This window comes from Streptococcus downei MFe28, assembly GCF_900459175.1.
Taxonomy (GTDB): domain Bacteria; phylum Bacillota; class Bacilli; order Lactobacillales; family Streptococcaceae; genus Streptococcus; species Streptococcus downei.
This window is the reverse complement of sequence record NZ_UHFA01000002.1, coordinates 806,400-864,070: the sequence shown is the minus strand read 5'-3', so window position 1 is coordinate 864,070 and position 57,671 is coordinate 806,400. Positions and strand designations below refer to the sequence as shown.

56 protein-coding genes and 1 pseudogene (2 of these 57 cut by a window edge) are annotated in these 57,671 nt (G+C 44.2%); 10 read left to right on the top strand and 47 right to left on the bottom strand.

The window, feature by feature from the left end:
• The 10 genes from acnA to DYE66_RS04150 all read right to left on the bottom strand — a co-directional run.
• A protein-coding gene (gene acnA, locus DYE66_RS04205) for an aconitate hydratase AcnA (protein ID WP_115324948.1) crosses the window boundary here: on the bottom strand, positions 1 to 2,629 show its 5' portion. The gene continues 38 nt to the left of window position 1, outside the view; only the first 2,629 of its 2,667 coding nucleotides appear in the window; the start codon lies at positions 2,627 to 2,629; its stop codon lies beyond the left edge, outside the window.
• 350 nt (positions 2,630 to 2,979) lie between these two features.
• Positions 2,980 to 3,321 (bottom strand): P-II family nitrogen regulator, encoded by a 342-nt coding sequence (locus DYE66_RS04200; RefSeq protein WP_003000990.1) that lies wholly within the window; start codon positions 3,319 to 3,321, stop codon positions 2,980 to 2,982.
• A gap of 70 nt (positions 3,322 to 3,391) precedes the next feature.
• Entirely contained in the window at positions 3,392 to 4,627 is a 1,236-nt protein-coding gene (locus tag DYE66_RS04195) for an ammonium transporter (RefSeq protein WP_004219392.1), read from the bottom strand.
• 385 nt (positions 4,628 to 5,012) lie between these two features.
• Complete coding sequence (gene rsmI, locus DYE66_RS04185) at positions 5,013 to 5,879, bottom strand: 16S rRNA (cytidine(1402)-2'-O)-methyltransferase (protein ID WP_115324947.1); 867 nt, start codon at positions 5,877 to 5,879, stop codon at positions 5,013 to 5,015.
• Positions 5,880 to 5,882: 3 nt separating this feature from the next.
• Positions 5,883 to 6,203, bottom strand: coding sequence for a DNA replication initiation control protein YabA (yabA, locus tag DYE66_RS04180; protein WP_003001172.1), 321 nt, complete (start codon positions 6,201 to 6,203; stop codon positions 5,883 to 5,885).
• Positions 6,196 to 6,996, bottom strand: a complete 801-nt coding sequence (locus DYE66_RS04175; protein WP_003001070.1) for a PSP1 domain-containing protein — start codon at positions 6,994 to 6,996, stop codon at positions 6,196 to 6,198. Before DYE66_RS04175 ends, yabA begins: the two co-directional genes overlap by 8 nt.
• Entirely contained in the window at positions 6,993 to 7,856 is an 864-nt protein-coding gene (locus DYE66_RS04170; RefSeq protein WP_003001239.1) for a DNA polymerase III subunit delta', read from the bottom strand. The genes DYE66_RS04175 and DYE66_RS04170 overlap by 4 nt, the downstream gene beginning before the upstream one ends.
• Positions 7,857 to 7,858: 2 nt before the next feature.
• Complete coding sequence (gene tmk / locus DYE66_RS04165) at positions 7,859 to 8,512, bottom strand: dTMP kinase (RefSeq protein WP_044124051.1); 654 nt, start codon at positions 8,510 to 8,512, stop codon at positions 7,859 to 7,861.
• 230 nt (positions 8,513 to 8,742) lie between these two features.
• The gene (locus DYE66_RS04160) at positions 8,743 to 9,402 is read right to left on the bottom strand and encodes a CBS domain-containing protein (protein WP_003000807.1); all 660 of its coding nucleotides are present in this window, start codon (positions 9,400 to 9,402) and stop codon (positions 8,743 to 8,745) included.
• Between the two features lie 543 nt (positions 9,403 to 9,945).
• A complete protein-coding gene (locus DYE66_RS04150) occupies positions 9,946 to 11,043 on the bottom strand; it encodes an ArsR/SmtB family transcription factor (RefSeq protein ID WP_003000898.1) in 1,098 nt (365 codons plus the stop codon).
• A 163-nt stretch (positions 11,044 to 11,206) separates the two neighbouring features.
• Here DYE66_RS04150 and DYE66_RS04145 point away from each other — a divergent pair, with 163 nt between their 5' ends.
• Positions 11,207 to 12,568, top strand: a complete 1,362-nt coding sequence (locus tag DYE66_RS04145) for an MFS transporter (protein ID WP_003001259.1) — start codon at positions 11,207 to 11,209, stop codon at positions 12,566 to 12,568.
• 100 nt (positions 12,569 to 12,668) lie between these two features.
• Here DYE66_RS04145 and DYE66_RS04140 read toward each other — a convergent pair whose 3' ends face one another.
• Positions 12,669 to 13,388 (bottom strand): YebC/PmpR family DNA-binding transcriptional regulator, encoded by a 720-nt coding sequence (locus DYE66_RS04140; RefSeq protein ID WP_003001076.1) that lies wholly within the window; start codon positions 13,386 to 13,388, stop codon positions 12,669 to 12,671.
• Positions 13,389 to 13,858: 470 nt separating this feature from the next.
• On the opposite strand from DYE66_RS04140, the gene dhaK reads away from it, so the two are divergent.
• From dhaK to dhaM, 3 genes are read left to right on the top strand one after another with little or no spacing between them, the layout of a single operon-like run.
• Entirely contained in the window at positions 13,859 to 14,848 is a 990-nt protein-coding gene (dhaK, locus tag DYE66_RS04135) for a dihydroxyacetone kinase subunit DhaK (protein WP_115324946.1), read from the top strand.
• 36 nt (positions 14,849 to 14,884) lie between these two features.
• Entirely contained in the window at positions 14,885 to 15,463 is a 579-nt protein-coding gene (gene dhaL, locus DYE66_RS04130; protein WP_115324945.1) for a dihydroxyacetone kinase subunit DhaL, read from the top strand.
• Positions 15,464 to 15,838 (top strand): dihydroxyacetone kinase phosphoryl donor subunit DhaM, encoded by a 375-nt coding sequence (gene dhaM, locus DYE66_RS04125; RefSeq protein ID WP_003001211.1) that lies wholly within the window; start codon positions 15,464 to 15,466, stop codon positions 15,836 to 15,838.
• Positions 15,839 to 16,069: 231 nt separating this feature from the next.
• Here the strand turns inward: dhaM and DYE66_RS04120 are convergent, their stop codons facing one another.
• The 18 genes from DYE66_RS04120 to DYE66_RS04030 form a co-directional block, all read right to left on the bottom strand.
• A complete protein-coding gene (locus DYE66_RS04120) occupies positions 16,070 to 16,915 on the bottom strand; it encodes an SDR family oxidoreductase (RefSeq protein WP_003000816.1) in 846 nt (281 codons plus the stop codon).
• Positions 16,916 to 17,291: 376 nt separating this feature from the next.
• Entirely contained in the window at positions 17,292 to 17,615 is a 324-nt protein-coding gene (locus tag DYE66_RS04115) for a type II toxin-antitoxin system RelE/ParE family toxin (RefSeq protein WP_003000937.1), read from the bottom strand.
• Positions 17,605 to 17,898 carry a type II toxin-antitoxin system RelB/ParD family antitoxin gene (relB, locus tag DYE66_RS04110; RefSeq protein WP_003001141.1) on the bottom strand — a complete coding sequence of 98 codons (294 nt, stop codon included), beginning with the start codon at positions 17,896 to 17,898 and terminating at the stop codon, positions 17,605 to 17,607. Before relB ends, DYE66_RS04115 begins: the two co-directional genes overlap by 11 nt.
• 137 nt (positions 17,899 to 18,035) lie before the next feature.
• Complete coding sequence (locus tag DYE66_RS04105) at positions 18,036 to 20,135, bottom strand: ATP-dependent Clp protease ATP-binding subunit (protein ID WP_003000946.1); 2,100 nt, start codon at positions 20,133 to 20,135, stop codon at positions 18,036 to 18,038.
• Between the two features lie 491 nt (positions 20,136 to 20,626).
• Positions 20,627 to 21,454: a PrsW family glutamic-type intramembrane protease gene (locus DYE66_RS04100; RefSeq protein ID WP_003001219.1), complete on the bottom strand. Its 828-nt coding sequence runs from the start codon at positions 21,452 to 21,454 to the stop codon at positions 20,627 to 20,629.
• A 489-nt stretch (positions 21,455 to 21,943) separates the two neighbouring features.
• Positions 21,944 to 22,189 carry a type II toxin-antitoxin system Phd/YefM family antitoxin gene (locus DYE66_RS04090; RefSeq protein ID WP_003001131.1) on the bottom strand — a complete coding sequence of 82 codons (246 nt, stop codon included), beginning with the start codon at positions 22,187 to 22,189 and terminating at the stop codon, positions 21,944 to 21,946.
• Position 22,190: 1 nt separating this feature from the next.
• Positions 22,191 to 23,291, bottom strand: a complete 1,101-nt coding sequence (locus DYE66_RS04085) for a nucleotidyltransferase (protein WP_019788083.1) — start codon at positions 23,289 to 23,291, stop codon at positions 22,191 to 22,193.
• Positions 23,292 to 23,424: 133 nt separating this feature from the next.
• A complete protein-coding gene (locus DYE66_RS04080; RefSeq protein WP_003001102.1) occupies positions 23,425 to 24,327 on the bottom strand; it encodes a Fic family protein in 903 nt (300 codons plus the stop codon).
• 157 nt (positions 24,328 to 24,484) lie between these two features.
• Positions 24,485 to 25,222, bottom strand: a complete 738-nt coding sequence (locus DYE66_RS04075) for a class I SAM-dependent DNA methyltransferase (RefSeq protein WP_004219374.1) — start codon at positions 25,220 to 25,222, stop codon at positions 24,485 to 24,487.
• Positions 25,223 to 25,268: 46 nt separating this feature from the next.
• Positions 25,269 to 25,622 carry a ribosome silencing factor gene (rsfS, locus tag DYE66_RS04070; protein ID WP_003001085.1) on the bottom strand — a complete coding sequence of 118 codons (354 nt, stop codon included), beginning with the start codon at positions 25,620 to 25,622 and terminating at the stop codon, positions 25,269 to 25,271.
• Positions 25,623 to 25,639: 17 nt separating this feature from the next.
• On the bottom strand, positions 25,640 to 26,122 hold the full coding sequence (locus DYE66_RS04065) for a hypothetical protein (protein WP_003000793.1): 483 nt from the start codon (positions 26,120 to 26,122) through the stop codon (positions 25,640 to 25,642).
• 5 nt (positions 26,123 to 26,127) lie between these two features.
• Positions 26,128 to 26,721, bottom strand: coding sequence for a bis(5'-nucleosyl)-tetraphosphatase (symmetrical) YqeK (gene yqeK / locus DYE66_RS04060; RefSeq protein WP_003001197.1), 594 nt, complete (start codon positions 26,719 to 26,721; stop codon positions 26,128 to 26,130).
• Positions 26,721 to 27,353: a nicotinate-nucleotide adenylyltransferase gene (locus DYE66_RS04055; protein WP_003001229.1), complete on the bottom strand. Its 633-nt coding sequence runs from the start codon at positions 27,351 to 27,353 to the stop codon at positions 26,721 to 26,723. Before DYE66_RS04055 ends, yqeK begins: the two co-directional genes overlap by 1 nt.
• 154 nt (positions 27,354 to 27,507) lie before the next feature.
• Complete coding sequence (yhbY, locus tag DYE66_RS04050; RefSeq protein ID WP_003000845.1) at positions 27,508 to 27,819, bottom strand: ribosome assembly RNA-binding protein YhbY; 312 nt, start codon at positions 27,817 to 27,819, stop codon at positions 27,508 to 27,510.
• A 45-nt stretch (positions 27,820 to 27,864) separates the two neighbouring features.
• Positions 27,865 to 28,236 (bottom strand): MGMT family protein, encoded by a 372-nt coding sequence (locus DYE66_RS04045; RefSeq protein ID WP_003000849.1) that lies wholly within the window; start codon positions 28,234 to 28,236, stop codon positions 27,865 to 27,867.
• Between the two features lie 14 nt (positions 28,237 to 28,250).
• Entirely contained in the window at positions 28,251 to 29,357 is a 1,107-nt protein-coding gene (yqeH, locus tag DYE66_RS04040; protein WP_003001016.1) for a ribosome biogenesis GTPase YqeH, read from the bottom strand.
• On the bottom strand, positions 29,357 to 29,884 hold the full coding sequence (locus DYE66_RS04035; protein WP_004219408.1) for a YqeG family HAD IIIA-type phosphatase: 528 nt from the start codon (positions 29,882 to 29,884) through the stop codon (positions 29,357 to 29,359). The genes yqeH and DYE66_RS04035 overlap by 1 nt, the downstream gene beginning before the upstream one ends.
• 164 nt (positions 29,885 to 30,048) lie before the next feature.
• Positions 30,049 to 30,234, bottom strand: a complete 186-nt coding sequence (locus DYE66_RS04030; protein WP_115324944.1) for a DUF4339 domain-containing protein — start codon at positions 30,232 to 30,234, stop codon at positions 30,049 to 30,051.
• A gap of 145 nt (positions 30,235 to 30,379) precedes the next feature.
• On the opposite strand from DYE66_RS04030, the pseudogene DYE66_RS04025 reads away from it, so the two are divergent.
• Positions 30,380 to 31,239 (top strand): annotated as a pseudogene (locus tag DYE66_RS04025) (IS982 family transposase).
• Between the two features lie 116 nt (positions 31,240 to 31,355).
• Here the strand turns inward: DYE66_RS04025 and DYE66_RS04020 are convergent.
• Positions 31,356 to 32,264 carry a DMT family transporter gene (locus tag DYE66_RS04020; RefSeq protein WP_115324943.1) on the bottom strand — a complete coding sequence of 303 codons (909 nt, stop codon included), beginning with the start codon at positions 32,262 to 32,264 and terminating at the stop codon, positions 31,356 to 31,358.
• Positions 32,265 to 32,588: 324 nt separating this feature from the next.
• On the opposite strand from DYE66_RS04020, the gene fabG reads away from it, so the two are divergent.
• On the top strand, positions 32,589 to 33,344 hold the full coding sequence (gene fabG, locus DYE66_RS04015) for a 3-oxoacyl-ACP reductase FabG (protein ID WP_003000960.1): 756 nt from the start codon (positions 32,589 to 32,591) through the stop codon (positions 33,342 to 33,344).
• Between the two features lie 193 nt (positions 33,345 to 33,537).
• On the opposite strand, the gene DYE66_RS04010 is transcribed toward fabG, so the two are convergent.
• The 8 genes from DYE66_RS04010 to DYE66_RS03975 form a co-directional block, all read right to left on the bottom strand.
• Positions 33,538 to 34,410, bottom strand: coding sequence for a DUF3114 domain-containing protein (locus DYE66_RS04010; protein ID WP_044124070.1), 873 nt, complete (start codon positions 34,408 to 34,410; stop codon positions 33,538 to 33,540).
• A 181-nt stretch (positions 34,411 to 34,591) separates the two neighbouring features.
• Positions 34,592 to 35,569 (bottom strand): helix-turn-helix transcriptional regulator, encoded by a 978-nt coding sequence (locus tag DYE66_RS04005; protein WP_003000980.1) that lies wholly within the window; start codon positions 35,567 to 35,569, stop codon positions 34,592 to 34,594.
• Between the two features lie 12 nt (positions 35,570 to 35,581).
• Complete coding sequence (locus DYE66_RS04000) at positions 35,582 to 36,403, bottom strand: oxidoreductase (RefSeq protein WP_004219396.1); 822 nt, start codon at positions 36,401 to 36,403, stop codon at positions 35,582 to 35,584.
• 181 nt (positions 36,404 to 36,584) lie between these two features.
• Complete coding sequence (gene gatB, locus DYE66_RS03995; RefSeq protein ID WP_003001078.1) at positions 36,585 to 38,027, bottom strand: Asp-tRNA(Asn)/Glu-tRNA(Gln) amidotransferase subunit GatB; 1,443 nt, start codon at positions 38,025 to 38,027, stop codon at positions 36,585 to 36,587.
• On the bottom strand, positions 38,027 to 39,493 hold the full coding sequence (gene gatA / locus DYE66_RS03990) for an Asp-tRNA(Asn)/Glu-tRNA(Gln) amidotransferase subunit GatA (RefSeq protein ID WP_003001147.1): 1,467 nt from the start codon (positions 39,491 to 39,493) through the stop codon (positions 38,027 to 38,029). The genes gatB and gatA overlap by 1 nt, the downstream gene beginning before the upstream one ends.
• Positions 39,493 to 39,795, bottom strand: a complete 303-nt coding sequence (gene gatC / locus DYE66_RS03985; RefSeq protein ID WP_003001026.1) for an Asp-tRNA(Asn)/Glu-tRNA(Gln) amidotransferase subunit GatC — start codon at positions 39,793 to 39,795, stop codon at positions 39,493 to 39,495. The genes gatA and gatC overlap by 1 nt, the downstream gene beginning before the upstream one ends.
• Before the next feature lie 1,194 nt (positions 39,796 to 40,989).
• On the bottom strand, positions 40,990 to 43,623 hold the full coding sequence (locus DYE66_RS03980; RefSeq protein ID WP_004219387.1) for an ABC transporter permease: 2,634 nt from the start codon (positions 43,621 to 43,623) through the stop codon (positions 40,990 to 40,992).
• Positions 43,624 to 43,854: 231 nt separating this feature from the next.
• The gene (locus DYE66_RS03975; RefSeq protein WP_004219393.1) at positions 43,855 to 44,556 is read right to left on the bottom strand and encodes an ABC transporter ATP-binding protein; all 702 of its coding nucleotides are present in this window, start codon (positions 44,554 to 44,556) and stop codon (positions 43,855 to 43,857) included.
• 120 nt (positions 44,557 to 44,676) lie between these two features.
• Here DYE66_RS03975 and DYE66_RS03970 point away from each other — a divergent pair, with 120 nt between their 5' ends.
• Entirely contained in the window at positions 44,677 to 45,234 is a 558-nt protein-coding gene (locus DYE66_RS03970) for a TetR/AcrR family transcriptional regulator (RefSeq protein ID WP_003001010.1), read from the top strand.
• Positions 45,235 to 45,396: 162 nt separating this feature from the next.
• Here DYE66_RS03970 and DYE66_RS03965 read toward each other — a convergent pair whose 3' ends face one another.
• The 3 genes from DYE66_RS03965 to DYE66_RS03955 form a co-directional block, all read right to left on the bottom strand.
• Positions 45,397 to 45,948, bottom strand: coding sequence for a cysteine hydrolase family protein (locus DYE66_RS03965; protein WP_004219384.1), 552 nt, complete (start codon positions 45,946 to 45,948; stop codon positions 45,397 to 45,399).
• Between the two features lie 78 nt (positions 45,949 to 46,026).
• Entirely contained in the window at positions 46,027 to 46,812 is a 786-nt protein-coding gene (codY, locus tag DYE66_RS03960; protein WP_003001003.1) for a GTP-sensing pleiotropic transcriptional regulator CodY, read from the bottom strand.
• Between the two features lie 434 nt (positions 46,813 to 47,246).
• Complete coding sequence (locus tag DYE66_RS03955; RefSeq protein ID WP_003001163.1) at positions 47,247 to 48,461, bottom strand: pyridoxal phosphate-dependent aminotransferase; 1,215 nt, start codon at positions 48,459 to 48,461, stop codon at positions 47,247 to 47,249.
• A 250-nt stretch (positions 48,462 to 48,711) separates the two neighbouring features.
• Here DYE66_RS03955 and DYE66_RS03950 point away from each other — a divergent pair, with 250 nt between their 5' ends.
• Positions 48,712 to 49,161 (top strand): universal stress protein, encoded by a 450-nt coding sequence (locus tag DYE66_RS03950; protein ID WP_003001232.1) that lies wholly within the window; start codon positions 48,712 to 48,714, stop codon positions 49,159 to 49,161.
• A gap of 240 nt (positions 49,162 to 49,401) precedes the next feature.
• Here the strand turns inward: DYE66_RS03950 and DYE66_RS03945 are convergent, their stop codons facing one another.
• Positions 49,402 to 50,811, bottom strand: coding sequence for a Cof-type HAD-IIB family hydrolase (locus tag DYE66_RS03945; RefSeq protein WP_044124068.1), 1,410 nt, complete (start codon positions 50,809 to 50,811; stop codon positions 49,402 to 49,404).
• 71 nt (positions 50,812 to 50,882) lie between these two features.
• Here DYE66_RS03945 and DYE66_RS03940 point away from each other — a divergent pair, with 71 nt between their 5' ends.
• Positions 50,883 to 51,848, top strand: coding sequence for an asparaginase (locus tag DYE66_RS03940; protein WP_003001201.1), 966 nt, complete (start codon positions 50,883 to 50,885; stop codon positions 51,846 to 51,848).
• A 62-nt stretch (positions 51,849 to 51,910) separates the two neighbouring features.
• Here DYE66_RS03940 and DYE66_RS03935 read toward each other — a convergent pair whose 3' ends face one another.
• Positions 51,911 to 52,258, bottom strand: coding sequence for a MerR family transcriptional regulator (locus DYE66_RS03935; RefSeq protein ID WP_003000884.1), 348 nt, complete (start codon positions 52,256 to 52,258; stop codon positions 51,911 to 51,913).
• A gap of 86 nt (positions 52,259 to 52,344) precedes the next feature.
• Here DYE66_RS03935 and DYE66_RS03930 point away from each other — a divergent pair, with 86 nt between their 5' ends.
• Positions 52,345 to 52,707 (top strand): carboxymuconolactone decarboxylase family protein, encoded by a 363-nt coding sequence (locus DYE66_RS03930; RefSeq protein ID WP_003000840.1) that lies wholly within the window; start codon positions 52,345 to 52,347, stop codon positions 52,705 to 52,707.
• Positions 52,708 to 52,785: 78 nt separating this feature from the next.
• Here the strand turns inward: DYE66_RS03930 and recG are convergent, their stop codons facing one another.
• The 4 genes from recG to DYE66_RS03910 all read right to left on the bottom strand — a co-directional run.
• A complete protein-coding gene (gene recG / locus DYE66_RS03925) occupies positions 52,786 to 54,801 on the bottom strand; it encodes an ATP-dependent DNA helicase RecG (protein ID WP_044124066.1) in 2,016 nt (671 codons plus the stop codon).
• 397 nt (positions 54,802 to 55,198) lie between these two features.
• On the bottom strand, positions 55,199 to 56,302 hold the full coding sequence (gene alr / locus DYE66_RS03920; RefSeq protein ID WP_003001247.1) for an alanine racemase: 1,104 nt from the start codon (positions 56,300 to 56,302) through the stop codon (positions 55,199 to 55,201).
• 37 nt (positions 56,303 to 56,339) lie between these two features.
• Entirely contained in the window at positions 56,340 to 56,693 is a 354-nt protein-coding gene (gene acpS, locus DYE66_RS03915; protein ID WP_003000926.1) for a holo-ACP synthase, read from the bottom strand.
• Positions 56,694 to 56,948: 255 nt separating this feature from the next.
• Positions 56,949 to 57,671, bottom strand: partial view of a 3-deoxy-7-phosphoheptulonate synthase gene (locus DYE66_RS03910; protein ID WP_003001087.1) — the 3' portion only. It continues 336 nt past the right edge of the window; only the last 723 of its 1,059 coding nucleotides appear in the window; its start codon lies off the right edge, out of view; it ends in the stop codon at positions 56,949 to 56,951.

The following is a 57,671-nucleotide window of genomic DNA, read 5'->3' as shown; positions in this document are numbered from 1 at the left end:
GGATGCCACCGTAGCGGTAATAGCGAATATCGGCATCGGCATCGAAGCGTAGGCGGGCCTGAAATTCCTTGCTGCCTTGGTCAGAGTGGGCCCTAAGGATTACCGTTTGGCCAACAGCCACTTGGTCATCCAAGTCAATATCATAGGTCTCATAACCCGTTAGACCTAGGCTTGCTGCATTTTCTCCTTCTAGAAATTGCAGGGGCATGATGCCCATCATGACGAGGTTGGAGCGATGAATCCGCTCGAAGGATTCTGCCAGAACGGCCTTGACACCAAGAAGTCCAGCCCCCTTTGCTGCCCAGTCTCGACTGGAGCCCATTCCATAGTCCTTGCCAGCGATAATCAAACTACCGATACCCTTTTCCTGATAATTCATGGCCGCATCATAGATGGGAAGAACCTGACCTTGATACTTGGTCCAGCCCCCAATCTTTCCATCTGCCAGGTCATTTTTGATGCGGATATTGGCAAAGGTCCCCCGCATCATGACTTGGTGGTTACCCCGACGACTGCCATAAGAGTTGAAGTCCTTGTAATTTACCCCTTGTTCCTGCAGATATTTGGCAGCGGGGCTAGTCCTAGCGATATTGCCCGCTGGTGAAATATGGTCGGTGGTGACAGAGTCACCAAACTTAGCCAAGACTGAAAGATTTTTTAGAGGCTCAATGGTCAAATCTTCCTTGAGCTGGTCAAAATAAGGGGGATTTTGGATATAGGTTGAGGCAGGATTCCAGGCGTAATTCTTGCCCCTTGCCACCTCAATGCGATTCCAAGACTGACTATCACTAAAGACAGACCTGTATTCTGTGGCAAAGAGGTCTCGGGTGACATAACGACTGACATAGTCAGCGACCTCTTCTTGACTTGGCATGATGTCTGTTAGATAGACTGCTCTGCCATTTTCATCAAGGCCAAGTGGCTCCCTGGTCAAGTCAATATTGGTTGTTCCTGCCAGGGCATAGGCCACAACCAGGGGTGGACTGGCCAAAAAATTAGCCTTGACTAGTGGGTTGATTCGCCCTTCAAAGTTACGATTTCCTGAGAGAACCGCCGAAGCCAACAAGTCCTCCTGACGAATGGCCTCTGCCACCTCAGGCAGGAGATCTCCAGAATTTCCGATACAAGTGGTACAACCATAGCCAACTAGGTTGAAACCTAGCTGATCCAGATAGGCCTGCAGCCCCGAATTTTTCAGGTAGCCGGTGACGACCTTGGAGCCCGGAGCCAGAGAGGTTTTAACGGTCCTAGGAACTCTCAAGCCCTTTTCAACAGCCTTCTTGGCTAAGAGACCTGCTGCCAATAGGACATAGGGATTGGAGGTATTGGTGCAAGAAGTAATGGCAGCGATAGCCACATGCCCTGTTTGGATGGTTTCATCCCCATCCGCAAAATGGACCGTCGCCTTTTTCTCGATTTCTTCTTCTGCTATGCCAAAGCCCCGCACGCCAACTTCTCGGACCAGGCTAGCCTGAAATTCTTGCTTGGCTTGGGACAACTCAATCAAATCCTGAGGCCGTTTTGGTCCCGAAATAGCCGGCTGAACCGTGCTTAGGTCAATGTCGACAATCTTGCTATAGGTGGCTTGCTTGTTTTCATCGTAAAAGAGATGATTGACCTTGGCATAGCTTTCAGCCAGAGCGATATGATCTTCTGGGCGATTGGTCAATCGCATATAATTGAGCGTTTCCTCATCAATTGGGAAATAACCACAGGTTGCTCCGTACTCAGGGGCCATATTGGCAAGAGTAGCTCGTTCAGCCAGGCTCAAGGACTTGAGACCTGGACCAAAGTATTCGACAAATTTACCAACCACATTTTCCTGTCGCAAAAGCTTGGTCACCTTGAGGGCCAAGTCGGTTGCTGTTGCCAGCTTGGGAAGCTGGCCTGTCAAACGAACTCCGATGACCTCTGGCACTGGGAAATAAGAGGCTTCCCCTAACATAGCAGCCTCAGCTTCGATACCGCCGACACCCCAGCCGAGCACGCCCAGACCATTAATCATAGTGGTATGACTATCGGTTCCAAACATGGAATCGGGGTAAAGCTGGCCATCCTTTTCAATGATGACCGGGCTGAGGAATTCAATATTAACTTGGTGAATAATTCCCGTTGCAGGTGGAACCGCCCGATAATTGTCAAAGGAATTTTCCGCCCACTTGAGGAACTCATAGCGTTCATTATTGCGGGTGAATTCGAGGGCAATATTCTCATCAAGGGCAGAGGGCTTGCCAAAAACGTCCACCTGCACGCTATGGTCAATGACCAAATCAACCGGAATTTCCGGGTTAATCAAATCGGGATTGCCCCCGCCTTTAACCACCGCATCCCGCATAGAAGCCAGGTCAACAACGACTGGAACCCCAGTGAAGTCCTGTAGGATGACCCGACTGGGTTTAAAGGGTACTTCACCTTGGGGCTGGCTGGCCTGGTAATGGCTGAGATTGGTAATATCAGCCTCAGTCACATCTTGACCATCTGCCTTGCGAAGGAGACTTTCCAAAAGAATACGAATGGTATAGGGAAGCGCGTCAACCTTAACATTTTGTGCTCGACAAGCTGCTTCAATATCAAAATAGTCAAAATTTCCTTTTGACGTTTCCAAGCTTTTCTTATAGTTTTCAAGCATAAAAACCCCTTTCTTGAATCAATCGAATGTAATCTACCCTTGTCCGAGACTATTCCCTGTAAGACAAGCACAAGCTTATCCATCACCCAACATTAGAAATCAGTCTCAGAAGCCCTCAAAACAAGACCATGCCAGCAAATCCTTTTGCTAAGCTGAGGCCTAGTTCCCTTTCAAAGGGTCACATTATTAACCAAAGACTAGTCCCCCTAAATCAGATAGCCTGGCCACTCTAGAACTAAGGCCACACATCGTTTAACATCAGAGCCACCAAGACTAAGACCTGATATCTTTTATCGTCAAGTCCAAGCAAGACTGGAGGGCACAAACGAGGGCTAGTTGGACTCAACCAGCTAGATAGCATCGCCACCTCGCTCCTTGGTGCGAATCCGAATCACGTCTTCAATGGGGAGGACGAAAATTTTTCCATCCCCAACCTCACCCGTTTCAACAGCTGAGCAAATCAAATCGATAATGGTTTCGACCGCTTCATCCTTGACTACAACCTCAACCTTGACCTTGGCCAACAAGGTCGGCGTAATAATTTGCCCCCGAACAATTTCAGAGAAGCCCTTCTGGCTACCGTAACCAAGAACCTGACTGACAGTTAGCCCCTTGGCCATCCCCGTTGAAGTCAACCTTTCCTTCAAATCTTCTAACTTATCTGGACGAATAATCGCTTCAATTTTTTTCATGAATACCTCCTAAATGAAGATAGCTACAAAGTTTGCGAACACTTTATCTTCTCTATATCCTAGAGTGTCTTTAGCCATCCAAGCCCATAAAGGTTGGGTAGGCCGTTTCTTCATGCTCGCTATCATCAAGACCAATAACCTCAGCCCTCTCATCAACACGAATAGGCATAAAATGACCGATTATTCGAATGAGCAAAAAGCTAACTAGAGCTGACCAAATAACAGTCACCAAGATGGCCGCCACCATCACCAGAAAGAGATTAGCATTACCATAAATCAAACCAAAATGATGACCATCTAGAGCAAGATCGGGTTGGGTAAAGAGCCCTGTAGCAAGGCCGCCAAAAATACCACCAATCCCATGACAACCAAAGGCATCTAGGGCATCGTCGTACTCCAACTTATGCTTGATGATGGAAATGGCCAGATAGCAAACTGGACTGACCAGAAGACCAATGAGGAGGGCGCTCCAAACAGGAACAAAGCCAGCACCCGGCGTAATAGCAACAAGTCCAGCCACCAAACCTGTCGATGCCCCAACCAAGGAAGGTTTGCCAGCAAAATAATAATCCAAACTAATCCAAGAAATCAGTCCAGCAGCTGCGCAAACATGGGTAGTCACTAGGGCATGGACCGCCGAAGCATTAGCTGCCAGGGCCGATCCAGCATTAAAGCCGAACCAACCGAACCACAGAAGCCCTGCCCCCAGTAGAACGAAAGGAATATTGTGGGGGCGATAATCCATCTGCTTGAAGTCTCTTCGTTTACCGACAACAATGGCCAGAACCAGACCCGAAACCCCTGAAGTAATATGAACAACATCCCCACCGGCAAAGTCAATCGTCCCCCAGCGCTCCAGAAGACCATGGCCCCAAACCATATGAGCAAAGGGATAGTAGACCAGGAACATCCAGGCCGCTAAAAAAATCAGCAGGGCTTTAAAACGCATCCGACCAGCAACGGCTCCTGTTAAAATCGCTGCAGTCACTGCTGGAAACATCATCTGAAAAGCTGCAAAGAGCAGATCTGGAATATCTAAGCCTCGACTACTGTGACTTTCAGAAAGACCATGTAAGAAAGTCTGACTGAGGTTTCCAAGCAGAATTCCCTTACCACTAAAGGATAGGGAATAGCCCGCCAGCACCCAAAGGAGGGAGGCCAAACCAAGTGGAATAATGGCCATCATCATAGTATTAATGACATTCTTTCTCCGACCTAGTCCCCCGTAAAAGAAAGCCAGCCCAATGGACATCAACATGACCAAGGCCGAACAAAGCATGATAAAAGCTATACTACCAGGATTCATAGGCAAGTTCTCTCGTTTTCTTGTTTTATGTCATGTAATATAACACCGACTCTTGAACTTGTCAATATTTTCTTGAAAAAATTGCAAAAAGGTATAAGAAAAACCGAATTTTGTGTTAGATTTTCTAACATAAATACAAATTTTAAATCCTCCCATTCCCACAAAAGGTAAAAGAGACGAGGACGATGAAATTACAGAAGCTAGTTCTCGCTACTGCTCCAACTAGGTCAATGTGCCTAAGCTTGACTTCGGCATTGCTAGCTCATTTCGCTAAGCATTTACAAAACCTACTGCTCCAACTGCATCAAGGCTCTAAATTCAGCCTGGCCACTCTGGCTCGCTTCATTAAGAGCAATAAAAAAGCACCTCCATCAGATGCTTTTTCTTATAACTCATGATAAATTTTATAGACGACCCGGCGATTAAGTCCTTGGTCCTTGGCGACACTTTTGATTGCCTGGTTGGGCTTAGCTCCTTGGGCAATGGCTTCTTCTACCAAAGTCTTAATCTCAGAGTCCGTTAGCTGGGCTAGGGACTCTTCTTGACCATTAGCCCCTTGAACTATCAGAAGGCATTCCCCTTTGGCAGGCTTTTCTGTTAAATGCTCCAACAATTCAGAAATAGACCCCCGCTGATATTCCTCGTAAATCTTGGTCAGTTCTCGAACTAAGACGACCTGGCGGTCGCCATAAACCGTCTGCATATTGCTTAGGGTATCGACCAAGCGATAGGGGGACTCATAGAAAATTTGAGTTTCTGGGTAGGCCACTTTCTTCTTAAAAAAATCCTCCTGCTGGCCCTTCTTGCGTGGTAAAAAACCATAAAAGATATGGGGCTGAGGTGCTAGTCCACTGGCAATCAAGGCCGTAATGCCAGCCGAAGCTCCTGGCAGGGCAATGACAGAAATACCTTGAGCTATCGCCGCCTGAACAAGATCGTGGCCAGGGTCGGAAATACTGGGAAAACCTGCATCTGAAACCTGGGCCAGATTCTTTCCAGCCAGAAGCAATTCCAAGAGGTCAGGAATCTTCTCATAGGCATTGTGCTCATGAAAGGAAATCTGCTTAGTGGAAATCTGGAAATGCTTGAGCAGGAGGCCAGTATTTCTGGTATCCTCAGCACAGATAAAATCAACAGTCCTGAGGATTTCCACCGAACGATAGGTCATATCCTGCAGGTTGCCAATGGGGGTGGGTACCAAATAGAGCTTTCCTAGTCCTTCTTCCCCCTTAAAAGATTTTTGAACCTGCATGTCCTACTCCCTGTTCAACAATTCCATACAGAAGAGGCAGTCCTCATTATCATCGCGACGTTTACCATAGTCGTCGTTACAAACATGAAAACCATCCTCATAGATGGACTCCAAATTCCTTCGCCCCTGACTAGAAGACTTAGCCGGCATCTTTCCAGCTACATCGGACAGGCGTTCCCGTAGCTTAGCATTTTCCAAACGCAACTGGGAATTTTCCTCCATGATTTCCTGCATCTTCTTTTTCATCAATTCAACCTGGGCGAAATTTTCCATCAGATTGTTGGAAACATCATCGAAGGCTGTAAAGAGTTCACTTTTATCCATATAAACGAATCTCCTCCAAACTATAGGTCAGTAGACTGGTCCGATCAGCAAAGCGAACCTTAACCGTTTGGGCAAAAACATCCATTCCGGCCACCGTTCCCTTGCCTTCTGCGGTCTCAACCGGACTGCCATAATCAGGGAACTTTCGCTTGGCTTCTTTGTAAAAGTCATCCTCAAAGCTGAGACAGCAGAGCAGGCGACCGCAAAGACCCGTGGTCTTCCCAGTATTGAGGGAGAGCCCTTGATTTTTGACCATCTTAATGGAAACCGGCGGGAAATCCCCAAGGAAACTAGAACAGCACAGGGGCCGACCGCAGGGACCCAGACCACCAAAAATCTTGGCCTCATCACGGGTATTGATTTGTCGCAATTCAATCCGCGCCCGGAAATAAGCTGCTAGGTCTTTAAGCAATTGTCGGAAATCCACCCGATGCTCAGCCGTAAAGGAGATAAAGACATGGCTACGATCTAGAGGGAAGGCAATATTAACCAGCTTCATATCTAGCTGACGATTGGCAATCATATCCTTAACTACTGACATATTGTCCTGAGCAAAAATCTGATTGGCCTGATGCCGCTCAAGATCCTGCTGGCGGGCTAGACCTAAGACCTTATCAATTTGAGCAGGCAGAACCTGCTCATCCAGGTCCTGATTGACTTGCACGACTTGGGCTAAACGGTTGCCCTTACGCAAGCGAACCACAACAATATCATCCTTTTCATATGCTTGATTTGGTAAGACATAGGAGACTAGGTCATTCTCCTCATACTTTACCCCGATTACTTCTGTCATTTTAACACCATATATTCTAAGACATTTTGAAAACTAACATTACTGAGCCACATCTGTCTGGCCTGATAGACCTTGCTCACCTGACTAGGTTTTTGGGCTCGCCCCAGCAAAACCAAGAGGAGCTTGAAGACCAAATCCTGTTCAGGCTTATCTATCGCTAGGCTAGCCAGACGAGTCACCTGCAAGAAGGCCTGAACAGGATCCTTGGCCAAACCGGCGATGAATTTCTCCAGGCTACGACAGAGGTCATCAAATTTAGACAAGTCTGCCAAAGAAAGAGCGGAAGCCTCATCATCAGCTACTGCCGCAATTAAACTGGCCTTACTTTTTAAGAGGCCCTTTTGCTCCAGAAGATTTTCCAAATAGGCTTGATTCTTAGGAAAACGAAAAATCTGACAGCGACTCTTGATGGTCGCAAGAACCTTACTTTCATCCGAAGTCAGAAGAATCATGTAGGAGGAAGACTGGGGCTCCTCAATAAATTTCAGGAGACTATTGGCCGCATTGACGTGCATCTTGTCGGAATCACGAATAATAAAGACCTGGGATTGACCTTCAAAGCCAGAACGGCTAAAATCCCGCAGAAGCTCACGAATCGTATCTGTCTTGATAACATTGCCCTGGGGCTCAATCACCTTGACATCGGAAAAATCCCGCTCAGCAATCAGTCGGCATTCCCGACAATGACCGCAAGGGAGACTATCCTGTAAATTCTCGCAGAATTGACTTTGAGCCAAAAAGATTGCCATCTCATAGCTGGCAAAATTCCCTGAGAAAAGGTAGGCGTGGCTGAGCCTGTCCGCCTGCAAGATGTGATGAAATTCCTGAAAAATCTTGGGTTGTAAGTCTGCTAAATCCATCCTTAGTCCTTTGCCAGTGCCAGCTGGATAGTCGAAAGAGCATCCGCAACCACCTTTTCTAACTCTTGGGCCGCATCAATGACCTTGATTCGCTCAGGCTGACTCTTGGCTAGCTCCAAATAGCCCTGCCGCACGCGTTGGTGCATGTCCAATTTTTCCAAATCCAAACGATTAACTTCCCGAACCTCAGCCTGTTCAATCCGAGCCAAACCCAGCTCAGACGGCAAATCAAAAAGCAGGGTCAAGTCTGGTTTGGTGTCTTCAATAGCATAGTCATTGAGCCAGTCAATATCTGTCACCGAGAGGCCACGCCCATAACCCTGATAGGCTACCGAGCTATCAATAAAGCGGTCCACCAGAACTAGCTTTCCTTGCGCCAGATCTGGCAGAACCTTTTCAACAAAGTGCTGACGACGAGCAGCAATATATAGCAGGAGCTCGGTCTTTTCATCCATGGCCGTATTTTTGACATCCAAGATGACTTCCCTAATGCTCTCGGCTATAGCAACGCCGCCAGGTTCTCGAGTCGTCACGACTTGATGGCCTTGAGCTTCTAATAAGGGGACCAACCTTTCTAGGACACTGGTCTTACCAGCCCCATCAGGTCCCTCAAGGGTAATCAAATACCCTCCTTTTTGCGTGTTCAGATTCTTCATAGTATCTTTATTTTACCAAAAAACTGGTGAGATTGCTCCCACCAGTTTTTAAAATATGACCTCATTAAGACCTTTATACTCTTCAAAAATCAAAACTATCCATCGTTAACTCACTTTGTCGTACCCAAGTACTGTCTGCAGTTCGTTGCCTCGGATACTTTTGATTTTTATTGAGTATTAGCCCAAATACATATGTCAAGATCCCGCCAAAATTAGGCCTCTAAGCTTCCTTAAAATAAGGCTTTAGCATGAGTTTCCTGAATATCATCGACCGTCAAACCAGCCGCTTCCAGCTTGGCCTTGAGGTCAGCAGTATCAACCTTGCCATCAATCTGGATCTCATTGACAACCTGACCATGTTTGGCCCCAGCGATGACCGTCCGGCGAATATTGAGGCCTTCCTTGGCAATAGTGCTGACAATTTTCTCCAGAACACCAACGCTATCATCCGCCAAAATCCGGACACGCACGCCTTCTTCACCATAACCAGAGACTTCTAGGAAGGTCCGGAAAATATCCTTATCAGTGATAATCCCTGAAACCATGCCATTTTCTTCAACAGGAAGTACCCCAACCTTGTGGGTCATCATTAGATAAATGGCGTCTTCCACGCTAGCAAAAGGGGAAACCGTGATGACATCCTTAATCATGATGTCTCGAATCTTGGTCTTATTGAGCAGGTAGTTCATTTCATAAATAGATAGGCTAGTTGCCTTGGAGGGACTATTTTCTGCCATGGTTCCAGCCGTCACAATCCCAACCAGCTTATCATCCTCAATCACAGGTAGACGCCGCAGACCCTGCTCGCGCATAATATCCGCTGCATGGGCAACCGTCGTATCTGGAGATACATAGACGACCTTTCGTGTCATAAAATCTTTAACAGCCATAAGCTATCAACCTCGCTTATTTTCTAATCAAAATAGGAAATACATTAAATCTTCTTGGCCTTATTATAGCACTTTTTTGGGAACGGTTTCAAGATTTTCATGATTTTTTCAAGTGATTTTTAACATCTTTTAGTCGATTCTTATTGAGATGGCCAAATTGCCATTCGACATTTTCAGAAAGTATACTTGTTTAAAGTCAAATTTATTATTTTGATACTTTCTTAGGTAGTGCGGACGAAAGCGACCGCCGTTGGCGTTCCAATCCTATTTTTTGAGCCAAAGGTCTCAAAAAATCCATTATTAGCAACGAAAAGAGTCGTTGCTAATAATACCACTACAGCGAAAGTATCAATTGAGTCCACTTGTAGTATTTTCTCCCATAGAAATGAAATAAGATAATTTCAGGATTACTTGTTAAATACTCAATCGCTTTCTCTGACAGGTGACGATTCAGAGCTCCTTCCATTTCAATCTGGGTTAGAAATACTCCGCCTAACACAATAGATTTTATTTGCAAGATTACCTTAACTATCATCACCTTAGTTAATTTTTGAAGTATTTATAGAAATCTGGCATCAACTGCGTTACTAATTCCGTAGGCTCATAAAGGACGAATTTTTTAGCCTTCTTTATTTTTAACAACTTTGCTTCTTTCAAAATTTGTAAGTGTCTGGAAATACTTGAATTACTTAATAATAAGATTTGTGACAAAGATTGGGTCGTACTTGGCTTATCTATCAGATAGTTCATAATTTGTAAGCGTATCGGGTCACTTAAAGCTTTAAAAATCGTTACTAAATCTTCTGGAGTTGAACTATAGTAATTGGCTTGATCTGTAATATCATAAGTAATAGCGACCCCCTGATTAAAAGGTTCAACAAATAAATGTGGCCATATAAAATAGCTAGGTAGTAGCACGATTGAATCACTATCTTCCAGCTGAAGTTCTTGAGCAAAAGGCTTAACAATGACCAGCTTTTCCTTCTTCCAACGTATACGTTCAACTTGCAGGTGGTTAAACATTTCCACCAAACCATGCCTTCTCAAAAAGGAAGACTGCTTCTGAATTTCAATCAATATTTTTTGCTGAATGGATTTTTCTTCCCAAGTATCATCAAAAATTTCTCGTCTGTACCAATCAATAAATTCAAAAAAGGTTTGAAAAACCTCAGAAGGATTTAGCTTTAAATCATTAAGCAAACGCTTATCATTACTCAATGAAAAATCCTTCCACTCCAACCCTTTTGCCAATTGAGGAATAAAAGAATTTTCCCGATCGTTAGTCACTTTTTCCAGTTGCTCGATTAAATTAGTGATGGCTGACTCCGAAAGAAATTCTTTTAGATTTTGTACTTCTTCATCAATCGTTGTCGCATGATATCGGAAATTGCAAAATAAAATTGGTGGAACTCCAAGTTCGTAAAAAGGTTGAAAATAATGAAGTTTTTCATAGAAGTCGTCGGATAATTTCTCTTGCACTCTTATAACCCAATCAATATTGGTTCCATGATGTCGAGGATTCAACAAAACATGCAAACTTCTGAAAAGCTCATTTAGTGGAGAGTAGACGAATTGTACCTTTTGTGTCAATGTCTCATCCGTTTTAAGGGCATAATCACTAAATTGGATAGTAATAGCCATAGGTTAACCTCTCCCAACAATTCGAAATTCTTAGAATCGATTGATTATCATTTTCTTTCATTGTATCATGTCTATAATTTTATGAAAAGGAGTAAGATGATATGATTCATGATAGTAAACATCTAGTATCTAGAGCCGAAACTAGTGAAAGGGAGGACAACTAATGAGTAGAAGAATGACGGACACACTCATAACAACTATTGCTGGACTTGGAATGTTGCTCTCAACCTTGGATACAGGGATTATCAATGTGGCCTTATCTTTTTTAAAAGTGCATTTTCAAACAACTACTAGTATTACTGCCTTCGCTGTAACAGGATACTCTTTGGCATTGGCTATTTTTATACTACCTCTGGGAGTTTTTAGTGATAAACTTGGAAAATTGAAAATTTCTTACTTAGGTTTTGTTCTATTTGGTCTAAGCTCTCTCTTTTGCGGATTTTCTAATAGCATTAGTTGGCTTATCGTTGGTCGTATCATCCAAGGAATTGGAGCCGCCGCCTTACAAGCTACATCTGCTGCGCTAATTACAACATTAGTCTCGGAAGAAACTAAAAATAGTTCTATTAGTATCTTAGGCGTTATGATAGGGCTTGGTCCTGTATTAGGACCCTCCTTGGGAGGAATACTACTTTCTCTAAATATTTGGCGTTTCATTTTTTGGATTAATGTTCCATTTGCAATCATAGCTATCCTTATTAATCACTACCTTCTTAATAAGATTTCTGAAAATACTACAAATCAAAAATTAGACAGAGAAGGCACAATTATCAATGCAGTCATGCTAGTTTTCCTTTTGTTAGGGTTATCTTTATTGAGTAAGCCAAAATTATTGGTAATCAGTCTCGTTTTAATTGCCATCAGCTTATTAATTGGTGGGCTACTATATCGAGTCGAAACCAAGAAAGCCACTTCCCTAATTAATGTTAGAGAGCTCAGAGCAAATTCCAAGCTCTTATCTTACTTATTACAGACAATTGCCTTTGGTTTTGCTTCAGCAGTTATATTTTTACTCCCCCCTTTTATCTTCGAGCAATTGTATCACTTAGGTTTCGGACTGACAGGTTTTCTCGTTCTAGGTGCACCAGTTGGATTAGTCTTATTTTCACGGGTCTCTGGTAAATTAAACGATGGGAGTAAGAATATTTTCTTTAGTCGTTTAGGACTAGGTATCATCTGTCTATCCTTGATTTTCTTGTTAATCTTATCTCCAAAGTGGCCTTATCCCCTCTTTACTCTTGGTCTATTCATTTATGGTGTTGGTGGTGGCTACTTCCAACCCGCTAATATTGCTAGTATCATGCAGGCAAGTCCTATAGAAATGCAAGGTGGTGCAGGCGCCCTTCAACGCATGGTTCAGAATGTTGCTATTTTCTGCGGTTCAGCAATTGGAGCAACCTGTTTAAATCTCTGGCCCAACAATCTTTTATTAGCAACTCGGATTGCTTGGACGATGACAGTGGTTTTAGTAATACTCAGCCTAAAAGATATGATAATTGCTAGATTAACAATGACAAAATCCTGAAATCCAAATAACGATAATCATCTTAAAAGGCCTGTTTGGGTCTTTTTTGCACGAAAAAAAGCTGGGATAACCCAACCTTTAAATTGATATGAGAACTTTATTATTCCCCAAGATCCACGTTGTGGTAGACCTTTTGGACATCTTCGTCGTCTTCGAGAACGTCAATTAAACCTTGGAAGACTTCTAAATCTTCGCCAGACAGTTGAACTTCAGATTGCGGAATCATTTCTAATTCGGTAACTTGGAATTCTTCCACACCGTTGGCCCGCAGGGCTTCCATTCCCTTGTGGAGATCAGTTGGGGCGGTGTAAACGGTAATGGAGCCATCTTCTGCTTCAACATCATCAACATCAACATCAGCTTCCAAGAGTTGCTCAAAAATGCTATCGGCATCGTCACCCTTGAAAACAATGACACCCTTGCGGTCAAACATATAAGAAACCGAACCAGAAGCTCCCATATTCCCACCATTCTTACCGAAGGCAGAACGAACATTAGCCGCTGTCCGATTAACATTTGATGTAAGAGTATCAACGATAATCATTGAACCGTTTGGCCCAAAACCTTCATAGCGCCCTTCAACAAAGGTCTCATCGGTATTCCCCTTGGCCTTGTCAATGGCCTTATCAATAACGTGCTTAGGTACTTGCGCTTGCTTAGCCCGCTCCAAAACAAATTTCAAAGTTGAGTTAGACTCTGGATCTGGCTCCCCTTGCTTGGCAGCCGCATAAATTTCAACACCAAACTTAGCGTAAACCTTTGAGTTAGCACCATCTTTAGCAGTTTTCTTAGCAACAATATTGGCCCATTTACGTCCCATGGGTAAATCTCCTTTTTATCATATTTCTATATCTCATTAGGCTGAATTTCTAAGAAGGAAGTCCAGCTAAATCCTAAGCTATTATAGCAAGTCAGCCCCTAAAAAGCAAGGTAGGACGATAACCTTCAAGTGGCGCTCAAAAGCCAAGCCTAGAAGAGAAAATTGAGCTCTTTACTAGCCTAATCTGATGAAAGCCAGCTTTCCTAGTTAAGAATTTCTTGTATGATTCTTGGCCCAATCAAAAAGCTAAATTCTCAGACAAAGTTCTAGTTTTGGACATTAACTAGAACTTACTTTGAGAACTTAGCACCCAATCAGAAAGAAGGCTAATCCTTGCCTAGATAGCAATTAGATTTTATAATGAAGGTAAGCATGTAAACGAATTCACAATCAAGTCTTAGCCAAACAGACTAAGTCTCAGTTAGGGATTCCTATTAACATCAAGTTTACCTTTAAAAGGAGGATTTCTCATGAAAAAAATTATCAATCAGCCTAGCAATGTGGTCACAGAAATGCTGGATGGCCTAGCTTATGTCCACAGCCATTTGGTCCATCGGGTTGAGAGCTTTGACATTATAGCTAGAAATGCCCAAAAATCTGGCAAGGTCGGCCTTATCTCTGGTGGTGGTAGTGGCCACGAGCCTGCTCATGCTGGCTTTGTTGGTCAAGGGATGTTGTCAGCTGCCGTTTGTGGGGCGGTATTCACCTCACCAACTCCCGACCAGGTCTTCCAAGCTATCAAGGAAGCTGATGAAGGGGCTGGGGTCTTCATGGTCATCAAGAATTACTCTGGTGATGTTATGAATTTTGAAATGGCTCAAGATATGGCAGAAATGGAAGGTATTCCGGTGGCTAGTGTCATTGTTGATGATGATATCGCTGTTGAGGATAGCCTCTACACCCAAGGACGGCGGGGCGTTGCTGGGACTATCCTGGTTCACAAGATTTTAGGAGAGGCTGCAAGGTCTGGTCAATCCCTGGAAGCCATCAAGGCCCTAGCGGATCAGGTCGTTAAAAATATTCACACCATTGGTCTAGCCCTAAGCGGCGCTACGGTACCCGAAGTTGGCAAACCTGGCTTCGTTCTGGCTGAGGATGAAATTGAATTTGGTATCGGCATCCATGGTGAACCTGGTTACCGTAGGGAAAAAATGCAGACCTCTAAAGAATTAGCCAAGGAATTGGTCAGTAAGTTAACCGACTCCTTCCAAGCCAAGGCCGGTGACAAGTTCGGTATCTTAATCAATGGTATGGGGGCAACCCCACTGATGGAGCAATACATTTTTGCCAATGATGTGGCTAGCCTCCTAGAAGAAAGAGGCTTGAGCATTACTTATAAAAAATTGGGCAACTATATGACTTCCCTGGATATGGCTGGCCTTTCTCTAACGCTCATTAAGCTGGAAGATGACAGCTGGCAAAAGGCCTTAGAATGCCCCGTTGAAACCATTGCCTGGTAAGACCAAGCATTTAAACAACAAGAAAGGAATCCCCTAATGGATGTTACTATCGCAAAAAAATGGATGCTAGCCTTTAACGCAGAAATCCAAGAGCATAAAGATTATTTATCAGAATTAGACACCCCCATCGGTGACGGTGATCATGGCAGCAATATGGCTAGAGGCATGACTGCCGTAGTAGAAGCTATAGACCAGTCTCAGCCAGCAAGCACCAGTGACCTCTTCAAATTAGTTTCTATGCAACTGCTAAGTAAGGTCGGCGGAGCTTCTGGGCCCCTCTATGGCTCTGCCTTTATGGGCATGACCAAGGCTGAGCAAGCTGGAGCAGACCTAGCTGGTCTTGTCCAGGCAGGGCTGAAAATGATTCAAAAAAGGGGCAAGGCTACAACCAATGAGAAAACCATGGTTGATGTCTGGTCTGGCGTCCTTGCTAGCCTTAAAGAAGGTAGCCTCACTCAAGAAAGGATTGACCAACTGGTCCAAGCCAGCAAGGATATGAAGGCCACCAAGGGACGGGCCTCCTATGTCGGCGAGCGCTCCATTGGTCACCTTGACCCCGGCTCCTACTCTTCCGGTCTGCTTTTTAAAGCCCTCTTAGAAGCTGGAGGTGCCTAGATGTCTAATCTTGGAATCGTCATCGTTTCTCACTCCAAAAATATTGCCCAAGGAGTCATTGACTTAATCTCCGAAGTAGCTAAGGACATTTCTATTACCTATGTCGGAGGAACCAAAGACGGTGGTATCGGCACTTCTTTCGACCAGGTTCAAAGGGCAATTGAGGAAAATGACAAGGACACTCTTTTAGCCTTCTTTGACCTTGGCTCTGCCAAAATGAATCTGGAAATGGTGGCTGACTTCACCGACAAGGAAGTCATCATCAATTCCGTTCCTATTGTTGAAGGTGCCTATACTGCCGCTGCACTCTTGCAGGCAGGAGCAGACTTGGAAACGATTAGAAAACAACTAGCGGACTTAAGCATCAATAAATAAGGCATAGATCCTAACAAAAACGCTGGAAGAAACTCCAACGTTTTTTACTTGCTCTATATCAGGCTAGATAAGGCAGTTATAATCTGACAGTCCGCGGCACTATACGAGAGAGCGAACGAGGTTACAAATCATCCCGATTAATTACTTAGACTTCCTGATTTCAGTTTAACAACCAAGTGTTAAAAGTCACGAGATCATCAGAGACCAGCTCCAACCTTCTCCCCTTCGAGACTACTCTTGAGTAGCCTCTTTAATCAAGTCAGCCAAGCTGATTGGTTCTCGTCCCAAAACACGCTGGACATCCTTGCTGAGACCTGCCTGTTCACCTCCCGCGATAGCGGTGTAGGTGGACACCCAACCATCGTATTCCCAGTCCTCAGCTGGCCAAGCTTTACGGGACTGGTAGGCCTCTTCTACCGTTTCTGGAATATAACTAACGGTCTTTCCTAGACCCTGGCTTAGAATACCGGTTACCTGTGTCATGGTCAGATCTTCTGGACCTGTCATATCTAGGGTTTGATTGACCCAGTCGCTTGGATGTTCCAAAATCTTAGCCAGAACTTGAGCCACATCCTGACGGGCAACCGCTGATACCTTGCCATCTCCGGCAGGACCCTTGATTTCTCCGTAAACTTGTCCCAATTCAAGGAAAAAGTCCAAGTAAAAATTGTCCCGGATAAAGGTATAGGTGAAACCCCGCTCCTTGATATAGTTTTCCGTCGCTGCATGGGTGCGACTATAGGTAAAAGTGGCCTGTAGACTGGCGTTATAAAAAGAGGCGTAGACAATGTGCTTAACACCCGCTTCCTTGGCACTATCAATAAAGGCCCGGTGCTCAGCTAAACGATTAAGACTCTCACTAGCTGAAACCATAAGGAGCACATCCACACCACTAAGAGCTTCCAGGGTCTCTTGAGACCTGTCATAGGCCGACTGAAAAACAGGGACACCTGCTACCTTCGGGGCCTTCTCTGGCCGTCTAGCCAAATAGCGCAAATTCAAATTTTTTCTCTCTAGGAGCTTGGCAACCTGACCACCCAGATGGCCGGTCACTCCTGTTAATGCAATTAGTGTCATAGGGTCTCCTCACTTCTATTTTTCCTTCATTATAGCGCGCCCCAGATGGCCTGTCCGAATTTTGGTCGCAAAGAACTCCCACTCCATTGGAGTGAGAGCTTATACTCTTCAAAAATCAAAACTATCCATCGTTAACTCACTTTCCCTATTTTCAACCTCAAAAGGTCTCCCAGACCTTTTGAGCCGTCTTAAGTTCATGCGACACCTCACAAAGTTGGTCGATTTTACCAACTTTGTGAGGTTAGTAAGGGAGCTAGGCAATCGCTATAGAGATTGCCGTTTGACATCAGTCACTTTAGTGACTTGATGTCATTGCTCCTTGCCTTAGCTATTTTTGATTTTTATTGAGTTTTAACATAACCTGACATTGGAAAATTTACTTTTTAAAGAGTTCAATCCAATTTCGCTTTTGGTACAAAACTCGCAGAATGACAATGGATGATTGGTCTACAATATAAAAGACAAGATAATTGCCGGCCAGAATCATTCTCAAGCGATGACTTTCGGAAAAGACTCTCCCTAAACGATTAGAGACGTCAATCCCTAAATCAGGGATTTCCAATAATTTCACAATCGTTTTTTTAATGTTTGCCAAAGTCCCGTCAGCTGCCTGGACAGAAAGAAAATGCTGGCTAATATAGCTATAAATTTGATCCAAATCTTCCTCAGCTTCTGGTGTTATTACAATCTTATAGGCCATACTTCTCAAAGACCTCATCAATTGGTTTTGCTAAGCCAGTTTTATAGCTATCATAGGCCTGCTGAATTTCACCATAGAGGTCATCGAGAATCTTTTGATGCCTGCTTTTTTCATCTGTCAAAAATCCAGCGGGAACCCCATCCTCTTCAACTACGGTTTCTAAAACTTTGTTAAAAAGGGCGCTCATATTCATATTCTCTTCCTTCACTATCTCCTTTGCTTGAGCCAAGAGTTTTTCATTTGTCCGAAAAGTGAATTGAGAGTTTTTAGCCAAAGTTTCCATGTTAGACCTCCTGTATGTCTTGTATATCCAGTATAACATTTTTTAAAAAAACTCCCACCCCATTGGAGTGAGAGTTCCGTGAACGACTTTGGACTAGACCATCAATAAAGGCTAAGCGCAAGGTCAAAACCCAAGTCTTAGGCTTGCGAAATGACCAACTGACCGTCGACCATATCGGCCTTGAGAGCCTTGACATCAAGGTGGTCCAGATAGAAGTCGGTTACCTTGTCACGAATTTGGCCTTCGATGACCCGACGCAGAGGTCGTGCCCCCATGGCTTCATCGTAACCTTCTTCAATCAGGTAGGCCTTGGCAGCATCGCTGACTTCCAAGGTCAAGCCCTTCTTAGCCAAGGTGCGGTTAACTTCATCCAGCATCAAATCAACGATTTCCTTCAAATCTTCTTTAGTCAAATGGGAGAATTCAATCACCCCATTGAAACGGTTGAGGAATTCTGGACGGAAGAATGGCGCTAATTTGTCTCGCAGGCTAACTTCCTTTCCATCTTCTGGCAGAGCACCAAAGCTATAGCCGGCATTAGAGGTAGCAATAATCACGGTATTCTTGAAGTTGACGGTATTCCCTTGACCATCGGTCAGGCGACCATCATCCAAAACTTGCAAGAGTAAGGTAATGACTTGTGGGTCGGCCTTTTCAATTTCATCAAGGAGGATAATGGAATAGGGATTGCGACGAACCCGTTCGGTCAGAGTGTTAGAGTTGTCATCGTAACCCACATAACCAGCCGTTGTCCCAATCAACTTGGAAACCGCTGTCCGATCGCTATATTCAGACATATCCAAACGAATAACCGCATCCTTGGTCCCAAACATATCCAGTGCCAATTGTTTAGCCAATTCGGTCTTACCAACCCCAGTAGGTCCGACAAAGAGGAAGCTACCGATTGGGCGGTTGCCTTCATCAAAGCCAGCCCGATTACGGCGAATGGCCTTGCTGACAGCCTGAACAGCTTCATCTTGACCGATAACCTTGCCTTTGAGTCGACTACCCATTTCTTTCAGGCGTTCAATATCGCTGGCCCCCATTTGCGAAACAGGAATCCCCGTCATCCGTTCGACCGCTTGAGCCACATCATTGACACTTGCCACAACCTTTTGATTTTCAGTATGGTTGTCAATTTGCTTTTGCAAGTCATCAATTTTCACCTTTTCAGCCAAGGCCGCTTCATAATCTTCCTTGTCAGCGGCTGCCTGTTGGCAATCACGGGCCTTAGCAATATCGGCTTCCAAGGTCTTAAGATCAGTCGCTGGGTGTTGGGCCGCCAAGTGGGCAGCCGTCACATCGACCAAGTCAATAGCCTTATCAGGCAGAGCTCTTTGCGGCATATATTGGATAGAATAGTCCACCGCAGCCTTTAAAACGCTATCGGGCAGTTCCACATTGTGGTGTTGCTCATAGAGAGGTTTAATCCCTTGGAGAATGGCAAAAGTATCTTCTGCCGATGGGGCATTAACCTTAACTTCGTTGAAACGACGAGCCAGAGCAGCATTCTTCAAAATAGTGTTGCGGTATTCATCCTGGGTCGTTGCCCCAATAACCGTCAACTCACCCCGAGAAAGGGCAGGCTTGATAATGTCAGCTAGACCCTTGGAGCCTTGACCATCACCAGTACTACCAGCTCCCAAAATTTGGTGAATTTCGTCAAAGAAGAGAATGATATTGCCTGCTTGCTTGACCTCGTCCATCAATTTTTGAATATTTTCTTCAAAGGCGCCGCGGTATTGGGTTCCAGCTTCCAAACCAGAAATATCGATGGAAATGATTTCCTTGTTCTTGATGGAAGCAGGCACATCACCTGCCACAATAGCTTGAGCTAGCCCTTCAACAACCGCAGTCTTACCAACCCCAGCATCACCGACCAGGACAGGATTGTTCTTAGTCCGACGCGCCAGAATTTCAGCGGTATCTTGAATTTCTTGATTACGACCGATGACAGGATCCAGCTTACCTTGGCGGGCTTCTTCGGTCAAGTTGCGACCGAGCTTAGCCAGAATCCCATCTTGTTTAAGTTGACCTTGACTGGCTTGAGACGCCCCTTCTTGCACGGCCTCTTGACTAGGCAAGTGACCTGTTTGCCGATAATAATTAAATTCTTCAGGAGTAACCTCCCGACCGTTGATGCGGTAACGCCGGGTTTCCGAATTGAAACCGCCCATGTTACCCATCAATTGATTGAAAATGTCGTCCATATTGTTAAATCCAAAATTGTTGTTCATAATAGTACCTCTTTACTTTTCCTATTTTTGTTTTTTGACTATTACTGACTTTTTGTCCAAAAATTTTTTCAGAACCTTACTCTTAGAATGAGAAATCGGTTCTGACCTTCTTTGACCTTTGGCTTAAAAATAAAAGGCCAAGCTTGAAAGGGCGAAAGAAAACCGTATAGAATTGGGAAGAGATAGAAAGCCCTAATTTCTAGAAGCTCATCTTTTCCCTAGCTTTTTAGCCTCTTTCAATTTTTGCGACGCACTGTCAGTTTCTTCATCAGGGTTCTCCTCTCATCTCCAACCCTGTGATATTACTATATCACTTTGGTCAGGAAAGGTCAATAGTTTTTTCGACTTTTTTTGATCTTTTTAGAAAATATTTTCTTGACTACCTATGTAAAGCAAAAAGCAACGGCATCAAAACCGTTGCTTTTTCGTTGGCTTAGGGATAGTTTTGTCCCAGACTCATATCATTCTCACGGGTGGTTTTGATTAGTGCTTTAACTATTGCTATTTTCTTCATCAAGCTTAGATAGAAGTTGATAAAGCATAATGAAGAAGAAAAGATTAATTGAAATAAGAAGGCCTGATGCCCATGGAAAATTACTTTCTAAATTTCGAAGAGGTGAGTTCCAAGCAAAATGAGTAGCAAAAGCACCACAGGCATAAAGGAAGCCAATAAGGCAGTATTTTTGATTAATAGCCTTTTGACATGAATGCCATATCAGGACTAGCCCCATAGCAAGAAAGGACGTATAAAGCCAGTGAGACGATACTGCCCCAATACTGCGGCCAAGGATTCCCGAAATCGTATAAGAAAAACCATCAGCTAAATCTGAAAGGATATAGGAGAAATCCTCACTAATCTGAAAACCTATACCAGTTGTAATAGCAACTAGTAAGAGCCCTTTGTAACTTTTTGTTGGTACCATATAGATAGCAAAGAGAAAAGCTGCCAGTTTGAGAGGCTCCTCAACAAGAGGAGCCATAATGGCATCTTCAAAACGATAGAAAAAATTTTTTGAAGATAGGTGGGCCGTTACCCATTCATGAGAAAAGGTATTGGCATAACCAGCTATCCATCCTGTTATAAAGAGACCACCAATTAGGGCAAAGACTAGCACAAGTGGTCTAACCTGCCATTTTTTACCTAAGTGATTAATAAGAAATAAAGATGGAACGATATAGCATAGAGCAATGAGTGTTGATAGCCCAATTATACTGTAAGCTGAACCAGACAGAGCACCTGAAGTGTATGATTGGGTATCATGAGTCAGGCCAATAGCTGAAAGAAACAAAAAAATATACAGGGTTAATTTCCGAAACATGTATAACCTACTTTCCAAATGATACTTCCAGTATATCAAATAATTCTTTGTCGCCGAAATATTTCAATTTTTTTATTTCACAAATTCGTCATTTAATTCAAAAGGCAATAATTGATATTTTTTATTTAAAGTTGTGTACTTGCTCACTAAAACACAGAGCAAGTACACAACAGTTATTACCATCAATACATGAACTCTGATTTCAAAATCTTTTGATGAAATCACATTTGGACACTAGACTATACAAGAAATGGTTAAGTGTTTCTAGAATAACATTTGTTCTTATAAATTCTATCAAGAAATAGCAGAACCAAACCATAGAAAATAGCCATTTTACAAATTCAAAAAGTCTAATATCACCATTCCAACTACCTTTTTCAAAAATCCATTTTAACCCCTTCACAATTTTACTTTTTTCTTTCACTCAGAAACTCCTTATCATTTAATTGGTTTAAGTATATCAAAAAAAACCTAGCACTAACTAGGTCATCATAATCTCTCCTTGGCTTTACCACTTCTAGCTTCGGCTAAGCCTGCAATAATTTTATCTGACAGGTATTTGTTTTGAGAAATCTCCCAGGTTGACTGGTAGCCATCCCACTCCTTCTTTAATAGGATGACGACATCTTGCATTTCATCTTCAGAGGTTACTACTATCGGTTGGACAGTCCGGTTGACCTGCTTCATGTAGGCTTCTATATCATCTTTAAATTCATCAAAACTTATTGTTTCCATGTTAGTTCTCCTCTTCTATCCTCACCGGCACCCGGCCCCAGTTTTGCTCTTTGATAGCGGAGTTGCCGATCTGGTAGACTGCGTCGGCTTTTTGGCTCAGGTCGTCCCAAGGCTCCTTGCCGATGCGGCTGACCAGTTGGACTTGGCCCTTGATGGTCTTGAGATAATCCTGACCTTTTTTGGTGAAGCCCAGGACATGGATGACTTGGGGCAGGGGGCTTTCTTGCGCCTGGACCAGAATATAGGTCAGAACCCTGCGGATTCTGGCCTTGGTATAGCGCTTGGTGGCCACCAGCTCCACTAATTCGTCCAGGCTGGTTACTTCTTTTATGGCTGAGCTAATGCGGCTGGCCAATTCCTCATTAACCTGAAAAATCTTAGTCAGGTCGGGATTGGTCAGAATCTGATATCTGAGCAAGGGGAAATAGTCGGCCCAGACAACCTTGCTGGCTTGTTCCAAGAACTGGCTGTCGGGAACGGTCTGGGCTAGGAAATCTCGGTCGTCCAGGTGCTTGCGAATAGCGGTCGCCGAGGCAATCTGCTCGGACTTGCTTTCGGAGTGATAACCGGCGCCCAATCGCTGGATCGGTCTGAGGGCAAGGCCTCTCTTGGCTACTGCCTTGGCATAGGCCAGCCCCAAAATATGGTTGGGGGTCTTGCCTGTAAAATTCACTCCTGCGAAGACTTCCCACATTTCCTGTGTCTTTTGCGGGTAGGTCAGCTTATCTGGCAAACTAGCCAGATAGGCTTCCATTTCCTGAGAATTTTTGGCATAGATTTGTGAGAGCTGCTGGTAGTCAATCATTTCTTCTGTACCGAACACGACTTGCTCTATCCCCAGCTTAGCTAAAATGTCAATGCCTCCTTGGGCAAAGTAATCGGCCGATTGAACGGCTACCAAAAAGGGAAGCTCAACCACGAGGTCAGCACCATTTTCCAAAGCCATCTGAGCCCTAGTCCACTTATCAATCAGGGCAGGCTCGCCCCGCTGGACGAAATTGCCCGACATGGCGACGACAGTCACGCCCTGGCTCTGCTCCAGAAGGTGACGATGACCATTGTGGAAGGGATTGAACTCTGCGATAATACCGGTAACTGTCAAGTGATGCTCCTTTCGCAAGATATAAGGGCGTTAAGAAATCCGTATAAAAATAGGAATCGGACGCAAGCGTCACTCGGACACGAGGACGATTCTCTTTTTTACTAGGATTTTAGCCCGCATTCAATTAGGTTTTTCAAGGATTTTCTGCCGAGAGAATCGTTAAATAGCTATCCAAACGCTCATTAATATATCGTGCAAAAAGATTCTCCATTGAGTCTATGCTTCCTTTGGCATGAAACTCCTCAAAAGCTTGATAATAAGCAAGCCTGTCTGTAAATTTGATATCAATTGGTGGATAACCGGCCTTCATCAACTCTAAGTTAACAAGAAGTCTTCCTGTACGTCCATTCCCATCAATGAAGGGATGAATACTTTCAAATTCGAGATGAAATCTAGCCAACTTTGCCACAATATTATCATGGCTACTAACATATCTCTCTAACAACTGCTCCATCATAGGACGAATCATATAGGGTTGGGCAGGCTCGTTGCTGGCTCCCATAATACGAACAGGAACTTTACGATAGGTACCCCTATCATCCTTCTTATCAGACAAGACCAGATGGTGAATGTCTTTAATAACTCTCTCAGTCAAAGGTTGTCCTTCAGCAACCAAACTTTGAACATATTGGAAAGCTTCACGATGACCAATAGCCTCCATGTGATCTTTGAGAGGTTTCTGGTTGATTGTCAAACCACGTAACACCAAATCAGTTTCACGTAGTGTCAGAGTATTTCCTTCAATAGCATTTGAATTGTAGGTATATTCTACCGTAAATTCTTCATTAAGACGTTCTACTTCTCCGCTAGTCAGGGGACGCAAACTTGGTAACTGGTCCATTTTTTTAGCGATCTGTTTTAGAAGGCTATTCGACTTTTTATAACGGCTATCAACAGGTTTCTTAGCATTTAAAGGAATTTTCCACAGTCGACCTTCATGAATAGCACCTAGAATCTTTCCTTGACTGCATAATGCCCGTACACGACGATCCGAAATCCCCCACAATTCAGCGGCCTGCTTTACTGTCATATACATAGACATCCCTCCATTCACCTCTTTATATGGTTAATATTATAGCATAGTTCGGAAGGATAGCTGATTTAACGGAACAACATTTTAGGATTAACGGAACGATAGAAAAACTCAGCACCCTTTAGTACTGAGTTAGATGGACAAGTTGAGGTTATCTTTTCTACTTCTCCGCCACAAAGAACCAACGTCTACTGGTCTCTGTGGGCTCCTGGTCTGTAAAATCAGCATAGACCTTGCGGATTTTAAAGCCAGCCTGTTCCAAGAGAATATCGTAAGTCAAGATTTCATAGGTTCGCTCTTCATGCACTTCATCATAACGGGTGAAGCGCCCATCCTGGTCCTCAATGAAAAAAGTTAGCTCATGGACCACCGAGTGAGGCGCCTCATCGGCATAGGTGTCCCAGACCATGGCAAAGTCCTCAGCATTCTCATGGTAGGCATAGCCCGGAAAAACTTCATCCGTCTGATAGGTGGAGTGGACGTCAAAGATAAAGACACCACCGTCATTAAGCTGATTATAGACCTGCTGGAAGACATCGCCGACATCAACCTCGTCCTTCATGTAACAGATGGAGTCCGAATAGCAGGTCACCAAATCATAAGTGCCAGCCTGGGAAAGGTCTAACATGTTGCCCTGGATGAAGGAAATAGTCTGGCTGGCAGCTTGAGCTCTTTTTTGAGCCAGGTCCAGCATTTCCTGACTGAGATCAAGGCCAGTCACCTCATAACCAACCTGAGCAAATCGTAGGGACTGAATCCCTGTCCCACAGGCTAATTCTAACAATTTTTTCTTGCCCTTAGGAAAGTGGCGGAGGGAAAAGTCCGTCCACTTGTCATAAAGGCTATCATCCATAATGGCATCGTAAACCGATGCGAATTTTTCGTAGGTCTCACTCATATCATCCTCCACAGCAAAAGGACTGGGCTCGCACCCAGCTCCTTTTTTATCCTAGAAATCCAGCGACATCCACCATTGGGGCTTGGTGCCAGAGTTTTTCCAGATTGAAATGTTCCCGAGCTTCTTGCGAGAAGAGGTGGACAACACAATCGTTGAGGTCCAGCAGAACCCAACCGGTCTTGCTGTCGCCTTCAATATGGCTGGCATCTCCACCAGCCTCCTTGACCTTCTCACGGATATTGTCCGCAATAGCCTCCAACTGGCGGGTATTCATGGCACTCATAATAATGAAGTAGTCAGTCAGGCTGGTCAAACCGGCCAAATCCAAGGCTACAATATCCTCCGCCCGCTTCTCATCAGCGGCCTGCACAACAATTTTCAATAGTTCATCTTTTGTCATCTATTAGGTTTCCTTTATTAATCAATATCAATTTTACCAATTATAGAGTTATCAATAACATCATCTACCATATATTTTGGAACACTGTTATTACTCCAACTATCAGAAGAATTTTTCGTACAAAATGCCTCTAATGATTCGAACTTACTCCTACTCTTTGGATGAGAAAAATAGAGTCTCTCTAAAGTATCGTGTTTAATAATAACCCAATTTTTCCCGGAATTTGAATCATCTAAGGGAAATGCTAGGTAAATATCTTTCCCCTTATATTTTAAAGATAAGCTCATTCTAGTCTTCAACTGTATTTGATAGATATTTGAGCAATCTCGATTATAGTCATAATGTTGAACTGCTAGAAAATCCGCCCCCAGAGAATCATTAGGAAGCCATACTGAAGCTATTCCATAATCAACTAACTTAGCTGCTAGTTTAAAAAAGTTTCTCTGCTCAATAAATTTACCACTTGTTTTTAGGGATTCTTTGATTCTTCTTAGTTTCATAAATATTAGTACCTCAGCTCCCCAACGAAGGCATTATAGGTGTCAATGGTTTGCGGGTAGATAGGCAGTTTGCGGTCAATCAAGTGGGTCAGCGTATGGGCCGTTTCGTAGGCGACGGCCTTATCTAGGGATTGCTCCGCTATTTGCCGAGCCTGGTTCACCCCAGGAAAATCACGGTTATCCTCAATATAATCGGCCACATAAACAATCTTATCCAAGGTGGTCATCTGGTGACTACCTGTCGTGTGGTCTTCAATGGCTTTGAGGATTTCAGCATCTGTCACGCCCAAATCTTCTTTAATCTTATAAATACCAACCTTACCATGCCAGATATTATTGCCCCAGTTTTTTAAGTCGGGGTCCAAGGAATACTTATCAATCAAGGCCAGAAAATCACTGTCTGAGAGCTCTTTGGCATAATCATGCAAGAGACCGGCCAGGCCAGCCTTTTCCAGAGAATAATCATTGAGTTGGGCCAAGTGTTGGGCAGCTGCTTCCACGCCCAGACAGTGCTGGAATCGCTTGGCAGACAGGCAGTCTTGCATAATTTTTAAAACTTGGTCGCGGTCATAGCCATGACCCAAAAATTTCTCATACATTAGCGATAAAGCCCCGCTTTCTTGATATAGGCTAGAACTGATTGGGGCACCATAAAATTGGGCATGTGCCCATTCTTAATCAGCTCCCTGACATTGGTTGAGGAAATATCCATGAGGGGAACATCCACCCAAATAACGGGATAGGAGGTCCCTGCCTTGAATTTTGGTCTTTGAACACCAACAAATTGCACCAGGTCAACCAACTCATCAATCCGATGCCACTTAGGCAGGTACTCAACCATATCAGCCCCGATAATAAAGTAATAATCGGTATCGGGATTTTCCTCAGTCAGGTACTTCATGGTATCGTAAGAATAGCTAATACCCTTACGCTCCAACTCGATGGTCTCAATATCCAGACCTTCAACCCCATTGATAGCCAGCATCAGCATATTGAGACGGTGGGCTTCACTAATGGTTTCCTTCTTGTCCACATGAGGGGGCAGGTACTCGGGCATGAGCAGGACCTCATCCAGCCCCAACTGTTGACGCACCTGATCGGCTACAATCAGATGGGCATTGTGAACGGGATTAAAATTTCCGCCCAAAATACCGACCTGCTTGCGACCAGTTTCCTTAACCTCTTCTTCCAATTCAACCTTGGTGAAAGGCGTTACTAAATCTAGTGCCATAGCCATCTCCTCACGCTTTAAAAATCAACTCTTTTAGCCACCATTATAGCATAATTAGGGATAAAGAAAAAGTTGGGAAAGAGACTATTTACCCTGTAATTCCAATAAGAACAGTTTCTCAAGAAAAGAAAAAAGTGCTCTAAGCACCCTAATCTCAAATTTCTTTCACCTTCTGAGAAAGCTTGCGGTTTTCCTTCTTGGCTGACTGCTTGTAGAGGGTCAGGACGCAGCCAGTTTTGGCAACGGATTGAGCGCCAATTTCTTCCTCTAAAATGTCAGCGACTTCGTGAATGTTTTCATCCGTATTCTGCAAGAGCTTGACCTTAATCAGCTCACGGGCATCAAGGGCCTGGCGAACACTGGTCTTAATCTGGTCATTGAGACCGTTCTTACCAACCTGAACGACCGGTTTCATAGTATGGGCCTGACTATTAAGAAAGGCTCTTTGTTTTGATGTTAATGTCATATTTTTTCCTTTTTATTTGTGAAAATAGCAGAGCTGGTCCAAAACTTACATGAGATTTCTTTTGACATCAAACAGATAAGACTGCTCTTGATAATCTTTGACATAGTATTTCATCTTAGTTTTCCCTTTTTGAATGATGCGATGGCCTTCTGCTTCCAGCAAGACTTTCTGAGCTTCCAGACCACCGGGATACTTGGCATTGACTTCTCCACCTGACTTGAGTACCCGCCAATAGGGTATTGACTCATCCTCCTCAGACCAGGCAACAATCAGAGTGGCTATTCCCGAGAAAACTGGAACACTGTCACTCTGCCCTAGGTAGGCCCGCAAGTCAGCCAAGGTCACCACTTTGCCATAGGGTATTTGTCGAATAGCTTTGGCATATTTATTTGGCGGAATAAAAGTTGACTGACTCATACTTTCTACCTTTCTTAGATGATGGCCTTGCGAACCATGACCCCGACACCCTCGGGAGCCCAGGCTGCAACCCTGGCGCTACCATTAACCCGAACCCAACCTAGTCCAGAAAAGACCACATCGGTTTTCCCCATGATGGTAAATTCATGGCGGACCAATTTGGGAAAATTAGCCACTTCCTTAGCAGAAGGTGGCGTCAAAAGACTGCCAGCGTGCTTGAGGTAAAAATCATCGGCCCCCTCTAGTTTGGTGCGGTGGAGCTTGAGATTATTGTCAAAATAGGCCGTGAAACCTTGCTTATCTCCCTGAAGAAAATCAAAGCGACCTAGGCCACCCAAGAAAAGGGTCTGACTAGGATTGAGCTGATAGGTTTTGGGCTTGATTTCCTTTTTGGGACTGACATACTTGAGATCCTTGGCAGACAGGTAGTGGGCCATTTGGTGGCGGTGGATAATCCCCGGGGTATCAAAGATATAGGAACCATCATCTAGGGGAATCTCAATCTTATCCAAGGTCGTTCCAGGGAAGCGTGAGGTGGTAATAATCTCTTGATTCCCAGTGATTTCCTTGATGATGGCATTAATCAGGGTGGATTTGCCAACATTGGTCACCCCAACCACGTAGACATCACGCCCAGCCCGCAGCTCCTCAATCCGAGCAATCAGCTCCTTGATGGCTTGGCCGTTTTGAGCAGAGGTCAAGAGGACATCAACTGGCCGCAGGCCCTCTTCATGGGCCCGCTCGGTCAGCCATTGGGTCACCTTGCCATCCTTGACGGACTTGGGCAAGATATCCTTTTTATTGCCGACCAGAAGCACGTCATTGCCGGCGACAAAGCGACTGAGGCCAGGAATAACCGAGCCATTAAAGTCGAAAATATCGACAACATTGACCACTAAAGCCTGACTATCCCCCACTTCATGAAGGAGCTTGAGGAAGTCATCATCAGTGATGGCTACATCGACAATCTCATTATAGTGACGCAGGCGGAAACAGCGTTGACAGTAGAGTTCTCCTGTCTCCTGACTTTTTTCAATGCTGGACTGAGGAGTGTAGCCAGGAGCTTCCTTATCCCGGCTCTGAATCTTGGCTCCACAGCCGATACAGTATAATTCTTCCATTAAATTTCCTTTTGATACTCAATTGGACCGTATTTTTGGGTAATTTTCTTGAGCACCCGACGTTCCCTTGCCCGATTAAACTTGGTATTCCAAGCATCCGAGGTCACAAGGGGTTTGACCAGGATGGAACGAATCCCAGCACGGTGGCAGGCCCGAATGTCGGTCATGAGCTGATCACCGACCAAGACGACCTCATCACGATTAAAATTATAACGCTCAATGGCCTTGTTAATGCCTCGAGTGAAGGGCTTCATAGCCCGACTGATAAAGTCCACATGGAAGGGATCGACCGCCCGCTTGACCCGCTCATGCTTATTATTGGAAACGACCACCACCGGAATATCGGCCTCGGTCATATCATCCAACCACTCCCGCAACTCGGGCGTCCCATCAGGATTATCCCAAGCAATCAGGGTGTTATCCAAATCCACTAAAACCGCAGAAATCCCGTGCTTACGCAGGCTTTCGGGTTTCAAATCATAAACAGCTTCGACCGCGAAGGTCGGCAAGTAATCTTCAATACTCACAACTTTCTCCAAAAACTAATAGTACCCCTTATTATAGCATACTTTGAAGGCGAGTTGAGGAGGAAAAAGGGGGGAATTTGAAGGTTACCATAAGAAAGAACCTCCGTTGGATTACGTGGCCCTACGGAGGTGATTGTATTTGTGAAATGGAAGTTGATACTCAACTAATCTTGTTCAGGAATTGGTGGCATGGGATTATCAAAAAGCGATGAAAGTTCATCAACAGAACCTGCCTTAATCCAGTCTTTCATTCCTTGTTTCCAGACAAGAGTATCTGGATTAAACTGAATTTTTGTTTTCATTTGGGATAGGCTGGAGATGTCATAGGGACCATAGGCCTGACCATCAATAACTACATGATAATACCCGTTGTGCTAGTTAACACTAGCCAAAATAAAAAACTTTGCCTATCATAAACTCAGAACAACCACGAAATGAGGGAATGATAGGCAAAGCCAAGACTATTATCTCGCAAATCCACATCAAACACAAGATATTTTTTCAGTTTTGCTAACAAAAGTGAGTACACTTTATGACCGGTTCGTTCCCTACTGCGTGAGGCATCGGCGAAACGTTCACTCACAGAAGCAACCAGATGTCGTTATTATAGCTAGTTATCTCTGGGCCATTCAAGAGGGGTGCCGAACAGCCAGCGCAATTTATCGAGCCATTCGTCATAGCCTTTTTCCTAATGACTTTCCAGAACGTTCCCGCTTTTGTCGGATTTGTCAAAACCTTTCCCAAAGCATCCAACGCATGCGCTACTTTATGGTATCTTCCCTTTGTGAGACCTCTTCATTTGGCCTGATTGACAGTTTTCCCTGTGCCTTATGTCATCCCATCCGTAATCTAAGAGCTAGCCTTTTATCAGAAGTCGCTAACATCGGATACAACGCCACGAAGAAGATTCACTACTACGGGGTGAAGTTCTCCGTTTTAGTCAGCGATAGGGGCTTTCCTTTGGATTATGTAGTAACGTCAGCCTCTGTTTACGATAGCCAAGTGGCTTTTGAATTACTGGAACACATATTCCACTGATTTATGGAGACAAGGGCTATATTGACAAGCAGGTTAAGAAAGAGTTGGCCAATTGTGGTATCACCTTAATTTCTCAACTCAGGAAAAATATGGCGGACTATTCTTGGTTTGAGAACTATAAAATTAGCCGATTGCGCAAACCGATTGAAACCGTCTTTTCGAGCTTAGAACAGTTTGGCATTGAGAATTTACGCTGTCGAAACCTTCGGGCATTACAGTTTAGAGTAGAAGCTATTTTACTCATCTATTCACTCATGCTGGAAAATAGTCAAAATGAATTTGGGCTGAGTTTGAAATATTCTAAGGCTTATGCCTGATTAACTAGCACAACGGGTATTATATATATATTCGATGTCAATAGTGTTACGAGAAGTTTGAGGAATAAAATCTTCAAAATTAGGGACAAAAAAAGCAAGCCTAAGCTCGCTTGAGATTATAAGGATTTTTTCCTAGAAATAATCAGGTCTCGTAGGGAAATGATAAGTACCGCTAGAACAATGAAGAGCATGCCCAGAATATCCATCTGATAAAAGACCTGCCCCAAAATTAGGGCTGCCAAGATAACGCTGGCAACTGGCTCAATAGCTGCGAGGAGACTGCCCTTTAAGGGACCAACCATGCTGATGCCCTTAAGAAAGAGGGTATAGGACAAAATAGCCCCGACGACAATCAAACCAAAGAGTGCCAGCAGGTTGAGGCTATTTAGGGGGAGACGGTAGCGCCAAGCTTGCGTGAAAATAGGAAAGACAAGACCACCAATTAACATCCCCAGACCAACGATGGTCAAGCTTCCATAACTTTGAATGAGTTTGGCTGGAATAATCATGTAAGCTGTGTAGGTGAAGGCCGAGAGGACACCCCAGAAAAGTCCAAGAGGGGTGATGGCTAGACTAGCTAAGTGGCCATGGGTCGCAATTAGAAAGGTACCCAAAATGGCCAGAAAAATAGATAAGCTTTCAGAAAATGTCGGCAGGGTCCGCCCCTTAAGGCTAACATAGGCCAGAACTAAGACTGGCGAGATATACTGGAGAACCGTTGCCGTTCCTGCATTGGTATAATGAATGGCTTGTAGATAGGCATACTGGTTGGCTAGGAGACCACAAATGGCAAAAATCAAGAGACGAACTCGGTTGGAACCTGAGGACATCAATGATGTCAATGTCGCCTTATCCTTAATGAAGTCCAGTCCTGTCAAGACTAGACCCGCTATAATCAAGCGCAGGCTGGTAAGGAGATTGACCGAAATCCCCTGAGCCATCAGATATTGACCAGAAATACCTGAAAAGCCCCAACACAGGGTTGCGGCAATGGTAATCATAGTCCCTTTAAACGTTTTTGACATGGTGCCCACCTCTCTAGTCTCCATTCTAGCATAAAATAGTCTTCGTGGAGACCGACTTTTCTATAAAAAAGAAGGCTTTCGAACCAGTCATCGGCCTCTGCCGGAATTAGTAAGGGAAGGAAGACAAGTCACAACTAGTGATTGGTGACAGGAGCCAAGAGCTTTAGCTCTTAGGCAACTGACCTCCCTTAAAAGCTTTTACTAAGCCTGAGAATTTTGTTATAGTTATAGTTAAAGTGAAGGAGGGACATTTGTATCAAACCTAGTCGAAGCTCACTTGCTAGGCTGTCCTTCAACTAGACTAACCTATAGGGAGGTATCACTATGTTTCAACTGACTGACCAAATCGCTGTCGTGACTGGTGGAGCCAAGGGAATTGGCCGAGGTATTGCCAGAGTTTTAATCCAACAGGGAGCCAAGGTTATCATTCTTGATAGAGACCAAGATGCTGGTCAAGCTAGTGCCAAGGCTTTAGGCGCTGACTTTTATCCCTTTGATGTTACCGATAGCGACGCTATTGATCAAACCTTCCAAATGATTCGAGAAAAATACGGCAGGCTGGACATTCTCTGTTCCAATATTGGCATCTATCCCCAAGTCAAAATTGCTGAAATGAGCGAGGCTGATTGGGACCTGATTCAAACGGTCAATCTCAAGGGAACCTTCTTGGTGGTCAAGGCTGCTACTAAAATTATGCAACCCCAAGGCTATGGACGAATTGTTCTAACCTCGTCAATCACTGGCCCTATTACTGGCTATCCTGGCTGGGCCCACTACGGCTCAACCAAGGCTGGACAATTAGGCTTTATGCGGAGTGCTGCTCTGGAATACGCCAAGGATGCTATCACCATCAATGCCGTTCAACCTGGCAATGTCCTGACCGAGGGTCTGCAAGCTCAGGGACAGACCTATCTGGATGAAATGAAAAAGACCGTACCGACTCATACCCTAGGTTCCCCAGAAGACATTGGCACAGCCGTTGCTTTCTTAGCTTCTAAGGAAGCCCACTACATTACTGGTCAGACCATCGTTGTTGATGGAGGCCAAATCCTCCCAGAATCTTTTGATGCGATTCTGTAAAATTCACTACTAGATAAAGGAGCTGGGCAAAAACTCAAAATCTCACTAATTTTCTCAGATTTTAAAAATAAGAAATCGCATGAAATCAGCGTTTTTAAACGAAAGATTTCATGCGATTTTGTTAATTCAGGACCTTTTTCCCAGCCCCTTTATATCTATATCAAAGCAAAAAGGCACTAGTCTTAGAGCTTGACTACTTCCTATCACGCAAAGCCCTTTTGAAGACTTTTTTCCGTTGCTTGACCAAGCTGATGAGGGCCTGACCTTCCTTGGCATAGCCCCCTTTTTTATTGTAAAAACTCTTCTCGAAATCAGCTGTTTGCCTCTCTTGCCAGAACCTGCCCAAGCGAATCCTGCCCGTCCGATTGGGAGAGCGGTAGCCCTTGGTAGCTTGATTACGAAAGGCTGGGTCATGAGGGCTGACAGGATAAACATCCAGACGCAAATGACTCTTGTTATTGTTGCCGTAATTGAAACTGGCCCCATTGATGATACCATTGGCTGTCACCTTTTCGGCATCAACTTCATTGAGAAAATTCCCTTGACTATCGATGATAAATTCCGTCCGAAACTGGAGGAGAACCTTGATATTATAGGATTCTTGCTGGTCAGGAAAGTGAAAATCACCTGCATTGATCTGGCGTTTATTGTGCAATCTGGCATGGTCCCAGAGGCTGGGCCTGAGATGATTGGCCCGCAGGTAGGCAATCAGAGCATCCTGGTCACTCATGCCATGTTTTCGGTAATATTGACGGACATACTGGGCCTGCTGACTGGAAATGACATAGCGGAGCTGGTGGAGCTGGCGGTTAAGGCTGGTCTTCTCCTGAAAATCTCGCCCCTTCATGGCTAATCGAACCTGTTTAGTTAGTTCAGCCCAAAAACGGTCATGAGGAGCCAAATCAGGCGAAAATTTAGCGACCAAGGCCTGATTTTCCTCCAACTGACCGGAGAGATCCTCTGGCATGGCCAAGCTAGCCAATAAAAATTCCAGAGCAGCTCGTGGCGTCTGCTCCTTTTTTATGGTCCGCCATTCCTGCAAAAATTCCTTTGAACCAATGAGCATGGCTCCTCCTTTCTTTTGGACATAGCTATTAAACTCTTGAAAAAGACGAAAAAACTGGAAAATCAGGATTCCCCCTTTTGGTGCCATAAGATTTTGAAGTCCCGTCTATCTTGACTTTCCTATTATAGCTAATTTTAGCAACAAAACAAAAAGTCTGACTCTCCTCCTAGTCTAGTCCAGTTCATTCACTCACCAGTAGCCTTTTTCGATAGTCAGTCACCGTCATCCCCAGCCATTTTTTAAAAGCCCGACTAAAGGCAGCAACCTCGGTATAACCCAGTAAATCTGCGATTTCTTCGGTGGATAAGTTCAATTGCAAATACGAAACTGCCATAGCCTTCTGGACTGCCTGAACCTGCTCCTTAAACGAAGTGTTTTCCGCTTTTAAATTCCGTTGTAGAGTCCGACTGCTAAGACCCAAACGTTGGGCGATATCTTCCACAAGAAAGTTGCCTGCCGGAATGGCGGAGAGGAGCTCCTCTTGTACATAAGTGGCAAAAGACTTCTCACCCTCTAGGCTAGCCAAATGCTTGTTGAGCTCTGGCTCTAGATAGTGCCACATGATATTATTTTGGGTGATAAAAGGTTGGTCCAAATCAACCCTAGCAAAGACTAGCTGATTATAGGTCGACTTTTGGACTAGTTGGCCAAATTCAGCTAGGGTCTCCTCCTCATAATCAAAGGGGCTTTCAAGCAAAATGGGTTGAATGGATTGTCCTGTTCCGGTCTTTAGGAGATTTAAGAGGAGCAATTGTTCATTAAGTACCGCAAGCTTCGGCAGGTCGAACTGCCTGAGAGCATAGCTAAAATGGACAGAGACTGATAGCTCCGTCACCATCAATTCCACCTCAATGGGACCAACCAACTTTTTAAAATGAGCAAACCGCTCCAAGGCTTCCAGGCCATTTTTAGCCGATAAGGCTGCAAAAAAGGCGGGAACTAAAAGCTGGAGATTGGCAATCTGGCTAAGGGCTCGAATTTCCTTTTCGTCAAGCACTCGGTCGAGCTCGTCCAGCAAACGAAAGTATTCTAAACTGGTCAACTCAATTTCTTCGTTCCTTAATTTATTGGGAATAGCGGCTTTATGAAGTAGGCTGGAAAAATCCAGTCCTAGAGTTTTCAGATAATCTTCTAGCCCTCGAGTAACTGCTAGTTTCATTGAAAAACTTCCTTATTTCATTTGACGTAACATCATACGGTCATAGATACGATCTCCTAGGATACGGCGGATACCGACTAAGAGGTGTGCTCCTTGTCCAACTAGATAGCGTGGTTTGGGTTTACGGGCATTGATAATCTTTTGAACAATTTTAGAAATGACAGCTGGATTAGAACCTGCTACTGGCGGATTATCCATAGACTTGATATAGGCATTGGCCACTTCCTTGTAGGGGCCATTTTGCGATTCAAAAGAGAAATTGTCACGTACTCCTTGATAGAAGTCCGTGTTAATGATTCCTGGTTCAAGCAGAACAACCTTTATGTTAAAGGCCTTCAATTCCAAACGGAGACAATCGCTGTAACCTTCAATGGCATGTTTAGTGGCATGGTACCATGCTCCTAGTGGTGAATAGATTTTCCCACCCATAGATGAGGTATTAATAATGAGGCCATCTCTTTGTTGACGCATGAAAGGTAGGACCTTTTGGGTCAAACGAGCCACACCATAGACATTGACCTCAAACTGCATCTGCACTCTTTCCATGGGCATCTCCTCAACTGGACCACAGAGACCATAGCCTGCATTGTTCCAAAGGACGTCAATCCGCCCTTGCTCGTCAATAATCCGCTTGACAACCTCTTCAATGTCCCCTTCGCTGGTGACATCCATTTTCAGAACATGACCGCCTAGTTGGGCCAAGTCCTTCATCTTATCAAGGCTACGAGCGACACAGTAGACGGTATGACCCGCCTTGATTAAATCCTGAGCCGTTATTTTCCCCATTCCTGATGAAGCTCCCGTAATTAAAATAACTTTTTTTGCTTTAGACATATTTCTCTCTCTTTTCTTTTAGTGATGGTTCTATTTTAAAAGATAGACCGACACAATCCCATAACAATTTCCGCCAAGCTCTTACCATTTTACGCCATTTAAGAAAATAAGAAAGTCTTTTGCGCATAAAAAGGACCCAGTTCTACTTAACTGGATCCCTATTTATTTTCTATTATTTCCCCTACTCTTCCTTCAACTTAGCCAACTCTTGAGCCAAGAGTTTGAGGGCAACTTGTGGGTTGGCTTGCCCCTTGGTTGCCTTCATGAGGAAGCCGGTGAAGGCCTTGTCGGCATTGCGTTTGCCTGACTTGAAGTCAGCAACGGCTGCTTCATTATCTGCAAAGACTTGGTGGATAATTGGAATCAAAATCTCAGGGTCGGAGATTTGCACCAGACCAGCCTTTTCCACATAGTCACGAGCCCCGCCGCCATTTTTAGCGAGGTGAACAAAGACCTTCTTAGCAATCTTAGAAGAAATAGTGCTGTCTTCAATCAAGCCCAGCATTTCCACCAGATTGTCTGGAGTCAGCTGGATATCTTCCAAGTTCTTGTTCTCGCTATTGAGGAATTGAGCCACTTCGCCTTGGAGCCAGTTGGAAATCTGTTTGGCATCGCCACCCAGACCAACAGCAGCCTCAAAAAAGTCAGAGGTAACCTTGTTGGCCGTCAGCTGGTTAGCATCGTAGTCAGATAGGCCATATTGGCTGACATATCTGGCCCTGCGGTCCTTGGCAAATTCAGGCAGGTCGCCTCGCATTTCCTCAATCCAATCGTCAGAAATCTCAAAGATTGGTAGGTCAGGCTCTGGAAAGTAACGGTAGTCCGCTGCCCCTTCCTTGACCCGCATAAGGATGGTTCCCTTGTTGGCTTCATCATAGCGACGGGTTTCTTGGCGAATGACCCCACCCGAGCGCAGAATTTTGGCCTGGCGTTCGACTTCGTATTCCAAGCCCTTGCGGACATTGCTGAAGGAATTGAGGTTCTTGAGCTCGGTCTTGGTGCCAAATTCCTCTTGACCATAAGGCCGCAGAGAAATATTGGCATCCACCCGCATGGAACCTTCTTCCATCTTGACATCAGAAATGCCGGTATATTGGATAATTTCCTTGAGGGCAGTCAGATAGGCATAGGCTTCCTCGGGTGAGCGCATGTCGGCCTCAGAAACAATCTCAATCAAAGGCACGCCCTGCCGGTTGAGGTCCACATAGGAATAGCCATCGTCCGCATGGGTATTCTTACCGGCATCTTCTTCCAAGTGGGCCCGCTCAATACGGATTTTCTTGGTTGAACCATCGTCCAGCTGAGCTTCCAGCCAGCCATTGTAACCAATGGGCTCATCAAATTGGGAAATCTGGTAGGCCTTAGGGTTATCAGGATAGAAATAATTTTTGCGGTCAAAGTGCATACTTTGGTGGATATCCATATTTAGGGCCAAGGCCGCCTTGATACCCGCATCAATAACACCCTTGTTCATAACCGGCAAGACCCCTGGGAAGGACCAGTCAATAACATTGGTATTGGCATTGGGATTTTGACCAAAGTGGGCTGATGAAGGTGAGAAAATTTTTGAATTGGTATTTAATTCCACATGGACTTCCAGTCCGATAATGGTTTCAAAGTTCATTAGTTGTCACCTCCAAAGATTTTTGGCTGTTGCTTGTGAAAATCGGTTACTGCTTCAAAGGCTGCCGCTGCTTGGTAGATGGTTTCTTCACCATATTTAGGACCAATCAGTTGCAGGCCAACAGGAAGCCCGTCAACAAAGCCAGATGGCAGGGAAATCCCTGGCAGACCAGCTAGATTGACCGGAATGGTCAGAAGGTCCGCCAAGTACATGGCAACTGGGTCATGATTGAGGGTATCCAAACCGAAGGCTACTGTCGGAGAAGTTGGTCCCAAAATCAAATCATAGTCGGCAAAGACCTTTTCAAAGTCCTGAATAATCAAGGTCCGCACCTGACCAGCCTTTTTAAAGTAGGCATCGTAATAACCAGATGACAGACTGAAGGTCCCCAGCATAATCCGCCTTTTGACCTCGTCACCAAAGCCTTGACTGCGGGTCTTGACATAGATATCTTCTAGACTAGTGGCCTCGTCAGCTCGGAAACCGTAACGAATGCCGTCGAAACGCTGCAGGTTAGAAGAAGCTTCTGAGGAAGCGATGATGTAGTAGACCGCCACACCGTACTTAGAATGAGGCAGGCTAACTTCTTCGACCACAGCTCCCAATTTTTCAAATTGCTGGGCTGCCGCTAGGATATTTTCCTTAATTTGTGGATCAATTCCCTCGCCCAAGTATTCCTTAGGTAGGGCAATCTTCATCCCCTTGATGTCTTGACCAATCTTGCTGGTATAGTCCGCAATCCGCACAGGTGCAGAAGTTGAATCCTTCTTGTCCTCACTGGCAATAGCATTGAGGACTTGAGCATTTTCTTTAACCGTCTGAGAAAAAGGACCAATCTGATCCAGCGAGCTCCCGAAGGCAATGAGACCAAAACGCGAAACCGTTCCATAGGTTGGCTTGAGACCAACAACCCCGTTAAAGGCTGCTGGTTGACGGATAGAGCCACCTGTATCAGACCCTAGAGAGAGGCGAACTTGACCAGAAGCTACAGCTGTTGCCGAACCACCAGAAGAACCACCAGGGACCTTAGTTTGATCCCAGGCGTTCTTGGTTTTTTTGAAGTAGGACGTTTCGGTCGAGCCCCCCATGGCAAATTCGTCCATATTGGTCTTACCGACCACAATCATGCCCTTTTGCTTAGCATTGGCAACTGCCGTCGCATCAAAGATGGGCTCGTAATTGCAGAGCATCTTAGACGCTGCTGTTGTCAAAATTCCCTTAGTAGAGATATTATCCTTGACGGCCAAAGGAATACCAGACAGGACATTGTCAGCATCAATACCTTCCTCATCAAGAGCCTTGGCTTGAGACAAGGCTTCTTCTTGGGCCACCGTGATAAAGGAACCGACAGTTTCTTCACGAGAACTAATATCCTCAAGGGTAGCCTGGGTCAGCTCTGTCGCAGAAATTTCTTTTTTGACCAAGAGATTGTGGAGTTCTTCAACTGTTTGATTATTAAAAGACATTAGGCCTCTCCCCCATCATCCAAGATTGCTGGTACCTTGATATAGTAATCCTTCGATTCAGGTACATTTTTAAAGAGCTGATCGCGGTCGGTCCCTTCTTCAGCTACATCAGGACGCAAAACCGTCCGCCGATCAGCCATGGTGGTCGTAATCGCAACACCAGTCGTATCTACTTCATTCAAAAGTTCAACCATGTCAACGATTTTGGTCAAAGTTGTCGCAAATTCAGTCGTTTCCTGATCCGAAAAGGCCAACTTGGACAGAGTCGCTACATGACGTACTTCTTCTTCCGAAATTTTCATGGTTGAGATACCAAGAACGCCGAGAAAAACTGGTCAGAAAGCCAAAGAAAATCTTGCTTGACATTAGCTTATCTGAGCACTTTTCTTTTTGCTCGGGTTCTATTCCTTTCTTCTCCTATAAGTTCACATAGTCTTTGAAATTATACCACAAAATTTGAGAGAAAAACATCCTTACAAAAGCTATAAGAACCCAGACTTTTATACTTGGTAAACTATTACTGAATTAAAATCAAAACTGAAAATCCATATAATTAAAATACATCTGAAATGCATCGCTTTTTCGGAATCAATAGCAAACAAAAGTGAGCTTATACTCAAATAAAATCAAAAACAGGAAGGAGAAAAGACCACTGCCTCTAAAGAGACGAGGTCTAGCTCCCTCACTAACTCGGTTAGACCAATAAAATTAACTGTCCTAACTTCGTGTTGGAATGAAACTCCCTTGGATTTAACAAACCCTTCCCCAAACGGTTTGTTCTTGCATCCGCACGACTAACGCCATGGCATTTTTAAAATCGATACTCTATTGAGTCAGGCAGCTAAGAAAGTCCCCCCTAGCGATAAACTTGCTGCGTTAGAAACTCTCAAAAAATGAACCTTTAATTTTCAGCGAGTATTAGGAAATATGGTCATCACTCTTGAAGGCGGTATCCCTGTCCTCGTGCTTATGCTGATTTTCTGAGCATTTATGGTAGACGTACAAAACAACTCATTGGCTTTGGGAATCTGGAGTGTCATTTCTTTCCTTATTATGGGCTCTGATATAGTGCCAGTGCTGGCCACCTTTCTCGACTTGGTTTTGGCCTATCTCACCACATAGCGGCTGCATGGGCTGCATTTTCCTGACATTTTTATCCCCTTGCAGTAGCTAACAAGTCCATTCACAAATAGATTTCATCCTCGTCGCACTTATAGCTGTGCATTTACTGACTGATATTTATAAAATCAATAAGTCTGGAAAATTATTGTTCCGATTCGTTTCACATTTTAAACACAGGAGTTTAGCGTTTCAATAGCTAAACAACATGTTAAAACCTATCCAGCACAGTAACCCTGTGGCTAACTTTAAAGGATTCTATAAGACCTTAAAACACCCTTCGCTAATTTTATTTCCAACTCTAGACAGTCTACTGGACCTTTCAAGCTATATCACTCTTTTGGGCAATTTCCAACAACCATTCTATTAGAAAATCATCACTCTACCGACTGCAGAGCTTCCAGCATATCAAGATTTTTAAGGCGGCGGTGAACAATCAGTCCCAATCCGACAAGAATAAGCCCGATAAAGATGATTGGTATCACATAAACCGTCTCATCAACCACCGTGCCGAATGAGACATTATCTGAGCCAATCATTTCCATAATGCTCTGATGGAGATAACGGCCGGCTCCCAGACCAAGAACAATGCCTATCAAAGACAGAACAATGGTTTCTCGGTAAATATAGAGAGTTACTTCCCTGTTGAAAAAGCCTAAAACCTTAATGGTTGAGAGTTCCCTGAGACGTTCGGCAATATTGATATTAGTCAGATTATAAAGAATGACAATGGCCAAAAGAACCGTGATAATGACCAAAACTGTCATAGCAGCATTTAAGGATGTGACAATGGTTTTAATCATCTTCATCCGCGAAGTGTTTTGAGTGACAGATACCACACTGTTCATAGCCAGCAATTCAGTTGACACATCCTTGATCTGAGAAGCCGAATCATCCTTCAAATTGATAAAATAAGCATTATTATCTGGTTTTTCACCAAAAATATCCTGGTAAGCCGATTGGCTCATAAACAAATAATGGCCGGCATTCATTTTTACGACTGCCGCAACCTTGACACGGCGTTCCTTGCCGTCGCTGTCTTTGAGACGAAAAGTTTCGCCGGCCTGAACCTTATAAAAGCGAGCCAGTTTTTCAGAAATAAGGACACCTGTCTTGGGCAGTGTCAGAGTACGGTTAGAGTTGGCATCCTTTAGCTGCACAAAGCCATCAAAGTCAGTCCTGTTTGTTACCATGAGAGCGATCGACTGCCTGTCTTTCAACTGAGGGATTTCTTCGGTCAAATGTGTGTAATAAAGACTTTGATAACTGTCTACTTCTTTTGATTTTAAAAAGTCGCTTAAAGGCTTATCCTTTTCATCTGTCTCCTTTTTCATAACCACCAAGTGATAGGGGGTCAGCTGTGTAAACTGTTCTCTAATGACCTTTCCCAAGGAAGACTGAATCCCCAGTCCTGCAAAAAGGAGGGCAACCGAACCAGCCACGCCGAAGATGGTCATGAGCATGCGCTGTTTGTAGCGAAAAATATTGCGAACCGTCACTTTATGGGTAAAACTCAGGCGATTCCAGATAAAACCTATCCGTTCTAAGAAAATCTTAGCCCCTCTCATAGGCGGTTTGGGCAGTAATAACTGGGCTGGTTTTTCGCTCAGCTCTCGGCTGGCAATAAGATAAACCGGTAAAACCGCACTGACTAAGGCTAAGAGAACTGCGATAAGCGTATAGGACCAGTAAAAAGACAAAGCAGGACTGCCCAAGGTCATTTTCCCTGTAAAAATTTGTGATACGATTCTGGAGAGCAAATAATGACCCCCGATAATTCCCAAAACTGTACCAAGCATACTGGCAACAAGACCATAAATCAGGAATTTGCGGATAACATCCTGCTTGCTATAGCCCAAGGCACGAAATAATCCCGAATTGGTTCTTTCTTCATCAACAAAACGCGTCATCGTTGTAAAAGTAACCAAGGCGGCAACAGCGTAGAGCACGATAGGGAAGATATTGCCTAGATTTCCCATACTGTCAGCATTGGAAGAGTAAACCGTATAGCCTTCTCCGCCCAACATTGTGGAGCGCGTAGAAGTAGTGTAAGTTGGTTTAGGCATAGCATCAATTTTGGCTTGAGCCTCTTGGATTTGTTGCTCTTTTTGAGCAATGGTTTGGCGTGCCTGAGCCAGAGACCGCTGAACCAGCTGTTGTTGATCAGGGGAAGCCGAGGTGAGTGCCCTTGTCTGCTCTTGCAACTGTTCTTTTGCCGCTGTCAAAGCCTGCTTGCTTTGATTGACTTTTTCTTGCGGCTTCTTTTTCAATTCTCTCAGGCGCTCCTGACCATTATCTTCCAGCAACTTGTCCAGTTCATCTTGATAGTGATTAATTTTTGAACTATAAACATCAGAAAAAGGACTAATCTTTTTTAAACGATCATAACGAATTCGAGCCAGCGTATTGCTGTTATCTGCAAAGGCTGAGGAGCTGACAATGCCATAACTCGCTAGGGTCCCATCTCCTGCCGTGGACGATCCTAAATTTAAGGTAGACCAGATTTCAGATGAATTAATAAAACCAACAATTTTAAACTTCTTCATTTTTAAATTAGATTTTTTCGAAGACTCAAAAATTAATGTATCGCCAATTTTATATTTTTTTCTCAAAGAAGAGGTTAGAGCAATTTCATCAGTTTCTTTAGGAAAACGTCCCCTTTCCAACTGATAAGTTGAAATGGACTGACTATTGGAGAAAACCCTCATAGCATCGTCAGTCCCTTCAATCGTCATATCTGACACTTTTCCAAATTCTACGTCAGCTCCCTTTATATTTTTTAACTCAGTTTGATCAGCCTGACTAAAACCATAATGGGCCGTCACAAATAAATCAGCCGTCTGGTGAGCCTGCAGATAGTCAGTGGCCAGTTTTTGCATATTAGGCTTTGTTACCTTCAAGCCAACAAAGGTAAAAGAACCTAGAAACATCAACAGCATAATGGAAAGAAAGCGGCCCTTTGAATGCAACATGGTATTCCAAACTGTCTTCCAATAAATCCTTTTTTTCATAATATCACCTCGTAATTGAACACACCTGCAAGTCTTTGAAAATAAGAGCTAGCCGTTTTGATTTTAGTTAATTTACAGCTGAGACTGCCTTTAAGTGTAAAATCTTTTTGGTACCCAAACTTCTGCTACTGTCACAGATTTTATACCTTGCCTCTTGATTTCTAAGCTCGGGTTAAACAAACCTACTAGACCTTTTTAATTCTATGACTTGCTTATCAGCTTGATATCTTGCTAGTATTCTAAAGTATCTATATCTTGAGGCCAATCATTAGTGTTAATAGCGTTAACCTTAGCATCATGTAGATAGATAACCCTATCAGCAATTGGTGCCAAAGATGCATTGTGGGTTACAATAATGACAGTGGTACCTTTTTGGTGAGACATGTTTTGCAGCAATTTCAAAATTTGCTTGCCTGTCTGATAATCAAGGGCTCCTGTCGGTTCATCACATAAAAGCAATTTAGGATTTTTAGCTAAGGCTCGGGCAATGGCCACCCGCTGCTGCTCGCCACCAGATAACTGTGCCGGAAAGTTATTCAGTCTACTGCCTAGCCCGACTTCATGCAAAGTCAGAGCGGCATCCTTAGCATCGTCAACAATTTCTGATGCTAACTCAACATTTTCTTTGGCGGTTAGATTAGGGACTAGGTTATAGAACTGAAAGACAAAGCCAACATCACTGCGGCGGTAAGCAGTCAGCTGTTTTTGATTGAAGGCCGCGATATTGCTGCCATCAATCAAAACTTGTCCCTCGTCATTGCTGTCCATGCCGCCAAGAATATTGAGAACCGTTGATTTCCCCGCACCCGAAGCTCCTAGTATAATGACCAGTTCACCCTTATTAATCTCAAAGCTGATATCATTATTAGCGATAATCTCTGTTTCTCCCATTTGATAACGTTTATAGGAATGTTTCATTTCAATATAAGCCATGTAAGCACCTCCTTATTTAGACATATGTTGATTTAATATTTTCCTTAGTATATAATAGCTTTAAAATAAAAACAAGCATCATTATATAGACAAGTGTCTATTTAACAAAGGAGACATGCGATGATCCAAAAACGCCACACCCAAAGTAAGGCCAAAATAAAAGCAGCTATTACAGAGCTGCTGCTGGAAAATAATGATTTTTCTAGTATTACTATTCGACAGATTACCGAAAAAGCCAACATCAATCGTAGTACTTTTTACCTTCATTATCAAGATAAATATGATTTGATTGATAAACTGATGCACGAAATAACCGATAATCTCAGAAAAGAACTCAATACAAATTCGGCGACAGTTAAAGAAGGTCTGATTCACAGTTTAACTTATCTTCAGAGTCAACAAGAATTCATCAAACTGATTATAGGCATTGCACCGGTTAATTTTTCACAAAAGACCAGACATTTCATCAGCAAATTGATTGAAACTACTCCTGCTCTCTTTTACGATATCCTTAATCCCGACTTGCCTTTGCCCAAAGACTACATGCTGACAACCTATGCGGCTAGTATCGAAAGCATCTATACCCACTGGGTCTCCACGGATAATCAGGCATCTCCTGAAGAAGTCGCCAACATGATACTGACAGTACGCCGATTTTATCAAAAAAATGATGACTAAACAGAGAGCAGAGTAAATATAAAACGACAGCTAAGCTCCAATTAACCGCAAAACTTTTAAACAGCCATCAACATACTGCCATTTTTGCCTCTCCACGTCATTATAACAAGCAAAATCAATCATAATAAATAGTCATTCACCGCTTCCAAATAAGATTTAGAATTAGTCCACAATCTCAGCTCCCAGCACATTCTTAAAATGATTAAGAGCCCAGTCGTGGTTTTCTTGAGTCAGGCTGGCCACACAAGAGACTGGAATCTCAATAGCATAGCCCAGATTATAGGCATCAATAGCTGTGTGAAGAACACAGATATCCGTCAAAACTCCCGTCAAGACTAAAGTTGTTACCCGTCTTTCCCGCAGGCGGATATCAAGGTCAGTCCCTGCAAAGGCTGAGTAATGGCGTTTGTCCATCCAGAAAACCCGACTGTCATCCTTGATAGCCTCATAAAGATCTCCCAACTGACCATAGAGGTCACGCCCCTTGGTTCCCTTAATATTATGAGGCGGAAAGAGTCTGGTTTCAGGGTGAAAATAATCTCTCTCATCATGACTATCAATAGCAAAGAAAATATAATCACCAGCTTCGTAAGCAGCCTTTGTCTTAGCAACAAGAGCTGCTTCGATAGCCTGAGCTGGCTTACCAGCTGTCAATTTACCGCCGTCAGCCACAAAATCATAGGTATAATCAATAGAAATTAATGCTTTTGTCATTTTTATCCTCCATTTTATAAAATACTTATTGTCAGTATGATACTAGAAAATCCTGCCGTTTGAGCAGGATTTTTGCTATTAGTCAAAATCTTTAATCTTATCAAAGATCCCTTCATTAATAACCTTGAGATAGGTTCCTTTCATCCCCAAAGAGCGACTTTCGATAATTCCAGCACTTTCCAGTTTCCTGAGAGCATTGACAATGACTGAACGAGTAATCCCAATACGGTCTGCAATCACAGATGCTGTCAGGCGGCCTTCAACACCGCCGAGCTCATTTAGAATAGCTGCAACGGCCTTCATTTCTGAATATGACAGGGTATTGATAGCCATATTAACAGCCGTTTGCTTACGGATAGTTTCCTCTAGATTTTCCGTTTGCAGATTGAGCAATTGAATTCCAACAACAGTTGCTGCAATCTCCACTAAAATCAAATCCTCATCGGTAAACTCATCATCATTACGCCAAATGATTAAAGACCCCAAACGCATCCCCCCGCCATAAATCGGTGCCAGAGTGGTCAAACCATTGGGATAAATATCACGAGATTCTATCGGAAAGATAGTCAACTCACTAGTGACGGGGATGTTGGCTTCGGTATCGTAAACTCGGCTAATCCCTCGCATATAATCATCAGGGAATTGCTGGGCATCGAAAATTTCCTCAACCCGATCGGTATTGGTCTTATATTTCATGGCATAGCCGAGAAGGGTTCCGCCACCGTCAACGATACAGGCGTTACAATCAATAATATCAGCCAACTGCATGGCCATAATGTTGTAGGGCAAATCCTCCTGCAAACTATCAACAGAGCGTTGCAAGATAGAGGTGATTTTTCTAGTTTTTTCTAATAGGCTTGTCATTTCTCTCTTTTCCCTTATAAATGTTATTGATACTAGTTGGCCCCTTTGTCAACCAGCATAGACCAGCAACTAAACCAGAGATTTTCAATAAAAAATCTCATCATTAAGCAGGCGTCTCTCTTCCTTAGTGAGACTGTTCAACTGAACACGCCTACACTCCTTTGAAAATAGAGAACCCTTCCTAGGTGCTAGTCACCTTCGTCAGGATTCCTAGTTTTCTTCGTAGTGCTTAAGGGTTTAGTAGCTTTATTCTTATTTGCTTCCATTGTAACAGGGGTATTCTGAAATTGCAAATAATTATCAGAATATTTATTATAGTTCCAAAATTGTGCTCAAAAGCCTACAATTTAATTTGGAATGTTCGGGATTTACTATGGACTTCGCCTCCTAATCTAGTACACTAAAAGACCTCGTCTAAGCGAGGCCTTACTCTCTTACCGCTTATACTGGGTTAGAACGCGGGTAATTTTTTCTTGGACTTGAGCCAGTTCCTCTATACGTGGGAGATAGACAATGCGGAAGTGGTCGGGCTTATTCCAGTTGAAGCCCTTACCAGGCACTAGCATGACCTTCTCCTGCTTGAGTAGACGCAGGACAAATTCTTCATCGTCGTCAACCTTATACATATTCTGGTCAATCTTAGGAAAAATATAGAGACCCGCCTTGGGTTTGACTGCCGAAAGACCTGGAATGTCATTGATAGCCTTGGTAATAAATTCCCTTTGCTCATAGATGCGTCCACCAGGCACCAAGAGCTCATCCCCTGATTGATAACCGCCTAGGGAAGTTTGAACAACATGCTGGGCTAGCACATTGGAGCAGAGTCGCATATTGGAGAGCATATTGAGGCCTTCAATATAGCCCTGAACATCCTTTTTAGGACCTGAAAGGACCATCCAGCCTACCCTAAATCCGCAGATGCGGTGGGATTTAGAGAGACCATTCATGGAGACACAAAAAACATCGGGTGCTAGGCTGGCAATAGCCGTGTGTTTGGCACCATCCATAACCAGACGGTCGTAAATTTCATCAGCAAAAATAATCAAATCATTCTGCCTAGCAATCTCAACGATGCCTTCCATAATATCCTTGGGATAGAGGGCACCTGTTGGATTGTTGGGATTGATAACGACTATAGCCTTGGTATTAGAAGAAATTTTTGACTTGATGTCATCAAGGTCTGGATACCACTGGGCCTGCTCATCGCAGACGTAATGGACTGCCTTGCCTCCTGCTAGACTGACACAGGCTGTCCATAAGGGATAATCAGGCATGGGAACCAGGACCTCGTCCCCATCATTGAGCAGAGCCTGCAGGGACATGGAAATCAGTTCAGAAACCCCATTACCAATATAAATATCATCAATATCAACTGGCGGAAAGTCCTTGGCCTGACAGTACTGCATAATAGCCTTGCGAGCTGAGAAAATTCCCTTTGAGTCTGAATAACCTTCGCTGTCTCTGACATTCAAAATTAAGTCGCGAATGACTTCGTCAGGTGCGGTAAAGCCAAAAGCTGCTGGATTACCCGTATTGAGGCGGAGAATTTTCTCCCCCTTAGCCAGCATGCGATTGGCTTCGTCTAGGACTGGGCCACGAATATCGTAGGCTACGTGTTCCAGTTTGGTTGATTTGTCTAATTGCTTCATACTTCTAACCTCTGTTGCTCTATTATAGCTGAATTGTCGAAAAATTGAAATAAATTATCGGAGGTCCCGACAAAAGGTTCGCCTTTGAATTTTCAAAAAAACCTTGGAAAAATCCAGTAATCGCTTTCACAAATTCTGAAAAAGAGTTATAATAGGCTCACAAAGATGGTAAAAGGGCGAGTAGAACAACCAATAGCCTTAGTCGGGCTTGCCCCATTTGCCTATGCTAGAGACAAGAGGAGGAACTATTATGCAAGCCTATAAACATATTCTAGTCGCTGTCGATGGATCTGACCAAGCTGAGTTAGCTTTCAAGAAAGGGATTGCCGTCGCCAAACGTAATGATGCCGAGTTGGTTTTAGCCCACGTCATTGATACTCGGGCCATCCAAAATATTGCGGCCGTTGATACTTTCACTTATGAAAACTTGGAAAAAGAGGCCGATACACTCTTGGACGGCTACACCAAGACGGCTAAAGATGCTGGGGTCAAGGAAGTCCGCAAGGTTATCGAATTTGGTAATCCTAAACGACTCCTAGCCGTTGATATTCCGCAAAAGGAAAAGACAGACTTGATTCTCTTGGGGGCAACAGGTCTCAATAATTTTGAACGGCTCTTAATTGGTTCTTCTTCTGAGTACATCATGCGCCATGCTAAGGTAGACATCTTGGTTGTTCGTGACGACCAAAAGACCTTGTAAACTAATCTTGCCATAAGATAAAGGCTCTCCCAAGCGAGTTGCCTGAAAAAGTTAACTGATTAAAAATTGAACAAGAAAAAGACGAATGAAAAGTAGTTAATAAAGCTTTGACTGTCTTTCATTCGTTTTATATTTGATTTTAATGGCAAGATTAGGAATCAGTCGTCAAAAATTTTGAGCCCCACACTTTTTCAGTAGCCTACTGCGGAGGGCCTTTTGCCTCTTAAAATTTTCAGGGAGCTAGTCTTCTCTCAAGGAATTGGCTTCATCACTTTGGCGTCTTAGAGCCTTGCGTAATTGGCGGTCAACTTCTCGTTTTATGGCAGGCTCTGGAGCAAAGCGTTCCTCCCAGTCGTCTGGTTTAAGAACCTTATGGGTGACGGGATCAAAGTGGGCCTGGCCATCGGGGAAAATTTTCCCCATATTAGCGGCATGAACACTATTGAAAATACCATTGGGGTCAACCCCCATCAGCACAAAGGAGCCATAGGTCAGATAGAGCAAATCTACTAAGGCATCAACCTGACCCACCAAGGGGCTTTCTGGATGTTCCTTGGCTTGCACCTTTTTGGCCGCCTTATCAAGCGCTGCATGTAAGTTGGCCAGAGCCCCTTCAAATTCCTCTGGAGAATGGGCTGTCGCGTAGATGAATTCGACAATTTCCTCCAACTTGAAGTCTGCTCGGTGGCCAGCCTCCTCTAGGCCGAAAACCCGAGGGGTATTGTTGGTCTCCCCATCCATCAGACGGTGAAAATCTCGGACCTTGTTGAAATTCTCGTCGTCCGACAAGAAGTCATTTTCACTTTCCAGATGGATAAGGCCGTAGTGGGACAGGGCCTTGGCAATTCCATTTTGATTGTTGGTGTCGGTGATATAGTGGGCTGTCTGCTTGGCTGCCTCGGTCGCATTGCCCATAGCTACACCGATGCCTGATCTGAGCAACATCTCAATATCATTTTCCGAATCACCAAAGGTCATGACCTCAGAAAGGTCAAAATCAAAGGCCTGCCCTAGGCGCTCAATTCCTTTGATTTTAGACTGCCCTTGGGAAATTAAATCAGCAGAATAGGGGCTCGAGCGGGTAATCTTGATGTGGGGAAACTTGTCCTGAATCTTGCTGGTCTCCCCTTCGGTCGCTACCATAACGACCTGATAGACGGGCTCGCGCATGATGGTCTTGAGGGTTTCTAAATTTTGCGGTTTAATCCGACGGATAATATTCTTAAAAGAGCGCTCGACAAACTTAGTCAAGCGTTTAGGAACCAAGCGACTGGCTGCTTGACCGAAACGGCTGGTTCCCATATTAATAATATTGGAGCCCAGCAGGCCGACCGAAGTCCCCAAAGATACCTCACGCCGACGTTCTTGAGCATATTTTATCAGGCGGTAAACGGTTGATTTGGGCAATTGATTTTGATAAATAACCCGATCACGGCTGATGATATATTGACCATTGTAGGTGACAGCAAAGTCCAAACCAAGATTTTCCATAAAAGGAGCCACAAAGGCTGGTCCCCGCCCCGTCGCTAAGCCGACAAAAATCCCCTGATTTTTTAGCTCGGAAATAGCCTTCTGAGTCGTTTCTGACACCTTTTTACGATCGTTCAGAAGCGTTCCGTCAATATCAAAAAATACCGCTTTAATCGCCAAATCCAAGGCTCCTCCCTAGTCTTTTTATGTTAAAATAAATTATAGCACAATTTCAGAAAGAAGAAAGCACGATGAAAAAAATCCTAGTTCTCCACACTGGAGGCACGATTTCCATGCAAGCCGATGATTCGGGTCATGTGAACCCAAGTGAAGACAACCCCATGAACCATGTTGGATTGGACTTATCCAATATTGATTTGGCTGCGGTTGATTTGCTCAACATTCCCAGTCCCCACATGACTCCCTACCATATGTTGGCTCTTTACCATAAGATTAGGAGTTGTGCAGGACAGTTTGATGGAGTAGTGATTACCCATGGGACTGATACACTGGAGGAGACAGCCTATTTCTTAGACACTATGGCAGTACCTGAAATTCCCATTGTTCTAACGGGTGCCATGCGCTCTTCCAATGAACTGGGAAGCGATGGCATCTATAACTACCTGTCTGCCATTCGGGTAGCGAGTCACGATAAGGCAGCTGACAAGGGTGTACTGGTGGTCATGAATGATGAAATCCACGCAGCCAAGTATGTAACCAAAACCCACACCACCAATGTGGCTACCTTTAATACACCAACTCACGGTCCCCTTGGTATCATTATGAAACACGATATCCTTTTTTTCAAAACGGCTGAACCTCGAATCCGATTCGACCTAGAGACCATCACCGGAACTGTTCCTATCATAAAGGCTTATGCTGGGATGGGAGTCGGTGAGGGTATTATCAGCCTCTTGGACCCCGACAAGATTGATGGTGTGGTTATTGAAGCTCTCGGTGCTGGCAATCTCCCACCTGAAGCTGCTAGTGAACTGGAATGGCTGATGGACCATGGAATTCCTGTCGTCCTAGTCTCTCGCTGTTTCAACGGAATTGCTGAACCTGTTTATGCCTACTCTGGCGGCGGTGTAAAATTACAGGAAGCAGGCGTTATGTTTGTCAAGGAGCTCAACAGTCAGAAAGCCAGACTCAAGCTCCTCATCGCCCTCAGTGCCGGATTGAGGGGAACGCAATTGAAAGCATATATTGAAGGATAGTAAAAAAGAGTGAGACAGACCAACATGATTTCTATTCAGTCATCTTGGCCTGCCTCATTCTTTTATTTCATCATACTACGATAAATAGCCATTTTATCTTCTAAATTTTCCAGATAAGTCTGATAGTCAGCAATTTTTGACTGAAGAAAGAGCTGATGTTCTTGTAAAATTTCAAAACGTTCTTGAACAGTTTCTGATCCCTGATAACGCAAATCAGCGTAGCGTTTGATTTGCAACAGAGGCATCCCCATAGCTTTTAGACGCTTGATAAAGGCAGCAAATTCCAAATCTTTATCTGAAAACTCCCGAATACCGTTTCGGCGTTGCACCTGCAGAAAGCCTTGTTTTTCGTAGTACCTCAAGGTACTTTCTTTAATCCCTGTTTTTTGGGCAAATTCACTAATTCTCATTTTCCTCTTGACTTAAACCTTACTTCAAGTTTTACAATCAGTATATCACATGAATTTGTGAAATAAAAAATGAAAAGAGAAATCTTATGACACAATCACGCTTTGACATCGGTTTAGAAAAATTCAATGAAATTGATGGAGAATTGGGACAAGCGACCAAGGAAAATTTGGATCAAATCTCTCCCGACCTTTCCAAAATGGTTATCGAAATGTTTGGAGATATCTACAAAAGAGAGGGGCTACCCCTAAGAATACGAGAACTGATTGCCGTCTCAACCCTGCTGGCTATGGGAGGTTGTGAAGAGCAGCTCCGGATGCACACCCAGGCGGCCTTATCAGCTAGCGTTACCAAGGAAGAATTGGTTGAAATTTTGCTTCAAGACATCAACTACTGTGGTATCGCCAGAGTCCTCAATGCCGCCAAGGTTATCCAGGAAGTATTAGCTTAAATCGTTAAAAAGCCGAATCTGGACTATAATCACCAGACTCGGCTTTTTGAGTTCAATAACTTGGCTCTAGTCCTCTTTTTAATCAAACTCCCCTTGCTCTTTGAGGTTGGCTGGGAGCAGGGCCCAGCGAGGGTCAGTCTGCCAATTCTTCTGGGCGACAATTTGGCTAGCCACCTTTCTGGCTTCCTCTAGGATATTGTAGTCCTCAACAATATCAGCTACCTGAAACTCTGGAATTCCCGACTGGCGGGTGCCAAAGATTTCACCAGAACCTCGCATTTTCAAGTCTTCCTCGGCAAGGACAAAGCCATCAGTCGTCTGGCACATAGCCTGCATCCGCCTTTTGCCAACCTCATTTTTAGGATTGGCCACCAGAACACAGTAGGACTGCTTGTCGCCACGTCCAACCCGTCCGCGTAGCTGATGGAGCTGGCTGAGACCAAAGCGGTCGGCATCCATAATAATTATGGCCGTACTATTGGGAACATTGACGCCAACTTCAATGACGGTTGTTGACACCAAGACCTGAGACTGGCCATCCTTAAAGTCCTGCATAATCTGGTCCTTCTCATCATTTTTCATACGACCGTGCATGAGGGCGACCTGGGCCTGATTGCCGAAAAATTCCACCAGCTCTTGATGCAAATCTTGGGCATTTTTTAAATCCAGACTCTCTGACTCTTCAATCAAGGGGGAAATCACATAGGCTTGAGCCCCCTGGGAAATTCGCTCCTGCAACCATGTCAGAACCGTTTCCAATTGCTCATGCTTGACCCAACGCGTAATGATAGGCTTACGACCAGCTGGCAACTGGTCAATGATAGAAACATCCATCTCACCAAAGGCCGTGATGGCTAGGGTTCTGGGAATGGGTGTAGCCGTCATCATGAGGACGTCTGGATTGTCCCCCTTTTCACGAAATACCCGCCGTTGATTAACCCCAAAACGGTGCTGTTCATCGGTAATAACCAGCCCCAGCTTGTGATAGGAAACCCCGTCTTGAATCAAAGAGTGGGTTCCAACGATCATATTTACCGAGCCGTCGGCAATCCCAGCCAAGGCGGCTTTCTTCACTGCTGGTCTCATCCCTACCGTCAGGAGAGCCACATTAAGATCAGGAAAGAGCTTAATCAGGCTCTCAAAATGCTGCTGAGCTAGAATTTCTGTCGGCACCATCAAAGCTGATTGGAAACCAGCTGTATGAGCTGCAAACATGGCTAGACTAGCGATGACTGTCTTACCAGAACCAACATCTCCCTGCAGGAGTCGATTCATGTGAGCACCAGACTTCATATCCGCTAGAACTTCTCCCAGACTTTGCTCCTGGGCAGAGGTTAGGCTAAAGGGGAGCTGCTGGATGGCCTGTTTTACTGCCTGCTCCTTGTATGGAATAGCCAGTCCATTTGTCTCAGACTTATTTTGAGACTTAAGAACCTGCAGGTTGAGTTGGAAATAAAAGAGCTCTTCAAATTTTATCCGCCTGAGAGCCTGCTTATATTGGGCTAAATCCTTAGGAAAATGCATGGCTCTGACCGCTGTCTGCCGATCCAGAAGACGGTATTTCGCCAACAAAGCTTGAGGAAGATTTTCCTCCAGTTCACTCAGGGCACCGCTGTCAAAAGCCGCCTTAATGGCCTTAATCAGAGCATTTTGAGAAATACCTTGGGCCACATGGTAAACGGGCTGCATATCATCTTGGACCTGAGCTAAAAGCTTCATGCCTGTCAGAGCCGATTTGAGGGCGTCCCACTTACCAAAAAGGGCCACTTCCTGTCCCAGCTCAATTTTATCAGCTAGATAGGGCTGATTGAAAAAGCTGACGGCAATGACAGCCTCACCTTGCTTAATTTTGAAGGATAAGCGATTGCGTTTAAAGCCATAGTATTGTACATTGGCAGGGGTCACCACAGTCCCTGTTAGGACAGCCTTCTCTCCATCTACCAGGTCAGCAACCGACCGTGCCTTGAAGTCTTCATAGCGAAAAGGATAATAAAGCAAGAGATCTTCCACCGTATAGAGGCCCAATTTTGTAAATTTCTCAGCAGACTTGGGGCCAAACCCCTTAAGTACCGCAATTTCTTGGTCTAGTAACATGACTTTATTATAACACATGCCCTTCCCGACTTTCGAGTGGAGCAATTTCGAGTCTTCGGTCATACTCAATAAAAATCAAAAATAGCCAAGGCAACGAAATCAGGCAGCTCAAAAGGTCTGGGAGACCTTTTGAGGTTGGAAATAGGGAAAGCTTCGCTTTCCTCAGCAGGTACGGCAAAGTGAGTTAACGATGGATAGTTTTGATTTTTGAAGAGTATCAGTTGCCTAAAAGCTAAAGCCTTGACTCCTATCGCTAACCACTAGCTGTGACTTGTCTTCCTCCCTTACTAGCTTGGGCAGAGGCGTATTTTCAATGCCACAGCCTTCGTGCCTCAATTTCCTTCGTATTTTCCCAATCAAAAATCCCAAGACAAATTTCTCGTCTGGGGTCTAAACGTCATTTATATTCTCTTGGGACACGATCACTAAGCAGGCAGAGAACTTCATAATTAATGGTCCCTCTCTGTTGGGCTACATCAGTAGCCGAGATAAGCTGGTCCCCATTTTTTCCAATCAGGGTCACCTTAGTCCCCAAAGGATAGCTCTGGGGTAGTCTAATCGTAATCTGGTCCATAGAAACCCTCCCCACGATAGGACAGCGCTGGCCAGCAACTAGGACATCAAAGCCTTGCATATCCCTAGTCCAACCGTCCGCATAACCAAGAGGCAGGGTACCAATCCATTCTTCTTGACTGCTGGTATAGGTGGCACCATAGCCAACGTCAGCTCCCGCAGGAACTTTCTTGACATGGACAAGGGCCGTTTCCAAGCTTAAGGCTGGTTTTATCTTGTAGGGGAGGGACAATTCTTGACCACTAGGATTGAGGCCATAGATGACTAGGCCTAACCGAAGGGCATTAAAGATTCCCTCACTATGCCAAAGACTAGTGGCCGAATTGCTGGCATGTACGAGTTCTGGACAATAATCCAGACCAGCTACCAGCTCCTTAAAGAAGGCCAATTGCTCTTGAAACTTCCTGTCGTCGGCCTCATCAGCCGTAGCAAAATGGGTAAAAATCCCCTTAACCTGGCAGCCTGCCTGCCTAAGACCAGCGATTAAGTCATTGGCCTCAGCCAAGCTCCGCACGCCAATACGCCCCATGCCCGAGTCAACAGCAATATGGACTAGAAGATTGGACAAATCCAGCGGCTTTGCTTGTGCAAGCTCCAACCACTCTAGGCTAGCAATAGTCAGGGTCAGGCGATAGTCACGAACCAGAGGGACTTCCCCCGGCAGAACCACACCTAGAACGAGAATAGGCTTTCTAATGCCAGCCTGGCGCAATTCAATCCCCTCATCAATATTAGAGACACAAAAGCCATCCACCAATCTTTGAGTATGGCTAGCGACAGCTACTGCCCCATGCCCATAAGCATTCGCCTTGACGACCGCAAAAGTCTTAACCGATTGAGGCACGTGATCTTGGATCTGTTTAATATTACTCGAAATAGCCGACAAATCAACCTTGGCTAAGGTTGGTCGATGTAAACTTGAAATCATCTCAAAACCTCTTTTTTAACAGTACTAGACAAAGTCCCTAATTCTCTTCCAAAATCACACTGGCCTGAACAAATCCACCACTGTGGGAAATAGAAACAAAGGTATTACCCAAAAAGACCTTGCTGGTGATAATAGGAGCCCCTTTTTCATTGGTAGCCACCTCAATGTCATGAAAGCGGAGCTTGCCTATCCCAGTCCCCCAGGCCTTGGCAAAGGCTTCCTTGGCCGACCATCGTCCGGCCAAATATTCCATCTGCCGCTGCCCCTTGAGGGTCACAAAACGCCCAAATTCCAGATCGGTCAAAACCTTTTTGGCAAAAGCAGGATTGCGCTTATAAGCCTTCTCAACTCTCGAAATCTCCTGTAAATCAATTCCGTGCCCAATAATCATTTTTAATCCCTTATCTAAGCATTCAGCTCCAGCTAATAAAAAACTAGCAAGCTCTTCCCTATTCTAGTATTTTTCAAGCCACTTGTCTCTTTTAACCTACAATTTTTTTCCAGCCAAGGTCTCAAAATTTAGGAAAGATACCTAATCCCTAAGACCATCTGAACCTCAGCCCCTTGGATCAATAAGCTACTGGGTCAAAATGGCTAAGCTTGAAAAACTAAGAAGTTAAGGACTTTTGTCCCTAACTCCCCTTCCTTAGTTATTTAAAAAATCTTCAAAGGAATCTTTCCCTAAGGTCTGGTAGATTTCCTCAATCAATTTTTCGGTCTTATCCCAGCCTAGGCAAGGGTCTGTGATAGATTTACCAAAGACCTCTGGCTTGTCCTGACGGCCATCTTCCAAGTAGGACTCAATCATAAAGCCACGCACGTACTGGTTGATTTGCTCATTCCAGTCACGGTTAATCAAGGTCTGACGGACAATCCGAATCTGGTCCAGATAGTTTTTCCCAGAATTATCATGATTGGTATCAATCAGGATAAAAGGATTTTCTAGACCCATGTCCCGGTATTTCTTAATGGCCTTAATCAAAATATCGTAATAGAAATTAGGCTCGTTTTCGCCATGCTCATTGGTTGCCCCTCGCAAAATCGCATGGGCTAGTGGATTACCATCGGTGTCCACTTCTGCATCATGATAGATGAAGTTCTGCTGATTTTGGGCAGCGTAGATGGCATTGAACATGATGTTGAGGTTGCCAGAAGTTGGATTCTTCATCCCTGTTGGCACATCAATCCCTGAAGCTACAAAACGGTGCTCCTGATCTTCCACCGAACGTGCCCCGATGGCATGGTAGGATACCAAATCATCAACTAGGGGCAGATTTGATGGATAGAGCATCTCATCAGCGGTGGTCAAGCCAGTCTCGGTAATGACCCGATAGTGGAGATTACGAACAGCCGCAATCCCATTAATTAA

Excerpts from the sequence above, each read along its gene's own strand:
- alr (WP_003001247.1), bottom strand. The coding sequence starts at position 56,302 with ATGATTTCAAGTTTACATCGACCAACCTTAGCCAAGGTTGATTTGTCG.
- relB (WP_003001141.1), bottom strand. The coding sequence starts at position 17,898 with ATGGAAACTTTGGCTAAAAACTCTCAATTCACTTTTCGGACAAATGAA.
- DYE66_RS03965 (WP_004219384.1), bottom strand. The coding sequence starts at position 45,948 with ATGACAAAAGCATTAATTTCTATTGATTATACCTATGATTTTGTGGCT.
- acpS (WP_003000926.1), bottom strand. The coding sequence starts at position 56,693 with ATGATTATTGGGCACGGAATTGATTTACAGGAGATTTCGAGAGTTGAG.
- DYE66_RS03950 (WP_003001232.1), top strand. The coding sequence starts at position 48,712 with ATGCAAGCCTATAAACATATTCTAGTCGCTGTCGATGGATCTGACCAA.
- DYE66_RS04200 (WP_003000990.1), bottom strand. The coding sequence starts at position 3,321 with ATGAAAAAAATTGAAGCGATTATTCGTCCAGATAAGTTAGAAGATTTG.
- DYE66_RS04115 (WP_003000937.1), bottom strand. The coding sequence starts at position 17,615 with ATGGCCTATAAGATTGTAATAACACCAGAAGCTGAGGAAGATTTGGAT.
- DYE66_RS03975 (WP_004219393.1), bottom strand. The coding sequence starts at position 44,556 with ATGGCTTATATTGAAATGAAACATTCCTATAAACGTTATCAAATGGGA.
- DYE66_RS04075 (WP_004219374.1), bottom strand. The coding sequence starts at position 25,222 with ATGAGTGAGACCTACGAAAAATTCGCATCGGTTTACGATGCCATTATG.
- DYE66_RS04145 (WP_003001259.1), top strand. The coding sequence starts at position 11,207 with ATGAGTAGAAGAATGACGGACACACTCATAACAACTATTGCTGGACTT.
- DYE66_RS03970 (WP_003001010.1), top strand. The coding sequence starts at position 44,677 with ATGATCCAAAAACGCCACACCCAAAGTAAGGCCAAAATAAAAGCAGCT.
- codY (WP_003001003.1), bottom strand. The coding sequence starts at position 46,812 with ATGACAAGCCTATTAGAAAAAACTAGAAAAATCACCTCTATCTTGCAA.
- DYE66_RS03980 (WP_004219387.1), bottom strand. The coding sequence starts at position 43,623 with ATGAAAAAAAGGATTTATTGGAAGACAGTTTGGAATACCATGTTGCAT.
- DYE66_RS04100 (WP_003001219.1), bottom strand. The coding sequence starts at position 21,454 with ATGTTTCGGAAATTAACCCTGTATATTTTTTTGTTTCTTTCAGCTATT.
- DYE66_RS03930 (WP_003000840.1), top strand. The coding sequence starts at position 52,345 with ATGACACAATCACGCTTTGACATCGGTTTAGAAAAATTCAATGAAATT.
- DYE66_RS03935 (WP_003000884.1), bottom strand. The coding sequence starts at position 52,258 with ATGAGAATTAGTGAATTTGCCCAAAAAACAGGGATTAAAGAAAGTACC.
- DYE66_RS04105 (WP_003000946.1), bottom strand. The coding sequence starts at position 20,135 with ATGAACAACAATTTTGGATTTAACAATATGGACGACATTTTCAATCAA.
- DYE66_RS04010 (WP_044124070.1), bottom strand. The coding sequence starts at position 34,410 with ATGCTCATTGGTTCAAAGGAATTTTTGCAGGAATGGCGGACCATAAAA.
- DYE66_RS04195 (WP_004219392.1), bottom strand. The coding sequence starts at position 4,627 with ATGAATCCTGGTAGTATAGCTTTTATCATGCTTTGTTCGGCCTTGGTC.
- DYE66_RS04120 (WP_003000816.1), bottom strand. The coding sequence starts at position 16,915 with ATGACACTAATTGCATTAACAGGAGTGACCGGCCATCTGGGTGGTCAG.
- recG (WP_044124066.1), bottom strand. The coding sequence starts at position 54,801 with ATGTTACTAGACCAAGAAATTGCGGTACTTAAGGGGTTTGGCCCCAAG.
- DYE66_RS04150 (WP_003000898.1), bottom strand. The coding sequence starts at position 11,043 with ATGGCTATTACTATCCAATTTAGTGATTATGCCCTTAAAACGGATGAG.
- DYE66_RS04080 (WP_003001102.1), bottom strand. The coding sequence starts at position 24,327 with ATGTATATGACAGTAAAGCAGGCCGCTGAATTGTGGGGGATTTCGGAT.
- yqeH (WP_003001016.1), bottom strand. The coding sequence starts at position 29,357 with ATGGAAGAATTATACTGTATCGGCTGTGGAGCCAAGATTCAGAGCCGG.
- tmk (WP_044124051.1), bottom strand. The coding sequence starts at position 8,512 with ATGAAGAATCTGAACACGCAAAAAGGAGGGTATTTGATTACCCTTGAG.
- DYE66_RS04090 (WP_003001131.1), bottom strand. The coding sequence starts at position 22,189 with ATGGAAACAATAAGTTTTGATGAATTTAAAGATGATATAGAAGCCTAC.
- yhbY (WP_003000845.1), bottom strand. The coding sequence starts at position 27,819 with ATGACATTAACATCAAAACAAAGAGCCTTTCTTAATAGTCAGGCCCAT.
- DYE66_RS04065 (WP_003000793.1), bottom strand. The coding sequence starts at position 26,122 with ATGAAACTAAGAAGAATCAAAGAATCCCTAAAAACAAGTGGTAAATTT.
- fabG (WP_003000960.1), top strand. The coding sequence starts at position 32,589 with ATGTTTCAACTGACTGACCAAATCGCTGTCGTGACTGGTGGAGCCAAG.
- rsmI (WP_115324947.1), bottom strand. The coding sequence starts at position 5,879 with ATGCAGGTTCAAAAATCTTTTAAGGGGGAAGAAGGACTAGGAAAGCTC.
- gatA (WP_003001147.1), bottom strand. The coding sequence starts at position 39,493 with ATGTCTTTTAATAATCAAACAGTTGAAGAACTCCACAATCTCTTGGTC.
- rsfS (WP_003001085.1), bottom strand. The coding sequence starts at position 25,622 with ATGACAAAAGATGAACTATTGAAAATTGTTGTGCAGGCCGCTGATGAG.
- DYE66_RS04055 (WP_003001229.1), bottom strand. The coding sequence starts at position 27,353 with ATGGCACTAGATTTAGTAACGCCTTTCACCAAGGTTGAATTGGAAGAA.
- DYE66_RS04000 (WP_004219396.1), bottom strand. The coding sequence starts at position 36,403 with ATGTCTAAAGCAAAAAAAGTTATTTTAATTACGGGAGCTTCATCAGGA.
- dhaM (WP_003001211.1), top strand. The coding sequence starts at position 15,464 with ATGTCTAATCTTGGAATCGTCATCGTTTCTCACTCCAAAAATATTGCC.
- DYE66_RS04170 (WP_003001239.1), bottom strand. The coding sequence starts at position 7,856 with ATGGATTTAGCAGACTTACAACCCAAGATTTTTCAGGAATTTCATCAC.
- yabA (WP_003001172.1), bottom strand. The coding sequence starts at position 6,203 with ATGGATAAAAGTGAACTCTTTACAGCCTTCGATGATGTTTCCAACAAT.
- DYE66_RS03940 (WP_003001201.1), top strand. The coding sequence starts at position 50,883 with ATGAAAAAAATCCTAGTTCTCCACACTGGAGGCACGATTTCCATGCAA.
- DYE66_RS04160 (WP_003000807.1), bottom strand. The coding sequence starts at position 9,402 with ATGGCTGTTAAAGATTTTATGACACGAAAGGTCGTCTATGTATCTCCA.
- yqeK (WP_003001197.1), bottom strand. The coding sequence starts at position 26,721 with ATGTATGAGAAATTTTTGGGTCATGGCTATGACCGCGACCAAGTTTTA.
- gatB (WP_003001078.1), bottom strand. The coding sequence starts at position 38,027 with ATGAACTTTGAAACCATTATCGGACTGGAAGTCCATGTGGAATTAAAT.
- DYE66_RS03955 (WP_003001163.1), bottom strand. The coding sequence starts at position 48,461 with ATGAAGCAATTAGACAAATCAACCAAACTGGAACACGTAGCCTACGAT.
- dhaL (WP_115324945.1), top strand. The coding sequence starts at position 14,885 with ATGGATGTTACTATCGCAAAAAAATGGATGCTAGCCTTTAACGCAGAA.
- DYE66_RS04175 (WP_003001070.1), bottom strand. The coding sequence starts at position 6,996 with ATGACAGAAGTAATCGGGGTAAAGTATGAGGAGAATGACCTAGTCTCC.
- dhaK (WP_115324946.1), top strand. The coding sequence starts at position 13,859 with ATGAAAAAAATTATCAATCAGCCTAGCAATGTGGTCACAGAAATGCTG.
- DYE66_RS04045 (WP_003000849.1), bottom strand. The coding sequence starts at position 28,236 with ATGAGTCAGTCAACTTTTATTCCGCCAAATAAATATGCCAAAGCTATT.
- gatC (WP_003001026.1), bottom strand. The coding sequence starts at position 39,795 with ATGAAAATTTCGGAAGAAGAAGTACGTCATGTAGCGACTCTGTCCAAG.
- DYE66_RS04005 (WP_003000980.1), bottom strand. The coding sequence starts at position 35,569 with ATGAAACTAGCAGTTACTCGAGGGCTAGAAGATTATCTGAAAACTCTA.
- DYE66_RS04140 (WP_003001076.1), bottom strand. The coding sequence starts at position 13,388 with ATGGGACGTAAATGGGCCAATATTGTTGCTAAGAAAACTGCTAAAGAT.
- DYE66_RS04020 (WP_115324943.1), bottom strand. The coding sequence starts at position 32,264 with ATGTCAAAAACGTTTAAAGGGACTATGATTACCATTGCCGCAACCCTG.